Raw genomic sequence first — 57,116 nt, 5'->3', positions numbered from 1 at the left:
TCGAGAACCTGGCTTCCGAGCAGCTGAAGATGCGCGTGCCTGCCGCTGACGAAGTGCGGATGGTGGCGCCATGATGAAGCTCGAAGGCGCACTCTATCCCTGGCGCTTCCGGGTGGTGATCGGCCTGCTGGCACTGATGGTCGGTGCCATCTGCTGGCGCATCATCGACCTGCAGGTGGTCGACCGCGACTTCCTCAAGGGCCAGGGCGACGCCCGTAGCCTGCGGCATATCCCGATTCCGGCGCACCGCGGGTTGATTACCGACCGCAACGGCGAGCCGCTGGCCGTGAGTACCCCGGTCACCACCCTGTGGGCCAACCCCAAGGAAATGCAGGCCGCCAAGGACCGCTGGCCACAGCTGGCGGCAGCCCTGGGCCAGAACGCCCAGCAACTGACTGAGCGCCTGACCCAGCTGGCCAACAAGGAATTCATCTACCTGGTCCGCGGCCTGACCCCGGAGCAGGGCCAGCACGTGCTCGACCTCAAGGTGCCGGGTGTGTACGGCCTGGAAGAGTTCCGCCGCTTCTACCCAGCCGGTGACGTGACCGCGCACATGGTCGGCTTCACCGACCTCGACGATCACGGCCGTGAAGGCGTGGAGCTGGCCTATGACGAATGGCTCGCCGGGGTGCCCGGCAAGCGGCAAGTGATCAAGGACCGGCGTGGCCGGCTGATCAAGGACATCCAGGTCACCAAGAACGCCAAGGCCGGCAAGACCTTGGCGTTGTCGATCGACCTGCGCCTGCAATACCTGGCCACCCGCGAACTGCGCAACGCCATTGCCGAGCAGGACGCCAAGGCCGGTAGCCTGGTGATCATGGACGTGAAAACCGGCGAAGTGCTGGCCATGGTCAACCAGCCGACCTACAACCCCAACAACCGCCGCAGCATGTTCCCGGCGGCCATGCGCAACCGGGCGATCATCGACGTGTTCGAGCCAGGCTCCACGGTCAAGCCGATCTCCATGAGCGCGGCGCTGCAGAGCGGCCGCTGGAAGCCGACCGACAAGGTCGAGGTGTACCCGGGCAGCCTGCAGATCGGCCGTTACACCATCAAGGACGTGTCCAAGAGCGAGGGCCCGATCCTCGACCTGACCGGCATCCTGATCAACTCCAGTAACGTGGGCATGAGCAAGATCGCCTTCGATATCGGCGGCGAGGCCATCTACCGGGTGATGTCCCAGGTTGGCCTGGGCCAGTACACCGGCCTTGGCTTCCCCGGCGAGCGTGTTGGCAACCTGCCCAACCACCGCGAGTGGCGCAAGGCCGAAACCGCCACCCTGTCCTACGGCTATGGCGTGTCGGTGACCGCCTTGCAGTTGGTACATGCCTACGCGGCGCTGGCCAACGACGGCAAGATGGTGCCGCTGTCGATCCTCAAGGTCGACAAGGCGCCAGAAGCGGTGCAGGCCATTCCGAAGGAAACCGCCGAAACCATCCAGGGCATGCTGCAGCAGGTGATCGAAGCACCGCGCGGTGTGTTCCGTGCCCAGGTGCCGTTCTATCACGTGGCCGGCAAGTCTGGTACTGCGCGCAAGGCCACCGTCGGCTCCAAGGGCTACACCGAAAACGCCTACCGTTCGCTGTTCGCCGGCTTCGGCCCGATGAGCGACCCACGCTACGCCATCGTCGTGGTGATCGACGAACCGGGCAAGGGCGGCTACTTCGGTGGCCTGGTTTCGGCACCGGTATTCAGCAAGGTCATGTCCGGCACCCTGCGCCTGATGAACGTGCCGCCAGATAACCTGCCGCCACCAACCGACCCGCAGCAGGCCAGTGCAGTACCCGCCAAGGGAGGGCGTGGATGATGACGATGCCATTGAGCAAACTGTTCGCCAACGCCAGCCAGGATCCACTGATCCGCGAACTGACCCTGGACAGCCGTCAGGTGCGTCAGGGCGATCTGTTCCTGGCCGTGCCCGGCGCCAAGGTCGATGGCCGCGAGCACATCGCCGATGCCCTGGCCCGTGGTGCCGCCGCCGTGGCCTACGAAGAGCACGGCGCCAACGTGCTGCCGCTGACCGACGTGCCGCTGATTCCGGTGAAAGGCCTGATCGGCCAGCTGTCGCAGATCGCCGGCCGCTTCTATGGCGAGCCGAGCCGCCAGCTGCACCTGGTCGGTGTCACCGGCACCAACGGCAAAACCAGCGTGACCCAGCTGGTGGCCCAGGCGCTCGATGCGCTGGGCCTGCGTTGCGGCCTGATCGGCACCCTTGGCACGGGCTTCTATGGTGAGCTGCAGAGCGGCCGCCTGACCACGCCCGACCCCATCGCCGTGCAGTCCACCCTGAACGACCTGAAGAAGGGCGGCGCCAAGGCCGTGGCCATGGAAGTGTCTTCCCATGCCCTGGAGCAGGGCCGGGTGGCCGCGCTGGAATTCGACATCGCGGTGATGACCAACCTGTCGCGCGACCACCTGGACTACCACGGCAGCATGGAGGCCTACGAGGCCGCCAAGGCCAAGCTGTTCGCCTGGCCGAGCCTGCGCTGCCAGGTGGTCAATCTGGACGATGGGTTCGGTCGTCGCCTGGCCGAGGATTTTGCCCGCCGCCCGGTTGCCGACCATATCGAAACTCGGCTGCTCAGCTATAGCCTGGAAAACCCGGACGCTGCGCTGTTCTGCCGTGAAGCCCACTTCGATGACGATGGCGTGCGCGCCATCCTCGTCACCGCCCAGGGTGAGCGTACCCTGCGCAGCCAGCTGCTTGGGCGCTTCAACCTGAGCAACATGCTGGCTGCCGTGGCCACCTTGCTGGCGCTGGACTACCCGCTGGACGAAATTCTCAAGGTCACGCCGAAACTGCAGGGCCCTGTGGGGCGCATGCAGCGCCTGGGCGGCGGTGACAAGCCGTTGGTGGTGGTCGACTACGCCCACACTCCTGATGCCCTGGAGAAAGTGCTCGAAGCCCTGCGCCCGCACGCCCATGGCCGGCTGTTGTGCCTGTTCGGCTGTGGCGGTGACCGCGACCGCGGCAAGCGTCCGCTGATGGCCGAAGTGGCCGAGCGCCTGGCCGACCGCGTGCTGGTCACTGACGACAACCCGCGCAGCGAAGACCCGCTGCGTATCTTCGACGACATTCGCCCTGGTTTCGCCAAGCCCGCCGACGTCGAGTTCGTCGCCGGCCGTGGCGAGGCCATCGCCCACCTGATCGCCACTGCTGCTGCCAGCGACGTGATCGTCCTGGCCGGCAAGGGGCATGAGGATTACCAGGAAATTCATGGCGAGCGCCATGCCTTCTCCGACCTGATCGAAGCCGACAAGGCACTTGCAGCCTGGGAGGCTCCACATGCTTAAGCCCATGATACTCAGCCAGCTGACCGAGGCACTGAACGCGCGCCTGGTCGGTGCCGACGCAAGCTTCACCGGCGTCAGCATCGACAGCCGCACGGTCGGCGCCGGGCAGCTGTTCGTTGCCCTGGCCGGCCCGCGCTTCGATGGCCACGACTACCTTGCCGACGTGCAGGCCAAGGGCGCCGTCGCTGCCCTGGTCGAGCGCGAGGTTGCAGGGGTCGACCTGCCGCAGCTGCTGGTTGCCGACTGCCGCATCGCCCTTGGCCAGCTGGGCGCCCTGAACCGCGCCGGCTTCGACAAGCCCGTGGTGGCCATCACCGGCTCCAGCGGCAAGACCACGGTCAAGGAGATGCTGGCCAGTATCCTGCGTACCCGTGGCCTGGTGCATGCCACCCGCGGCAACCTCAACAACGACCTCGGCGCGCCGCTGACCCTGCTGGAAATCGCCCCGGAGCACAGCGCCGCGGTGATCGAGCTGGGCGCCTCGCGCATTGGCGAAATCCGCTACACCGTCGGCCTCACCCGGCCGCAGGTGGTCATCATCAACAACGCTGGCACCGCCCACGTGGGTGAGTTCGGCGGCCCGGAGAAGATTGTCGAGGCCAAGGGCGAAATCCTCGAAGGCCTGGGCGAGGGCGGTATCGCCATCCTCAACCTGGACGACAAGGCATTCGCCACCTGGCAGGCCCGCGCCGGTGCGCACACGGTGGTCAGCTTCGCCCGCTGCGACGCCCGCGCCGACTTCCACGCCAGCCACATCGACCGTGATGCCCGCGGCTGCCCGTCGTTCACCCTGCATGGCGCCGGTGAGTCGGTGGCCGTGCAGCTCAACGTTCTCGGCGAGCACAACGTCAGCAACGCCCTGGCCGCCGCCGCCGCCGCCCATGCCGTTGGTCTGAGCCTCAACGGCATCGCTGCCGGGCTCAATGCCGTGCAACCGGTCAAGGGCCGCACTGTGGCGCAAATCGCCGCGAACGGCGTGCGCGTGATTGATGACAGTTACAATGCAAATCCCACCTCGATGTGCGCGGCCATTGATATACTCCGCGGCTTTTCCGGGCGCACCGTTCTGGTGCTGGGGGATATCGGCGAACTGGGCCAGTGGGCGGAAGAAGGTCACCGTCAGGTGGGCGAGTACGCGCGCGGCAAGGTCGATGCCCTGTATGCAGTGGGTTCCAACATGATTCATGCGGTATCGGCGTTCGGCGCCGATGGCCGTCATTTCGCCACCCAAGCTGAGCTGATCGACGCCGTTCGTGCCGAGACAGCCAGTGACACCACCATTTTGATCAAAGGCTCGCGCAGTGCTGCGATGGAAAACGTCGTGGCCGCTCTGTGCGGTGCCAGCGGGGAGAAACATTAATGCTGCTGCTGTTGGCTGAGTATCTGCAACAGTTCCACAAGGGCTTCGCGGTCTTCCAGTACCTGTCCCTGCGCGGGATTCTTGGCGTACTGACCGCGTTGTCGCTGGCGCTGTGGCTGGGCCCGTGGATGATCCGTACCCTGCAGATCCGCCAGATCGGTCAGGCCGTTCGTAACGACGGCCCGCAATCGCACCTGTCCAAGTCCGGCACCCCGACCATGGGCGGTGCCTTGATCCTGTCCGCCATCGGCATCAGCACCCTGCTGTGGGCCGACCTGTCCAACCGCTATGTATGGACCGTGCTGATCGTGACCCTGCTGTTCGGGGCCATCGGCTGGGTCGACGACTACCGCAAGGTAATCGAGAAGAATTCCCGTGGCCTGCCGAGCCGCTGGAAGTACTTCTGGCAATCGGTGTTCGGCCTGGGTGCCGCGGTGTTCCTGTACATGAGTGCGCCCACCAGCGTCGAAACCACGCTGATCGTGCCGTTCCTCAAGGACGTTACCATTCCGCTGGGTATCGGTTTCGTGGTGCTGACCTACTTCGTCATCGTCGGCTCCAGCAACGCGGTCAACCTCACCGACGGCCTCGACGGCCTGGCGATCATGCCCACGGTGATGGTCGGCGGTGCCCTGGGCATCTTCTGCTACCTGTCGGGCAACGTGAAGTTCGCCGACTACCTGCTGATTCCGTACGTACCCGGTTCCGGCGAGCTGATCGTGTTCTGTGGCGCGCTGATCGGCGCAGGCCTGGGCTTCCTGTGGTTCAACACTTACCCGGCCCAGGTGTTCATGGGCGACGTCGGTGCCCTGGCACTGGGCGCGGCGCTGGGCACCATCGCGGTGATCGTGCGCCAGGAAATCGTGCTGTTCATCATGGGTGGCATCTTCGTGATGGAAACCCTGTCGGTGGTGATCCAGGTGGCCTCGTTCAAGCTCACCGGCAAGCGCGTGTTCCGCATGGCGCCGATTCACCACCACTTTGAACTCAAGGGCTGGCCCGAGCCGCGCGTGATCGTCCGCTTCTGGATCATCACCGTGATTCTGGTGCTGATCGGCCTGGCAACCCTGAAACTGAGGTAGATGAGCGTGTCTTTGATCGCTTCCGACCAATTCCGCATCGTTGTCGGCCTCGGCAAGAGCGGCATGTCCCTGGTTCGCTTCCTGGCGAACCGGGGCATTGCCTTTGCGGTCGCCGACACCCGTGAGCAACCGCCGGAACTGGAAACCCTGCGCCGTGATTACCCGCAGGTGGAAGTGCGCTGTGGTGAACTGGACGTGGACTTCCTGTGCCGCGCCAGCACGCTGTATGTCAGCCCGGGCCTGGCCCTGGCCACGCCTGCCTTGCAGCAGGCAGCGGCACGTGGCGTGCAACTGTCTGGTGACATCGAGCTGTTCGCCCGCTACGCCAAGGCGCCGATCGTGGCGATCAGCGGCTCCAACGCCAAGAGCACCGTCACCACCCTGGTCGGCGACATGGCGGCCAAGGCTGGCAAGCGCGTGGCCGTGGGCGGCAACCTCGGCACCCCGGCGCTCGACCTTTTGAGCGACGAGGTGGAGCTGTACGTGCTGGAGCTGTCGAGCTTCCAGTTGGAAACCACCGACCAGCTCAACGCTGAAGTGGCCACGGTGCTGAACATCAGCGAAGACCACATGGACCGCTACAGCGGCCTGCCGGCCTACCACCTGGCCAAGCACCGGATCTTCCGTGGCGCCCGCCAGGTCGTGGTCAACCGCCAGGACGCCCTCAGCCGGCCGCTGCCGGTGGAAGGCCGCCCGTGCTTCACCTTCGGCCTCAACCAGCCGGACTTCAAGGCCTTCGGCCTGCGTGAAGTCGACGGCGAAAAATACCTGGCATACGAGTTCCAGGCGCTGATGCCGGTGCGCGAACTGAAAGTGCGCGGTGCCCACAACCAGAGCAACGCCCTGGCTGCCCTGGCCCTGGGCCATGCCGCAGGCCTGCCGTTCGCGCCAATGCTCGACGCCCTGCGCGAGTTCGGTGGCCTGGCCCACCGCTGCCAGTGGGTGCGCGAGCGCAACGGGGTGAACTGGTACGACGATTCCAAGGCCACCAATGTCGGGGCTGCCCTGGCCGCCATCGAAGGCCTGGGCGCCGATATCGAAGGCAAGCTGGTGCTGATTGCCGGCGGTGATGGCAAGGGCGCTGATTTCGCCGCCCTGCGCGAGCCGGTTCAGCGCTTCTGCCGCGCCGTGGTGCTGCTTGGCCGTGACGCCGAGCGCCTGGCCCAGGCCCTGGGCGATGGCGTGCCGCAGGTCAGGGTCAAGACCCTGGACGACGCCGTGCAGCAGTGCGCCGAGCTGGCCCGCCCGGGCGATGCGGTGTTGCTGTCGCCGGCCTGCGCCAGCCTCGACATGTTCAAGAACTTCGAAGAGCGTGGGCGCCTGTTCGCCCAGGCGGCGGGAGGGCTGGCATGATCTTCGGCGTCTTCAAGCCTTACCCGTCGCCGCTGATCAGCGGCCGTGGCATCGACCTCGACTTCCCGCTGCTGGCCGGTTGCCTGGCACTGCTGGGCCTTGGCCTGGTGATGATTACCTCGGCGTCCTCGGAAGTGGCCGCCGTGCAGTCCGGCAACCCGCTGTACCACATGTTCCGCCACCTGGTGTACGTGTTCCTCGGCCTGGTCGCCTGCGGTGCGACCATGATGGTGCCGATCGCCACCTGGCAACGCATGGGCTTCATGATGCTGATCGGCGCCTTCGGCCTGCTGGTCATGGTGCTGCTGCCGGGCATTGGCCGTGAGGTGAACGGTTCGATGCGCTGGATCGGGTTCAGCTTCTTCAACGTGCAGCCTTCGGAAATCGCCAAGGTGTTCGTGGTCATCTACCTGGCCGGTTACCTGGTGCGGCGCCAAACCGAAGTGCGTGAAACCTGGATGGGCTTCTTCAAGCCGTTCATCGTGTTGCTGCCGATGGCTGCCTTGCTGCTGATGGAGCCGGACTTCGGCGCCACCGTGGTGATGATGGGCGCCGCCGCGGCGATGCTGTTCCTGGGCGGGGTGGGGTTGTTCCGCTTCAGCTTGATGGTGGTGCTGGCGGTGTTCGCGGTGTTCGTGCTGGTGCAGGCGCAGCCGTACCGGATGGCGCGCCTGATTACCTTCACCGACCCCTGGTCCGACCAGTTCGGCTCCGGCTACCAGCTGACCCAGGCACTGATCGCCTTCGGCCGTGGCGAGTGGCTGGGCGTGGGCCTGGGCAACAGCGTGCAGAAGCAGTTCTACCTGCCGGAGGCGCACACCGACTTCGTGTTCTCGGTACTGGCCGAGGAACTGGGCGTGGTCGGCTCGCTGGTGACCATCGCGCTGTTTGTGTTCGTCACCATTCGTGCCCTGTACATCGGCCTGTGGGCCGAGAAGGCCAAGCAGTTCTTCTCTGCCTACATGGCCTTTGGCCTGGCGTTCCTGTGGATCGGCCAGTTCCTGATCAACATCGGGGTGAACGTCGGCCTGCTGCCGACCAAGGGCCTGACCCTGCCGTTCCTCAGTTACGGCGGTTCATCGCTGGTGATCTGCTGCGCCTGCGTGGGCTTGTTGCTGCGTATCGAGTGGGAAAGCCGCACGCACCTGGGCAGCGAGGAACACGAATTCAATGAAAGCGATTTTGCCGAGGAGACCAGTCATGGCCGCTGACGGCAAGAACGTACTGATCATGGCTGGCGGCACCGGGGGCCATGTGTTCCCGGCCCTGGCCTGCGCCCGTGAGTTCCAGGCGCGCGGCTACACCGTGCACTGGCTGGGCACCCCGCGTGGCATCGAGAACGAACTGGTGCCACAAGCCGGCCTGCCGCTGCACCTGATCCAGGTCACGGGCCTGCGCGGCAAGGGCAAGCTGTCGCTGCTCAAGGCGCCGTTCACCCTGGTCAAGGCCGTGCTGCAGGCGCGGCGCATCGTGCGCCAGCTCAAACCTGTGTGCGTGGTCGGCTTCGGCGGCTATGTGACCGGCCCCGGTGGTGTGGCTGCGCGCCTGTGCGGCGTGCCGCTGGTGATCCATGAGCAGAACGCCCGCGCCGGCACCACCAACCGCCTGTTGCTGCCACTGGCAGCGCGGGTGTGCGAGGCCTTCCCGGCCACCTTCGCCAGCAGTGAAAAGCTGCGTACCACCGGCAACCCGGTGCGCCCTGAACTGTTCATGGACGCCGTGCGCGCCCCCCTGGCCGAGCGCCGTGCGCGGCTGTTGGTCATGGGCGGCAGCCTGGGTGCGGAACCATTGAACAAATTGTTGCCTAAGGCCCTGTCGGAAGTGCCGGCAAGCCTGCGCCCGGAGGTGTTTCACCAGGCCGGGAAGAACCACGGGCCAGTCACCGCCGAGCGCTATCGCGAAGTCGGTGTCGAGGCTCAGGTCGAGCCGTTCATCAAGGACATGGCCCATGCCTATGGCTGGGCCGACATGGTGGTGTGCCGGGCCGGTGCCCTGACCGTCAGCGAGCTGGCGGCAGCGGGCCTGCCCTCGATGCTGGTGCCCTTGCCCCACGCCATCGACGACCACCAGACCCACAACGCCCAATATCTGGCCCGGGAAGGCGCAGCCTTCCTCATGCCACAAGCGACAACTGGCGCAGCGCAGCTCGCTGAACGCCTGAACGAGGTGCTGATGCAACCCGAGAAACTCAACACCATGGCTGGCACCGCACGGCGCCTGGCCAAACCTGCTGCAACCAGCACCGTGGTCGATATCTGCCTGGAGGTGGCCCATGGTTGAAAGCCAGAAAGCCATGCCCCAGCCGAAGATGGGCCGTATCAACCGCATCCACTTCGTCGGTATCGGCGGCGTGGGCATGTGCGGTATCGCCGAAGTGCTGCTGAACCTGGGTTACCAGGTGTCCGGTTCCGACCTCAAGGCCTCGCCGGTTACCGAGCGCCTGGAGTCGTTCGGTGCCGAGATCTTCGTTGGCCACCGTGCCGAGAACGCCGCCAATGCCGACGTGCTGGTGGTGTCCAGCGCCATCAACCCGGCCAACCCGGAAGTCGCCACTGCCCTGGAACGCCGCATTCCCGTGGTGCCGCGCGCCGAAATGCTGGCCGAGCTGATGCGCTATCGCCATGGCGTGGCGGTTGCCGGCACCCACGGCAAGACCACCACCACCAGCCTGCTGGCCTCGGTGTTCGCCGCCGGTGGCCTGGACCCGACCTTCGTCATCGGTGGCCGCCTGACCGCCGCCGGCACCAACGCGCAGCTGGGCACCAGCCGCTACCTGATTGCCGAAGCCGATGAAAGCGACGCCAGCTTCCTGCACCTGCAGCCCATGGTTGCCGTGGTCACCAACATCGACGCCGACCACATGGCCACCTACGAAGGCGACTTCAACAAGCTGAAGAAAACCTTCGTCGAGTTCCTGCACAACCTGCCGTTCTATGGCCTGGCCGTGGTGTGCCTGGACGACCCGGTGGTGCGCGAGATCCTGCCGCAGGTCAAGCGCCCGACCGTTACCTATGGCTTCACCGAAGAGGCCGACATCCGCGCCATCAACGTGCGCCAGCAGGGCATGCAAACCCATTTCACCGTGCTGCGTCGCGACCGCGAGCCGCTTGAAGTGTCGGTGAACATGCCGGGCAACCACAACGTGCTCAACGCCTTGGCCACCATCGCCATTGCCACCGACGAGGGCATCAGCGACGAAGCCATCGTCCAGGGCCTGTCCTGCTTCCAGGGCGTCGGCCGGCGCTTCCAGGTGTACGGCGAGCTGCCGGTCGAGGGTGGCAGCGTGATGCTGGTGGACGACTACGGCCACCACCCGACCGAAGTGGCCGCGGTGATCAAGGCCGTGCGCGGTGGCTGGCCAAGCCGGCGCCTGGTGATCGTCTACCAGCCGCACCGCTATAGCCGTACCCGCGACCTGTACGACGATTTCGTGCAGGTGCTGGGCGATGCCAACGTGCTGCTGCTGATGGAGGTCTACCCGGCCGGTGAAGAGCCAATCCCCGGTGCCGACAGCCGCCAGCTGTGCCACAGCATTCGCCAGCGCGGCAAGTTGGACCCGATCTACATCGAACGTGGCGCCGAGCTTGCGCCACTGGTCAAGCCGCTGCTGCGTGCCGGCGACATCCTGATCTGCCAGGGTGCCGGCGACGTCGGCGGCCTGGCCCCGCAACTGATGAAAAGCCCGCTGTTCGCAGGCGCCAAGCAGGAGAAGTCGAAATGACCAGCGCCTACGCAACCTTGCACTCGACCCTGGACGTCAAGGCGTTCGGCCGCGTCGCCGTGCTGTACGGCGGCAAGAGCGCCGAGCGTGAAGTGTCGCTGAAATCCGGCGCCGCCGTGATCGAGGCGCTGACCAGCGCCGGTGTCGACGTGGTCGCCATCGACGTCGGTGACGACCTGCTGGCGCGCCTGCAGGCAGAGAAAATCGACCGCGCCTTCATCATCCTCCACGGCCGTGGCGGTGAAGACGGCAGCATGCAGGGCCTGCTTGAGTGCCTGGGCATCCCCTACACCGGCAGCGGCATCCTTGCCTCGGCCCTGGCCATGGACAAGCTGCGCACCAAGCAGGTGTGGCAGAGCCTGGGTATTCCAACCCCGCGCCACGCGGTGCTGGCAAGCGCCGAAGATTGTGTTGCAGCCGGCACGGAACTGGGCTTCCCGCTGATCGTCAAACCAGCCCATGAAGGCTCTAGCATCGGCATGGCCAAGGTGAACAGCGAGCAGGAACTGGTCGCTGCCTGGCAAGACGCCGCCAACTACGATTCGCAGGTTCTGGTCGAGCAATGGATTCACGGCCCGGAGTTCACCATCGCGGTACTGCGCGGCCAGGTGCTGCCGCCGATCGCGCTGGGCACCCCGCACGTGTTCTACGACTACGACGCCAAGTACATCGCCAATGACACCCAGTACCGCATCCCATGCGGCCTGGACAGTGCCAAGGAGCAGGAACTGATCGACCTGACCGCGCGCGCCTGCGATGCCATCGGCATCGAAGGCTGGGGCCGGCTGGACGTGATGCAGGACGAGCAGGGCCGGTTCTGGCTGCTCGAAGTCAACACCGCACCGGGCATGACCGACCACAGCCTGGTGCCCATGGCGGCCCGTGCGGCCGGCCTGGACTTCCAGCAACTGGTGCTGGCAATCCTGGCCGACAGCGTCGTGACGCGAGGTTAAGACCATGCAAGGCGCAATGATACGTCAGCAGCAACCCGTTACCGGCCGAAGCAAGCCGGTGCCGCGTGGTGCCAGCCGACTGGTGGCCGACGAGCCCGTATCGGCGCGCCTGCCGCGGCCCAGCCTGGGTGGCCTGAAGCGCTTGCTGTGGCCGATCGTGCTGGTGGCAGCCGGCTTTGGCGCCTACGAAGGTGCCATTCGCCTGATGCCCTATGCCGACCGGCCGATCACCAAGATCGACGTGCAGGGCGACCTCAGCTACATCAGCCAGCAGTCGGTGCAGCAGCGCATTGCCCCCTACGTGGCGGCGAGCTTCTTCAGCGTCGACCTGACGGCGATGCGCGCCGAGCTTGAGCAGATGCCGTGGATCGCCCATGCCGAGGTGCGCCGCGTGTGGCCCGATGAGGTGGTAATTCGCCTGGAAGAACAGCTGCCGGTGGCGCGCTGGGGCGACGAGGCCCTGCTCAACAACCAGGGCCAGGCCTTTACCCCGCGCGAGCTGGCCAACTATGAGCACCTGCCGCAGCTGTTCGGGCCGCAGCGTGCCCAGCAACAAGTCATGCAGCAGTATCAGGTATTGAGCCAGATGCTGCGCCCCTTGGGCTTTTCCATCGCTCGCCTGGAGCTGCGCGAGCGAGGCAGCTGGTTCCTGACCACCGGTGCCGGTAGCACCGGGCCGGGCATCGAGCTGCTGCTGGGGCGCGACCATCTGGTGGAGAAGATGCGCCGTTTCATTGCCATTTACGACAAGACGCTCAAAGAGCAGATCACCAATATCGCCCGCATTGATCTGCGTTATTCCAACGGACTTGCCGTTGGTTGGCGGGAACCGATTGCACCGACGACGGCCAAACCCGCCGTTGCGAAGAATTAGAGAGAGGCAGGACCATGGCAAACGCGCATAGCGGCAAAATGATCGTCGGGCTGGACATCGGCACCTCCAAGGTGGTGGCGCTGGTGGGTGAAGTGGGCCAAGACGGCACCCTCGAGATCGTGGGTATCGGCACCCACCCGTCCCGCGGCCTGAAAAAAGGCGTGGTGGTGAACATCGAGTCGACCGTGCAGTCGATCCAGCGCGCGGTGGAAGAGGCCCAGCTGATGGCCGGCTGCCGCATCCACTCGGCGTTCGTCGGCGTGGCCGGCAACCACATCCGCAGCCTGAACTCCCACGGTATCGTCGCGATTCGTGACCGCGAGGTCAGCCTGGCGGACCTGGAGCGTGTGCTCGACGCCGCCCAGGCCGTGGCCATTCCGGCCGACCAGCGCGTGCTGCACACCCTGCCGCAGGACTACGTGATCGACAACCAGGAAGGCGTGCGCGAGCCGCTGGGCATGTCTGGCGTGCGCCTGGAAGCCAAGGTCCACGTGGTTACCTGCGCGGTCAACGCGGCGCAGAACATCGAGAAGTGCGTGCGCCGTTGCGGCCTGGAAATCGACGACATCATCCTTGAACAGCTGGCATCGGCCTACTCGGTGCTGACCGATGACGAGAAAGAGCTGGGCGTGTGCCTGGTGGACATCGGCGGTGGCACCACCGATATCGCCATCTTCACCGAAGGCGCCATCCGCCACACCGCGGTGATCCCGATTGCCGGCGACCAGGTGACCAACGACATCGCCATGGCCCTGCGCACGCCCACCCAGTACGCCGAGGAAATCAAGATCCGCTACGCCTGCGCCCTGGCCAAGCTGGCCGGTGCCGGCGAAACCATCAAGGTGCCAAGCGTGGGCGATCGCCCACCGCGCGAACTGTCGCGCCAGGCCCTGGCCGAAGTGGTGGAGCCGCGTTACGACGAGCTGTTCACCCTGATTCAGGCTGAACTGCGCCGCAGCGGCTACGAGGACCTGGTGCCTGCCGGCATCGTCCTCACCGGCGGCACCGCGAAAATGGAAGGCGCCGTGGAACTGGCCGAGGAAATCTTCCACATGCCGGTACGCCTGGGCGTGCCGCACAGCGTTCGGGGGCTGAGCGACGTGGTGCGCAACCCGATCTATTCCACCGGCGTGGGCTTGCTCACCTACGGCCTGCAGAAGCAGTCCGAGGACTTGCCCCTGACCGGTAACATCAGCAGCAACAGCTATGGCGATGAACCGAAGGCCCCAGTGCTTGAGCGCTTCAAGCGGTGGGTTCAGGGCAACTTCTAAGTTTCAAAGCAGTAGTGGTAGGCGCGACAACTAGAGAACTGTAAGGAGAGGGAAAATGTTCGAGCTCGTAGACAACGTCCCGCAAAGCCCGGTCATCAAAGTGATCGGCGTCGGCGGTGGCGGCGGCAACGCCGTCAACCACATGGTGAAGAGCAGCATCGAAGGCGTCGAGTTCATCTGCGCCAACACCGATGCCCAGGCGCTGAAAAACATTGGCGCACGCACCATCCTGCAACTGGGTACCGGCGTAACCAAAGGGCTGGGTGCCGGTGCCAACCCGGAAGTCGGCCGCCAGGCCGCGCTGGAAGACCGTGAGCGCATCGCCGAGGTGCTGCAGGGCACCAACATGGTGTTCATCACCACCGGCATGGGCGGCGGTACCGGCACCGGTGCGGCGCCGATCATCGCCGAAGTGGCCAAGGAAATGGGCATCCTCACCGTTGCGGTGGTGACCCGTCCGTTCCCGTTCGAAGGCCGCAAGCGCATGCAGATCGCCGATGAAGGCATTCGCATGCTGGCTGAAAGCGTCGACTCGCTGATCACCATCCCCAACGAGAAGCTGCTGACCATCCTGGGCAAGGATGCCAGCCTGCTGTCCGCCTTCGCCAAGGCCGACGATGTACTGGCCGGTGCCGTGCGTGGTATCTCCGATATCATCAAGCGCCCGGGCATGATCAACGTCGACTTCGCCGACGTGCGTACCGTGATGGGTGAAATGGGCATGGCGATGATGGGTACTGGCTGCGCCAGCGGCCCGAACCGCGCCCGTGAAGCCACCGAGGCGGCGATTCGCAACCCACTGCTCGAAGACGTCAACCTGCAGGGCGCCCGCGGCATCCTGGTGAACATCACTGCTGGCCCGGACCTGTCGCTGGGTGAATACTCCGACGTGGGTAGCATCATCGAAGCCTTCGCCTCCGACCACGCGATGGTCAAGGTCGGCACCGTGATCGACCCGGACATGCGCGACGAACTGCACGTGACCGTGGTTGCCACTGGTCTGGGCGCGCGCATCGAAAAACCGGTAAAAGTGGTCGACAACACCCTGCAGACTGCCCAGCAGGTGTACGAGTCTTCCAACCCGGCGCCGGTTCGCCAGGAGCAGCCAGCCGTCAACTACCGCGACCTAGAGCGCCCGACGGTAATGCGCAACCAGGCTCACGCCGGTGCTGCGGCAGCCGCCAAGCTCAACCCACAGGACGACCTGGATTACCTCGACATTCCAGCCTTCCTGCGTCGTCAGGCCGATTGATGGAATTTATCAGGGGTATAAGGGTGATTGGTGTTCAGCAAAGGCCGGGTCTGTTATTATTCCCAGCCTTTGTTGATACCTGTTCGCAATTAGCGCTGAAGCGGCCAATGCCATGATTAGACAACGCACCCTGAAGAATACCATCCGTGCCACCGGCGTCGGCCTGCACTCCGGGGAGAAGGTCTACCTGACCCTCAAGCCTGCGCCTGTCGACACCGGCATCGTCTTCCGTCGCGCCGACCTCGACCCTGTGGTCGAAATCCCGGCGCGCGCGGCCAATGTGGGCGAGACCACCATGTCCACCACGCTGGTCAACGGTGACGTCAAGGTCGATACGGTCGAGCATTTGCTCTCCGCCATGGCGGGCCTGGGCATCGATAACGCCTACGTCGAGCTCTCCGCCTCGGAAGTGCCGATCATGGATGGCAGCGCCGGTCCCTTCGTATTCCTGATTCAGTCTGCCGGCCTGGAAGAACAGGACGCAGCCAAGAAGTTCATCCGCATCCTGCGCGAAGTGACAGTGGTGGAGGGCGACAAGAGCGCCACCTTCCTGCCTTTCGACGGGTTCAAGGTGAGCTTCGAGATCGACTTCGATCACCCGGTCCTCAAGGGCCAGACCCAAAGTGCGGTGGTAGACTTCTCCAGCACTTCCTTCGTCAAGGAAGTCAGCCGCGCCCGTACCTTCGGTTTCATGCGTGACATCGAGTACCTGCGCAAGCACAACCTTGCGCTGGGCGGCAGTGTCGAGAATGCCATCGTGGTCGACGAGACTGGTGTGCTCAACGAAGACGGCCTTCGTTCCGATGACGAATTCGTCAAGCACAAGATCCTCGACGCCATTGGCGACCTTTACCTGCTGGGCAACAGCCTGATCGGCGAGTTCAAGGGCTACAAGTCCGGCCACGCGCTGAACAACCAGCTGCTGCGCAAGCTGATCAAGGAAACCGATGCCTGGGAAGTGGTCACGTTCGAAGATGCCAGCACGGCACCGATCTCGTACATGCGCCCTGTAGCGGCGGTGTAAGTTCGAACACTCTCTAGTTCATTAAGGCCACCTTCGGGTGGCCTTTTTTATTTCAGCCCTTGCCTTTGTTGGCGTGGCTGGCCAGGCGTTCGAGGGCGGCGCGCAGCTTGGGGTCGGCGATACCTTCTGCCGAATCGCGGATGCTCATTGCGGCGTTGCTCGACAGTTCGGTGGTATTGCCGCCGCGCTTGGCCGGCACCAGTGGCGGCTGCACCTTGTACAGGATGCGCTTGAGGTTGCCGAAGGCTTCCAGTTCCTGAAGCTGGCGCAGCAGGCGTTTTTGCTGGTAGCGCAGGCGGGTGGCCCAGTGCCCGTCGGTGACCACCAGCAGCAGCGTGCCGTCACGCCAGGACGCCACATGACAATGTTCGCGCGCAGCCGGCTGCAACTGGCTTTCCAGCAGGCGCTGCAGGTGCTCCAGGCGCTCGGCCTGGTTCAGCAGCAGGCGCAGCGGGCGGTTCTGGCGCAGCAGGGCGGCGGGGGGCTGGGCGGGGGAGGGTTTGAAGGCCATGGCGGTTTGCATGAAGTTACAAGATGGGCAGTCTAACATCTCTGTTGCCTGTGCCGGCCTCTTCGCGGGGCAAGCCCGCTCCTACAGATAGTGCGCGATTCCTGTAGGAGCGGGCTTGTCCCGCGAAGAGGCCAGTGCAAGATACGAGTCATTCTCGCTACGTTTCATCAACCTGAAGGTTGAACTCAGGGAAAATGCCCCTATCTTAGAAAAGCCCCCGCCTAAGCGCTGTGCCAGCATCGTGGCAATCGACCACTTTCCTCACCATCGTTTCCGGGTAGAATGCTCGTTCGCATGCGGCCTCAGGGCTGCACGGGCGACTCATGGGGCCGCCCTCCATCCCTACGTGTGGAAGATCCTGCCGATATGTTTGCGCCTTTGTTAAAAAAACTTTTTGGAAGCAAGAACGAGCGTGAAGTCAAACGCATGCTCAAGACGGTAGCTATCGTCAATGCCTTCGAAGAGAAGATGGTGGCCCTCTCCGACGAGCAACTGCGGGGCAAGACCGCAGAGTTCAAGGAACGCTTGGCCAAAGGCGAGACCCTGGACCAGCTGTTGCCCGAAGCCTTCGCCGTGGCCCGTGAGGCCGGCAAGCGCGTGATGGGCATGCGCCACTTCGACGTGCAGCTGATCGGTGGCATGACCCTTCACGAGGGCATGATCGCAGAAATGCGTACCGGTGAAGGCAAGACCTTGGTCGGTACCCTGGCCGTGTACCTGAACGCACTGTCCGGCAAGGGCGTGCACGTGGTCACGGTGAACGACTACCTGGCCCGCCGTGACGCCAACTGGATGCGCCCGCTGTACGAATTCCTCGGCCTGTCCGTGGGCATCGTCTCGGCCTTCCAGCCGCCTGAAGAAAAGCGCGCTGCCTACGCCGCCGACATCACCTACGGCACCAACAACGAATTCGGTTTCGACTACCTGCGCGACAACATGGCGTTCAGCCAGGAAGAGAAGTTCCAGCGTGAACTCAACTTCGCGGTGATCGACGAAGTCGACTCGATCCTCATCGACGAAGCCCGTACCCCGCTGATCATCTCTGGCCAGGCCGAAGACAGCTCCAAGCTGTACATCGAGATCAACCGCCTGATCCCGCGCCTGACCCAGCACATCGAGGAAGTGGAAGGCCAGGTCACCCAGGAAGGCCACTTCACCATCGACGAGAAGAGCCGCCAGGTCGAGCTCAACGAAGCCGGGCACCAGTTCATCGAGGAAATGCTCACCCAAGCCGGCCTGCTGGCCGAGGGCGAGAGCCTGTACTCGGCGCACAACCTGGGCCTGCTGACCCACGTCTATGCCGGCCTGCGTGCGCACAAGCTGTTCCACCGCAACGTCGAGTACATCGTGCAGGACGGCCAGGTGCTGCTGATCGACGAGCACACCGGCCGTACCATGCCGGGCCGTCGCCTGTCCGAAGGCCTGCACCAGGCCATCGAGGCGAAGGAAAACCTGAACATCCAGGCTGAAAGCCAGACCCTGGCTTCGACCACCTTCCAGAACTACTTCCGCCTTTACACCAAGCTGTCCGGCATGACCGGTACCGCCGACACCGAAGCGTTCGAGTTCCAGTCGATCTACGCCCTGAACGTCATGGTCATTCCGCCGAACAAGCCGCTGGCGCGCAAGGACCACAACGACCTGGTGTACCTGACCGCCGACGAGAAATACGCCGCGATCATTGCCGACATCAAGCAAAGCATGACCCAGGGCCGGCCGATTCTGGTGGGTACCGCCACCATCGAAACCTCCGAGCACATGTCGAACCTGCTGAAGCAGGAAGGCATCGACCACAAGGTACTGAACGCCAAGTACCACGAGAAGGAAGCCGAGATCATCGCCCAGGCCGGTGCCCCGGGCGCGCTGACCATCGCCACCAACATGGCTGGCCGTGGTACCGACATTCTGCTGGGCGGTAACTGGGAAGCCGAAGTGGCCGCCCTGGAAAACCCGACCCCTGAGCAGATCGCCCAGATCAAGGCCGACTGGCAGAAGCGTCACCAGCAGGTGATCGAGGCCGGTGGCCTGCACGTGATCGCCTCCGAGCGCCACGAATCGCGCCGTATCGACAACCAGCTGCGTGGCCGCTCCGGCCGTCAGGGCGACCCGGGTTCGAGCCGTTTCTACCTGTCGCTGGAAGACAGCCTGATGCGCATCTTCGCCTCTGACCGGGTGAAGAACTTCATGAAGGCACTGGGTATGCAGTCCGGTGAGGCCATCGAACACCGCATGGTCACCAACGCCATCGAGAAAGCCCAGCGCAAGGTCGAAGGCCGCAACTTCGACATCCGCAAGCAGCTGCTCGAATACGACGATGTGGCCAACGAACAGCGCAAGGTGATCTACCACATGCGCAACAGCCTGCTGGCGGCCGAGAACATTGGCGACACCATCGCCGAGTTCCGCCAGGAAGTGCTCGATGCCACCATCAGCCAGCACATTCCGCCGCAGTCGCTGCCCGAGCAGTGGGACGTGGCCGGCCTCGAGGCTTCGCTGGCCAGCGATTTTGCCATCAAGCTGCCAATCCAGCAGTGGCTCGACGAGGACGATCACCTCTACGAGGAAACCCTGCGCGAGAAGCTGCTGAGCGAAATCACCACGGCCTACACCGAGAAGGAAGACCAGGCCGGCATCGACGCCCTGCGTACCTTCGAGAAGCAGATTCTGCTGCGCGTGCTGGACGACCTGTGGAAAGACCACCTGTCGACCATGGACCACCTGCGCCACGGTATTCACCTGCGTGGCTATGCGCAGAAGAACCCGAAGCAGGAGTACAAGCGCGAGTCGTTCACCCTGTTCCAGGAACTGCTGGAGTCGATCAAGCGCGACACCATCCGCGTGCTGTCGCACGTTCAGGTACGCCGCGAAGACCCGGCCGAAGAAGAAGCCCGCCTGCGCCGCGAAGCCGAGGAGCTGGCCAGCCGCATGCAGTTCCAGCATGCTGCCGCGCCGGGCCTTGAAAGCGAGCTGAGCGAGGAGGGTGCTGAAGTGGCCGTGGCCGCCGCCCCGGTGCGCAACGACCTGAAACTGGGCCGCAACGAGCCGTGCTGGTGTGGTTCGGGCAAGAAATTCAAGCATTGCCATGGTCAGATCGAGTGATCTGATTCACTCGCTGTAACGTGACACACCGGGGGCCGCTGTGCGGCCCATTCGCGGCACAAGGCCGCTCCTACAGGGAACGCGCCCAGCCGGATGGTTGCGATGCCCTTGTAGGAGCGGCCTTGTGCCGCGAATGGGGCGCGAAGCGGCCCCGCTTTTCCCTCATCATTTCACCGTATTTCTAGGAGCGCTCTAATGGCTGTTGGTCTTGGTCCTTTGCCCACCCTGCACCCGGTTCCGGGTTTTGAACTCGGCATCGCTTCTGCCGGCATCAAGCGCCCTGGGCGCAAGGACGTGGTGGTCATGCGCTGCGCCGAAGGCTCCAGCGTCGCAGGCGTGTTCACCCTCAACGCCTTCTGCGCCGCACCGGTGATCCTCTCCAAGCAGCGTGTACAAGGCACCGTGCGCTACCTGCTGACCAACACCGGTAACGCCAACGCCGGCACCGGCGCACCTGGCCTGGCCGCCGCCGAGCGCACCTGCGCCAAGCTGGCCGAGCTGACCGGCGTGCCAGCCGAGTCGGTACTGCCGTTCTCCACCGGCGTGATCGGTGAGCCGCTGCCGGTCGAGAAGATCGAAGGCGCCCTGCAGGCCGCCCTGGACAACCTGTCGGAAAACCACTGGGCTGAAGCCGCCACCGGCATCATGACCACCGACACCCTGCCCAAGGGTGCCAGCCGCCAGTTCCAGCACGACGGCGTGACCGTTACCGTCACCGGTATCAGCAAAGGCGCGGGCATGATCCGCCCGAACATGGCCACCATGCTCGGCTACATCGCAACCGACGCCAAGGTCGCGCCGGCGGTGCTCAAAGACCTGATGCTCGATGGCGCCAACAAGTCGTTCAACCGCATCACCATCGATGGTGACACCTCCACCAACGACTGCTGCATGCTGATCGCCACCGGCAAGGCCAACCTGCCGGAAGTCACCGAGGCCAGCGGCGCGCTGTTCGAAGCGCTGAAAAAGGCCGTGTTCGAAGTGTGCATGGAAGTGGCCCAGGCCATCGTCCGTGACGGCGAAGGCGCGACCAAGTTCGTCACCGTGCAGGTCAACGGCGGGGGCAACCACCAGGAGTGCCTGGATGTGGGTTACGCCGTGGCCCACTCGCCGCTGATCAAGACCGCGCTGTTCGCTTCCGACCCGAACTGGGGCCGTATCCTGGCCGCCGTTGGCCGTGCGGGTGTGCCTGAGCTGGACGTCAGCCTGATCGATGTGTACCTGGACAGCGTGTGCATCGCCAGCCAAGGCGGGCGCAGCCCGAGCTACACCGAGGAGCAAGGCTCGAAGGTGATGGCGCAGGAAGAAATCACCATCCGTATCGAGCTGGGCCGTGGCCAGTGCAGCGAAACCATCTGGACCACCGACCTGTCCCACGAGTACGTGAAGATCAACGCCGAATACCGTACTTGATGTAACGGTTTTTGGCTTGCGGGCCCTTTCGCGACCTGCGGTCGCTCCTACGGGGGGGTGCGTTGCCCTGTGGCAGCGAGCGTAGGGCGCGATAGGGCTTGCACGCCGAATGCCACCCCAAACCATTTACCACTGGCCGGCCTGGCGGAGCGTGAAGGTTGAAACGGATACATGTTGTAGCAGCAGTCATTCGGGGCACCGATGGCCGCATTCTGATAGCCCGGCGCGCCGACACCCAGCACCAGGGCGGCCTCTGGGAATTCCCGGGTGGCAAGGTGGAGCAGGGCGAGGCCGTCGAAGCGGCCCTGGCCCGTGAGCTGCGCGAGGAGCTGGGTATCGACGTGGTGCGTTCGCGGCCACTGATCAAGGTCAGCCATGACTACCCGGACAAGCAGGTGCTGCTGGAGGTTCGCGAAGTCGACGCCTTTACCGGCGAGCCCCACGGCGCCGAAGGCCAGCCACTGGCCTGGGTGGCCCCGCGGGATTTGCCCCAGTACGAATTCCCCGAGGCCAACAAGCCGATCGTCGCCGCAGCACGCCTGCCCGACCAATACCTGATTACCCCCGATGGTCTGGAAGTGCCGCAACTGCTCAAGGGCATCCAGAAGGCGGTGGCCAATGGCATTCGCCTGATCCAGTTGCGCGCGCCAGACATGTACGACCCCAAGTACCGCGATGTGGCGGTGGACGCGGTGGGCCTGTGCGCCGGCAAGGCGCAGCTGATGCTCAAGGGCCCGCTGGAATGGCTGGGCGACTTCCCGTCGGCCGGCTGGCACCTCACGGCTGCGCAGTTGCGCAAGTACGCAGCCAAGGGGCGGCCATTCCCGCAAGCACGCTGGCTGGCGGCGTCTTGCCACAGTGCCGAGGAGCTGGCGCTGGCTGAGCAGATGGGGGTGGATTTCGTGACCCTGTCGCCGGTGCAGGCAACCCAGACCCACCCTGAGGCCGTGCCGCTGGGCTGGGATGAGGCGCAGCGGTTGATCGCAGGTTTCACCCAGCCCGTCTACCTGCTAGGTGGCGTAGGGCCGGCTGAGCGCGAGCAGGCCTGGGCGGCTGGCGCGCAAGGTGTGGCAGGGATCCGGGCGTTCTGGCCTGAGGCCTAAGCCCCCAGGCCCCAAACCCACGCGCCCCCCCGGTAGGAGCGACCGCAGGTCGCGATGGGCTGCCAAGCAGCCCCATCACGACCTGCACACAACCATCACCCCAAAGGCTTCTGCGCAGGCTGCCACAACACCTCAGCCACCCCCTGGCGCCGCCCAATGATCCGCGCCGCCACAAACAGCAAATCCGAAAGCCGGTTGATATAGGCCAACCCCACCCCCGCCAACGGCTCCAGCGCATTGAGCTGCTGGCAGCGCCGTTCGGCACTGCGCGCCAGGCTGCGGCACACATGGGCCTGGGCCACCAGCGCCGAACCGCTGGGCAGGATGAAGTTCTTCAACGGCCCCAGTTCCTCGTTCCACACATCGATGGCCGCTTCCAGCCGCTCCACCTCGGCCTGGTTCAGCGCCTGGTAGCTGGGCATCGCCAGCTCCCCGCCCAGGTCGAACAGCCGGTGCTGGCAGGGCGCAAGCACGTTACCCACCTCATCCAGCCCCTGTTCCCCCAGCCCCGCGAGCAGCAGGCCAAGTTGGCTGTTGAGGCTGTCGACCTCGCCGATCGCCTCGATTCGCGGGTGGTCCTTGGGCACCCGGCGCCCATCGCCCAGGCCGGTTTCGCCCTGGTCGCCGGTGCGGGTGTAGATTTTCGACAGGCGATAGCCCATGTCATGCCTCCGTTTTGGTCGCCGTCGTCGCCGGCTGGCCGAGGGGCAGGCGCAGGGTGAAGCAGGTGCCCTGGCCGGGCGTGGACTGCACTTCCATCTGCCCCTTGTGGTTATTGGTGATGATGAAGTAGGAAACCGACAGCCCAAGCCCGGTGCCCTGGCCGATCTCCTTGGTGGTGAAGAATGGCTCGAAGGTACGCTTGCGCACGGCCTCGGGCATGCCGACGCCGTTGTCCTCCACCTGGATTTCCGCCCACGGTGGGTTGAGCCGGGTGCGCAGGGTAATGCGCCCCGGCTCGCTGGGCTGGGGGCGCAGGTGAATGGCCTGGGCGGCGTTCTTCAGCAGGTTGAGCAGCACCTGCTCCAGCTCGTTGGCCGTGCCTGGCACCGGCCCCAGGTTGGGGTCGAACTGGCGCACGATGGCCTGGCCCTTGAAGTCGAAGCCGATGGTCAGGTCGAAGTCGTTGCCGGCAATTTCCACGGCCTGGTCGATCAGTGCCGGCAGGTCGCAGGGTGCCAGTTGGCGGTTGCTCAGGCGGCTGAAACTGAGCATGTGGGTGACGATTTTCGCGGCCCGCGCCCCGGCCTGCTGGATGCCATCGAGCAGCTGCGGCACCTCGCGGCTGGCCAGGTAACGGTTGACGCTGGTGAGGTCGATGCCCTGCTCGCCGGCCTGTTCCTGGTTGCGCGGCAGTTCCGGGGACAGGCGCCGGCGGATGTTCTGCACGTTGTGCAGAATCGCCCCCAGTGGGTTGTTGATTTCGTGGGCCATGCCGGCTGCCAGGCCGCCGACCGAGAGCATCTTTTCCGACTGCACCATCATCTCTTCCAGCGACAGGCGCTGGGTGATGTCGTCGATCCGAATGACCACGCCGCGCCCGCCACCGCCCATCAACGGGTAGAAGGTCAGGGCGTAGTGGCGCGAGTCGTCCGCCTTGGGCCAGGTGACCCGCTCGATCTTCGCCACCCGGTGCTTTTCCACGGTTTCCTTGAGCTGGGGCAGGAACGGCTTGAGCGGTTCGAAGGCGATGAAGATCGGCTGGTTCAGCGCCTCGTCCAGGGGCGTGCCGGAGAGTACCGTGGCCTCGTGGTTCCACTGGGTGACGTAGAGTTGTTCGTCGAGGGCAATCAGCGCCGAGGGCATCGAGTCGATGATGCTGTTGAGGTAGTTCTGAAAACCCGTGAGCTTTTTCTCGATCTTGCTGCGAACCTGAACTTCCAGCTCCAGCTTGCGGTTGGTGTGGCGGGTTTCCTCGGCCAGGCCCTGGGCCTGGTCGTAGGCGTCCTGGAACTCGTCACGGGTGCGCTTGAGCTGCTGCTCGCGGGCCTCGATACGCGACAGCATGGTGTTGAAGGCCTCGGCCAGGCTGCCGATTTCGTCGTCGTTGCCCCGCTGCGCGCGCAGGGCATAGCTTTCCTCGCGGGTTACCTGGCGGCTGAGTTCTTCGAGCTGATTGATCGGCTGGGTAATCAGGCGCTTGATCTGCCGGGCGATGACGATCCACAGCAGGATGCTGAACACCAGGATTGCCAGGCTGGCGCTGAGGGTGCCGGTGTAGAAGGCCGTGGGCAGCTCGCTGCTGGCCACCAGCAGCAGGTGCGCTGGCGGGCTGGCCTCGCGGGGCAGGCGGATCAGCTGGGTGCTGCGAAACTCCATCAGGCGCCAGCCGTCGATGTTGCGGTAGCGCTTGGGCAGGGCCAGCGGCTCGCCGTGCTGCAACTGCGCCAGCAGGCGCCCGTCGCCGCCGTAGAGGGCCGCCGCGCGCAGTGGCGTGTAGCTGCCCAGTTCCTGGAGCAGGGCGGTGGCGTTTTCTTCCGAGTCGCCGGCACGCGCCGACAGCTGTGGGTTGGCCACCAGCCGGCCAATGGTCTGCAGGGCCTGCGGCGCCATGCTTTCCTGGGTGATCCAGTAGGCGGCGCTGATGAAGGTCAGGTTGGCCACCAGCAGAATGGTCACCAGCAGCACCAGCAGGGCTGCCAGCAGCTTCTGCCCGACCGGGAGGTTTTCCAGGCGTTGGCGCAAGGTCATGGGCTGGGTGATGTCCTTATGGGTTGACGTCAGGCGCTGGGCAAACCGCGCGCCCGCAGGTTATCGACCAGGCGCTGGTGCAGGTGTTCCAGCTGGGGCAGCGCCATGCCGTGGCGGGCAGCGGCGCGGCAGGCATGGCCCAGCAGGTAGTGCACCTCGGTGCGCCGGCCGGCGCGAACGTCCTGGTACATGGAAGAGTAGTTGGCCGCGGTGGCCAGTATCACCCGTTGCACGTCTTCGGCAAGGTCGATTGCCGCCTCGGGCTGGCCACAACGCTGCAGCAGGCCGGCCAGCTCCACACTCAGCGCCTCCACTTCACCCAGATGGCCGAGCAGCCCGCCGTTCTGGCAGTCGTGCAGCACGGTCAGCGGGTTGATCGCGCAGTTCAGCGCCAGCTTGCGCCACAGGCGGGTGAGGATGTCGACGGTCCATTCGCTGGGGATGCCGGCGTCCTGCAGGTCGCCGAACCAGTCGGGCACGGCCGGGTTGGCAGGGTCGCCCAGCCAGGTGAAGCCCTGGCCGGCAAAGCGCACCTGAAAGTCGCCCTCGCGAAAGGCGCCTTCGGTGCTGGAGGCAAAGATGCAGCGGGCCAGGGGCACCTGCTCGGCCACTTCGTCCTGGCTGCCCAGGCCGTTTTGCAGCAGCACGATCGTCGCGCCATCGGCCAGGCGTGGGGCGAGGCGGGCGATGGCGGGCGCGGCGTCGTAGGCCTTGCAGGCCACCAGCACGCGGTGGATCGGCCCGCCGGCCTCGGCGGTTTCCGCGGGAATGGCGTAATGCCGCGGTTGTTCCTGTTCGACCAGGGTCAGGCCACCGGCCTGCTGATAGGCCTGCAGGCGCGCTGCATCACGCAGGATCAGGCGCACCGCCTTGCCCGCACGGGCCAGGCGGCAGGCCCAGAGGGTGCCGAGGCTGCCGGCGCCGAGAATATGCCAGGTGCTGCTCATCTGCGTTTCGCAACCCGTTATAATGAGCCCGCATTTTAACCCGCTAACACCGACGCGCTCCATGTTCAGACTGAGCGCGCTTTTATTTTATGGAGAACAACCATGCCTTCGTTCGACGTGGTATCGGAACTGGACAAGCACGAAGTGCAGAACGCGGTCGACAACGCCATCAAGGACCTCGACCGCCGCTACGACCTCAAGGGCAAGGGCAGCTTCGAGTTCAAGGACAAGGAGCAGACCGTGGTACTGACCGCCGAGGAAGAGTTCCAACTCGAAGCGATGCTGGAAATCCTGCGCCTGGCCCTGGTCAAGCGCAAGATCGACGTGAAATGCCTGGAAACCAAGGACCCGTATGCCTCGGGCAAGGAAAAGAAGCAGGAAGCCAAGTTCCGCGAAGGTATCGACAAGGACCTGGCCAAGAAGATCGTCGCCACCATCAAGGATGGCAAGCTCAAGGTCCAGGCCGCCATCCAGGGCGAGCAGGTGCGCGTCACCGGCAAGAAGCGTGACGACCTGCAGGAAGCCATCGCCCTGCTGCGCACCAAGGAGTTCGACATGCCAATCCAGTTCAACAACTTCCGCGACTGATCGCCGGGTTGTCTGGAACCCCGATGGCCCAATGATGTCCATGGGGGCCATGGCCGCTGAAATACCGGCGGCCTGCTTCACAGTGCATGTGCCGTTCGGCATCAGGAGATGACTATGGATTTGAACGCTGAAGTGGATCAGCTGGTCCGCCAATCGCAGACCTGGATCCCCTTGATCATGGAATACGGCAGCCGCCTGCTGCTGGCGTTGCTGACCCTGGCGGTCGGCTGGTGGATCATCAACAGGGTCAGCGCCCGCCTGGGCAAACTGGTTGGCCTGCGCAATGCCGACCTGGCACTGCAGGGGTTCATCAGCACCCTGTCGAACATCGTGCTGAAGGTGCTGCTGTTCGTCAGCGTGGCGTCGATGATCGGTATCGAAACCACCTCGTTCGTCGCCGCCATCGGTGCCGCGGGCCTGGCCATCGGCCTGGCCTTGCAGGGGAGCCTGGCGAACTTCGCCGGTGGCGTGCTGATTCTGATGTTCCGCCCGTTCCGCATTGGTGACTGGATCGAGGCGCAGGGCGTGTCTGGTACTGTCGACAGCATCCAGATTTTCCACACCGTGCTGCGCACCGGTGACAACAAGACGGTCATCATGCCCAACGGCAGCCTGTCCAACGGCATCATCACCAACACCAACCGCCAGCCGACGCGCAAGGTGGTGTTCGATGTGGGCGTGGACTACGAGGCCGACCTGCAGAAGGCCCGCCAGGTGTTGCTGAGCTTGGCCCAGGACCCGCGTGTGCTGGCCGAGCCAGCGCCGCAGGCGGTGGTTTCGACCCTGGGCGACAGCTCGATCACCGTGTCGCTGCGCCTGTGGACCAAGACCTCCGACTACTGGGATGTGATGTTCATGCTCAACGAGCATGCCCGTGACCGGTTGAAGGCCGAAGGCATCGACATTCCCTTTCCGCAGCGGGTGATTCGCGTGGTGCAGGAGACGGCCGCGCAGTAAGTTTTCGTTGAAGCCGGGGCCGCGTGCGGCCCTTCGCGGGGCAAGCCCGCCCCTACAGGGCGCGCTTGCCCCGGTTTTTTTTGCGTCCCTTACACTTGTTCACAGCAAACCCCCACCATTTCTGGCATATAGCCTGACCCCCTCTGCCTGCACCTGATACGCCATCATGAAACCACTCCTGTACATCACCCCCCTGCGGGCCCTGTTGTTTGGCCTGACCCTGGCCCTGTTCGAACTGCTCACCTACCTGGCCAGCGACGCCGTGATGCCGGCCATGCCGGTGGTGGTCGAGCACCTGAACGCCAGCCCCGAATACATCCCCCATGCGCTGAACCTCTACCTGCTCGGTGGCGTGGTGCTGCAATGGCTGATCGGCCCGCTGGCCGACCGCTATGGCCGCCGGCCATTGTTGCTGGCAGGCTGCGCGTTCTTTGGCGTGGCCTGCCTGGCCACCTACTGGGTGCAGGACATCGGCCTGTTCAACCTGCTGCGCCTGTTGCAGGGCATTGGCCTGGGCTTCGTGGTGACCGTGAGCTACCCGGCGCTCAACGAGGCCTTCAGCGAGGCTGACGCGGTGCGCATGATGGCACTGCTGGCCAATATCGCCTTGCTCTCGCCGTTGCTCGGCCCGCTGATCGGCACCCTGATGCTGCAGTGGCTGGACTGGCGCTGGCTGTTCGTGGCCTTCGCTATCGGCGCGGTGCTGTGCTGGGTGTTGCTGCACCGCTTGATGCCCGAAACCCTGGGGGTGGAGCGCCGTGACGGCTCGCGCCTGGCGTTCACGCCGATCCACCTGCTGCCGCTTCTGGCCGGTTATGGCCAGTTGCTCGGCAACCGCAAATTCGTTGCCGGCAGCGCTGCGCTGGGCCTGGTGGGCTTGCCGTTGATTGCCTGGATCGGCCTGTCGCCGGTGCTGTTGATCCACGACGAGGGGTTGAGCACGATGGCCTATGCGCTGTGGCAGTTGCCGGTGTTTGGTGGGTTGATCCTGGGTAACCTGGTTATCAACCGCATTGCCGACCGCTATCCGTTGCCGGCGTTGGTACGCGGCGCACTGGGGCCGTATCTGGCCGGGCTGTGCCTGATGGTGCTGGCGACCTGGTGGTGGCCGTCGGTGACCAGCGTGGTGGCGGGCATGACGCTGTATGCCCTGGGGCTGGGGGTGGCCAATGCCGTGCTGTACCGCATGACGCTGTTCGCCAGCGAGCAGAGCAAGGGGTTGGTGTCGGCGATGTTGGGGATGATCACCATTGCCCTGCTGGGGCTGGGTGGGGCGTTGCTGGCGATGATCGGGGCGGGGGAGAGCTTGCTGCACTTTGCCCTGGCCGCCGGTGTGGCCGGAGTGATGGCGCTGTGGCCGTTGTGGTTTGTGGTGGGGCGGCCGGCTTCACCTGTGGTTGCGGGGTAATCGCAATCGCCTGTGCGGGCCTCTTCGCGGGGCAAGCCCGCTCCTACAAGGACCGCACACCATTTGAGGTTTGTGCGGTCCTTGTAGGAGCGGGCTTGCCCCGCGAAGAGGCCGCTACAGGCTAAAAAGCACTGTCAGGGCTGTTCGGCCGCCGGGTTCTCAACCGGCACGGGCTTGCCCTTTCCCGCTTCCTGGCGCCAGTGCAAGGCAATCAGGATCAAGGTCGGCACACCCAGCAACGCCGTAATCAGGAAGAAGTCGTGGTAGCCGTACTTCTCCACCATCACCCCCGAATACCCGCCGATCAGCCGTGGCAGCAACAGCATGATCGAACTTAGCAGCGCATATTGCGTGGCCGAGAACTTCAGGTTGGTCAGGCTCGACAGGTAGGCGACGAACGCCGAGGTGGCCAGGCCCGAGCTGAAGTTGTCGAGCGAGATGGTCACCACCAGCATTTCCAGGTTCGGGCCCATGTCCGACAGCATCAGGAACAGCAGGTTGGTGGCCGCCGAGGCAACCCCGCCGATGAACAGGATCGGCAGGATGCCGAAGCGCACGATCAACAGGCCGCCCACACCCGCGCCGACCAGGGTCATGACCAGGCCGAAGATCTTGCTGACGCTGGCGATTTCGTCCTTGGTGAAGCCCATGTCGATGTAGAACACGTTGGCCATCACCCCCATGACCGTGTCGGACATGCGGTAGGTGGCGATCAGCCCAAGCAGCAGCAGGGCCTGCCAGCGGTAACGGGCGATGAAGTCGTTTACCGGCGTCAACACCGGCGCGAGGCCGCGCCGGCCCATGCCCGACAAGCAGGCCCAGGTCAGCAGCACGTAGAGGATCAGGCGCAGGAAGGCGCGGTCTTCGAGCAGCAGGTCGAGCGGCGTGGCATCGCCGGAAATCACGCTGGACCAGCCGGTGTTGAACATCTGGGTGAAGCTTGCCGGCACCGATACCAGCAGGATGATCAGCACAAACACCGAGGCCATCTGGTGCATCAGGCCGTAGCGCGCAGCCGACAGCTGGGTGCGCATCGGCACCGGTGGCTCACGCATCACCAGGGTGGTGAACAGCGCCGGCAGCATCATCACGCCAAACAGCACGTAGGTGCCGGCCCAGGCCTTGTGCAGGTAGCTGAAACCGGTGGAGCCGAACCATTCGGCGAAGAACAGCGCGCCGGCGGTGGCGAGCAGGGCGGCCACCCGGTAGCCGGCCATGTAGCTGGCGGCCAGGGCGGCCTGGCGCTGGTCATCGGCAATTTCCAGGCGGTAGGCATCGACGGCGATGTCCTGGGTGGCCGAGGCGAACGCCACCAGCACGGCCAGGGCGATCAGCCACGACAGGTGCTGTTGCGGGTCGCACAGGCTCATGCCGACCAGGCCGATCACCACCAGCGATTGCGACAGCAGCAGCCACGAACGCCGCCGCCCCAGGCCGCCGAGCAAGGGCAGGCGCCACTGGTCGAGCAGCGGCGACCAGACCCACTTGAAGGCATAGGCCAGGCCGATGAGGCTGGCGTAGCCGATGGTTTCACGGGCAACACCCGCTTCGCGCAGCCACACCGAGAGGGTTGAAAACACCAGCATGTAGGGCAGGCCGGCGGCGAAGCCGAGCAGCAGGAGTACCAGGGTTGACGGACTGGCATAGGCGGCAAGGGCAGCGCGCCAGGTTTTACGGGGCATGGGCCAACATCTGCCTCAAAGTTTGCGAAAACAAAGCGCGCACTCTAACCGCTGTGCTCCATTGGGCGCCAGCCATGGCGCGTCATATCCACACGATTATTGGCTACATTCACACCCTCCGCACGCAGCCTGGCCCGTTGTTCATCACCCGATGGCGTGCCCAGCGCCAGGCTCAGCCGGCCGCCAGCGCCCAGCACGCGGTGCCAGGGCAGACGGGTATCGGTTGGCAGTTGCCCGAGGGTGCGCCCAACCCAGCGCGCCGCCCGCCCGAGCCCGGCCAGTTCGGCAAGCTGGCCGTAGCTCACCACCTTGCCTTCGGGCACCTGGCCCAGCACTGAATACAGCGCCGTTCGTCGGGCCTCGGGCGAGTCCAGGGCATGCGCATACGGCTCAGACATCAGGGCAGCCCTGGCCTGGGATGAAACCGGACGAATGGTCGCGGCAAATGAGAGTTGAACTCAATGGCATGGTCCTGGGTCTGTGCTTGCTCTGGTAGCGGGTATCTGGATAATGCCCGGCTTTTTCGTCAAATCGAACCCGTAACGTGCTTATGTATTCTAGATCCTTGCTGTGCCTGATGACTGCTTCGCTGTTTGCCGCCCCGGCCCTGGCCGACACCGTGTGGATGAAGAACGGTGACCGCCTGAGCGGCAAGATCCGGGTCTTCGACGGCGGCAAGCTGTTGTTGGAAACCCCGTACGGCGGGTCGATCTCGCTGGACTGGAAGCAGGTCAAGACCCTGGAAAGCGACCAGGAACTGCTGGTCAAGCAGGATGCCTACACCGGCGAAAAAGCCAAGTCGCTCAAGGCCGCCGAGCCGGGCAAGGTGACCCTGGCCAATGGCGATGCGCCGAAAACCGTTGACCTGGCCAGTGTCCAGCAGATTATGAAGCCCAAGCCGCTGGTGGAGGACTTCATCTGGAAGGGCAATGTCGATGTGGCGATGGACTACAAGCGCGCCGAAACCGACAGCGACGACTACGACGTCAGCTTCAAGACCACCGCCCGCCACGGGCGCTGGCGGCACAATGCCGAAGGCGAGTACAACCGCGAAACCAAGGACGACGTCACCACCACCGACAACTGGAGTGCCGAGTACGCACTGGACCGCTTCATCACCGAGAAGTGGTTCTGGCAGGGGCGCCTTGAGTACAAGAGCGACCGCATCGAAGACCTGGCGCGCCAGCGCACGGTCGGTACCGGCCCTGGCTACCAGTTCTGGGATGATGAACTGGGCGCGTTCTCCCTGGGTTCGCTGATCAACCGCACCGACTTCGAGTACCAGGACGGGTCCAAGGACAACTTCTATTCCGCCGCGGTGAAGTGGGACTACACCCGCTACCTGATCGGCAAGAACGTGCAGCTGTTCACCAATGGCGAGTTCGCCAAGCCACTGGGTGGCGCGGCAGACTACTCGCTGGATGCCGAGGTGGGGCTGCGCTACAAGGTCACCGAGTGGGCATCGCTTAACCTCAAGGCCGAGAAAGACATCATCAGCGGCACCCGGGACAGTGACCTGGACAAGACCCGCTATACCGCGGGCTTCGGTGTGACCTGGTAATCGCTGGGGGCGCGTTGCGCCCCTATCGCGACGTCTCGTCGCTCCTACGGGGGGAGGGCGCGCGATCTGCAGGGGTGGGATTTACCGTAGGAGCGACGGCACGTCGCGATGGGCTGCAACGCAGCCCCTCTGGCACTCCCAGGTGATAATGCTTATCGTGTCACCCATCCAGCCCGCCATCAGGAGCCGCCCCCAGTGAGTACCAACGCCATCCGCCCCGCCCGGGAACTGCTGCTCAAGGAGTACCGCGGCGTGCTCTCTACCCATTCCAAGTCCATGCCCGGTTTCCCGTTCGGCTCGGTGGTGCCTTATTGCCTGGACGCCGAGGGCAACCCGCTGATTCTCATCAGCCGCATCGCCCAGCACACCCACAACCTGCAGAAAGACCCCAAGTGCTCGTTGCTGGTAGGCGAGCGCGAGGCCGAGGACGTGCAGGCGGTTGGCCGCCTGACGCTGATGGCCGAAGCCCACAAGCTGGTCGATGAGGCCGCCATCGAGGCCGCCGCCGAACGCTACTATCGCTATTTCCCCGACGCCGCCAATTACCACAAGGCCCACGACTTCGACTTCTGGGTGCTGCAACCGGTGCGTCACCGCTACATCGGCGGCTTCGGTGCCATCCACTGGCTCGACCAGGTAACCCTGGCCAACCCGTTCGCGGGCAAGGCCGAGGCCAGCATGATCGAGCACATGAACAGCGACCACGCCAATGCCATCGCTCACTATGTAGAGCTGAGCGACCTGCCACGCAGCGCAGCGGCGCACATGGTGGGTATCGACAGCGAGGGCATGCACCTGCGCATCGGCCAAGGCATCTACTGGCTGCCATTCCCAAGCCCTTGCAACACGCCGACACAAGTGCGCGAAGCCTTGGTTTTGCTGGCCCGCGCCGACCAATGGCCGACCGCGACGCACGTCGAGGCTTGAAAAGCTGCGTTCACGCATCCATCTGTAGGTCTTACAGGAAGGGTCTCTTCCGACGAGGAATGCTTTGATGCGTGCTTTTCTATTGCTGTTTCTACTGTTCCCGGTGCTGGAGCTGTTCGTCTTCGTGAAGGTCAGCGCGGCCATCGGTTTCTTCCCGGCGCTGCTGCTGATCATCGCCGGCTCCGCCCTGGGCGTGCTGGTGATTCGCGTGGCCGGCCTTGCCACCGCCCTGCGTGCCCGTGAAAGCCTGCAGCGCGGTGAGTTGCCCGCCGAGGACATGTTCCAGGGCCTGATGCTGGCGGTGGGTGGCGGCCTGTTGCTGCTGCCGGGCTTCATCAGCGACGTGCTGGGCCTGCTGTGCCTGCTGCCGTTCAGCCGCCACCTGGCTGCGCGCAAGATGCGCGAGCGCGCCGAGGCCCAGGCCATGCGCCAGCGTGCGTTCCAGGACGACCCGTTCCAGGCGCAGCCGCGAGACGGTGGCCACCGGCCGAACGTGATCGAAGGCGAGTACGAGCGCCGCGACAAACAGTGACACCCACAACCCCCGGGGCCGCATCAGCGGCCCCGGTGTTTTTCAGCCTGCTGAAAATTTTTGCATGGCAAGCCTTGTAATTGATTATGGCGGCCTCATGTATGTGGTCACCGCAAGGTTTCTGGTGGCAACGCCAGGCTAAACACAGGTGGTTCGCCCTTTGCGGGCCACCCCCGGCCACGCCGGACCGCATCAACCCGCCGGTGTCGATACCGGCCGATGAAAACCACAATTTGGGAGAGATCGACAATGAAGCTTCGTCCTCTGCATGACCGCGTAGTCATCCGTCGCAGCGAAGAAGAATCGAAAACCGCTGGCGGTATCGTCCTGCCGGGTTCGGCCGCTGAAAAACCAAACCGCGGCGAAGTCGTTGCTGTTGGCACCGGTCGCGTTCTGGAAAACGGCGAAGTACGTGCCCTGGCCGTAAAAGTCGGTGACAAAGTGGTTTTCGGCCCTTACTCGGGCAGCAACACCGTGAAAGTCGATGGCGAAGACCTGCTGGTCATGGCCGAGAACGAAATCCTCGCCGTTATCGAAGGCTGATTTCCCCCGACTTCCCGTTACTCCAAAGAATTTCCAAGGATTAAACGATCATGGCTGCTAAAGACGTAAAATTCGGCGACTCCGCTCGTAAGAAAATGCTGGTTGGTGTCAACGTTCTGGCTGACGCGGTAAAAGCGACCCTCGGCCCGAAAGGCCGTAACGTGGTTCTGGCCAAGAGCTTCGGCGCGCCAACCATCACCAAGGACGGCGTTTCCGTCGCCAAAGAGATCGAGCTCAAAGACGCCTTCGAGAACATGGGCGCCCAGTTGGTCAAGGAAGTCGCTTCCAAGGCCAACGACGCTGCCGGTGACGGCACCACCACCGCTACCGTTCTGGCCCAGGCCATCGTCAACGAAGGCCTGAAAGCCGTCGCTGCCGGCATGAACCCAATGGACCTCAAGCGCGGCATCGACAAGGCCACCGCTGCCATCGTCGCCGAGCTGAAGAACCTGTCCAAGCCATGCGCCGACTCCAAGGCCATCGCCCAGGTAGGTACCATCTCCGCCAACTCCGACAACTCCATCGGTGAAATCATCGCCGAAGCCATGGAAAAAGTCGGTAAAGAAGGCGTGATCACCGTTGAAGAAGGCTCGGGCCTGGAAAACGAACTGTCTGTCGTAGAAGGCATGCAGTTCGACCGTGGCTACCTGTCGCCATACTTCGTCAACAAGCCAGACACCATGGTTGCCGAGCTGGAAGGCCCGCTGCTGCTGCTGGTCGACAAGAAGATTTCCAACATCCGCGAACTGCTGCCAGTTCTGGAAGCCGTTGCCAAGGCCGGCCGCCCACTGCTGATCGTTGCTGAAGACGTCGAAGGCGAAGCCCTGGCTACCCTGGTCGTCAACAACATGCGCGGCATCGTCAAGGTTGCTGCTGTCAAGGCACCGGGCTTCGGCGACCGCCGCAAGGCCATGCTGCAGGACATCGCTGTCCTGACTGGTGGCCAGGTCATCTCCGAAGAAATCGGCCTGACCCTGGAAACCACTACCCTGGAGCACCTGGGTAACGCCAAGCGCGTGATCCTGTCCAAGGAAAACACCACCATCATCGACGGTGCTGGCGTTGACGCCGACATCGAAGCACGCGTCAAGCAGATCCGTGCCCAGATCGAAGAAACTTCCTCGGATTACGACCGTGAGAAGCTGCAAGAGCGTCTGGCCAAGCTGGCTGGCGGTGTTGCCGTGATCAAGGTCGGTGCTGGCACCGAAGTTGAAATGAAAGAGAAGAAAGCCCGCGTTGAAGACGCCCTGCACGCTACCCGTGCAGCCGTTGAAGAAGGCGTGGTGCCTGGCGGTGGTGTGGCCCTGGTTCGCTCCCTGGCTGCCATTGTCGGCCTCAAAGGCGACAACGAAGACCAGAACGTCGGTATCGCCCTGCTGCGCCGCGCTGTAGAAGCCCCGCTGCGCCAGATCACTGCCAACGCCGGCGACGAGCCAAGCGTTGTTGCTGACAAGGTCAAGCAAGGTTCCGGCAACTACGGCTACAACGCTGCTACCGGCGAATACGGCGACATGATCGAAATGGGTATCCTGGACCCAGCCAAGGTCACCCGTTCGGCCCTGCAAGCTGCAGCTTCGATCGGCGGCCTGATGATCACCACCGAAGCCATGGTTGCTGACCTGCCGGAAGACAAGCCAGCTGCTGGCATGCCTGACATGGGCGGCATGGGTGGCATGGGCGGCATGATGTAAGCCAGCCTTACCCCCTGCACCAAGCAAAAGCCCCGGTTCGTAAGAACCGGGGCTTTTTCGTTCTTCCGTTCCAGCCCTGCGGGCCTCTGTAGGAGCGGGCTTGCCCCGCGAAGCAGGCGGCGCGGTGTATGGCACCGGCTTCGCCGGTGTTCGCGGGGCAAGCCCGCTCCTACAAGGTTCTGAGGTGTTAGCGGCGAATCAGGCGACGCGCTGTTCGCCGGCTGGCGCTTCGGCCAGGCCTTTGCGGTACAACACGAAGTAGTACGACCCCAAGCCGATCAACCAGCAGAACACTGCCGTCCACACGTTGTGCGACAGGAAATGCGCACCCTGCATCATCCGGCCCAGCGCCAGCCCGGAGCCGGCCACCAGGGCTACCACGAACGCCACCCGCGCAAGCTTTGGTTTGCGGTCACGCAGCATGAAGAACAGGCCGAACAGGCAGAACCCGGTTGCCGCATGCCCACCGGGCCAGCACAGCCCCGGTTTGTCGGTGGCAGGCCGGGGCTGCAGCAGTTCGCTGTAGGTTTCCTTGCCGCCGAACTGGGTCAGGCTCCACGGGCACTGCACCTGGGTCACCTTTTTCAGCGGCGTGACGAACGCCGTCGACAGTCCCAGCGCCAGCACCAGGCAGCCCAGCTCCCGGCGCCAGCCGAACAGCTTCTGCCAGAAGAAGCTCAAGGCGTATGTGCCCAGGGACAACAGGCCGATCAGAATGACCACCTGCTTGACCCGGTCATGCATGATGGTTTCCAGCAGGTAACTGTGGCGGCCGATGAACTGCCCGGCAGCGGGGTCGAAGAACAGGTTGGCGACGTCCATGTCGACCGAGGTCAACTCCATCAGAACCAGGCCCACGGCAACCGCCAGCGGGATGCCCAGGTACAGCCAGGGGTTGATCGGGCGTGGCCGAGTGCGTTGTTGCATGACGACTCCAGAGGGTAAAAAGACCGGGCATTGTCATGCGCCCGCTATCCTCTGTTCGTGAAGGATCAGTGAAAAAACTGTCAAGTTCGCAGAGTTTGCCCCAGGGCTGGCACAGTGCCGACGATGGCCTTAAGCTGCGCCTGCCGTGCACCCCGGCGAAGCGCCGCACAGGAGAACCCGATGCGTATTCTTTTGGTTGAAGACAACCGCGATATCCTGGCCAACCTGGCCGACTACCTTGGCATGAAGGGCTACACCGTCGACTGCGCCCAGGACGGCCTGTCTGGCCTGCACCTGGCCGCCACCGAACACTACGACCTGATCGTGCTCGACATCATGCTGCCCGGCATCGATGGCTACACCCTGTGCAAACGCCTGCGCGAGGACGCCCGCCGCGATACTCCGGTGATAATGCTCACCGCCCGCGACCAGCTCGACGACCGCCTGCAGGGCTTCCGCTCGGGCGCCGACGACTACTTGCTCAAGCCCTTTGCCCTGTCGGAACTGGCTGCGCGCATCGAGGCGGTGCTGCGCCGGGCCCAGGGCGGCGGGCGCCGCACCTTGCAGGTGGCGGACCTGAGCTACGACCTCGACACCCTTGAAGTGACCCGCCAGGGCCGCCTGCTCAAGCTCAACCCGGTAGGCCTCAAGCTGCTGGCCGTGCTGATGCAGAAGAGCCCGCACGTGCTGCGCCGCGAAGTGCTGGAAGAGGCCCTGTGGGGCGACGATTGCCCAGACAGCGACAGCCTGCGCAGCCATGTGCACCAGCTGCGCCAGGTGATCGACAAACCGTTCGAAAAACCCCTGCTGCATACCGTCCATGGCGTCGGCTATCGCCTCGCCGAGGGCCGTGATGGAGTTTAAGCAAAGCCTTGCCCAGCGCATCATCATCGCCTTTGCGCTGATGAGCGCGCTGGTGGCCGGGGCCTTCGCCTTCGGCATCGTCGCCACCGTGCATCTGGTCGAGGAACGGTTGATTTCCTCGGTGCTGGGCGGTGACCTGCAGCGCCTGCTGCGCATGGACAGCGTCAGCGACTGGAGCCACCGGCCACGGCCGGACCAGCTGTTCTACTTCAGCGGCGGGCGCGATGATTTCGAACTGCCCAAGGACCTGCGCCACCTGGACGTCGGCTTCCATGAGGTGTTCCGCGACCAGCTGTCGTACCACGCCATGGTCGAGATCGTCGATGGCCGGCGCTACGTGCTGCTGCAGGACCAGAGCGACTTCGAAGAACGCGAGCGGGTGCTGTTCGCCGTGGTGGTGGTCGGCTTCGTGCTTAGCCTGGTGCTGGCCGTGGTGCTGGGTTGGCTGTTGGCGCGACGGGTGATGGCTCCGGTGATCCGCCTGGCTCGCCAGGTGCGCCACCGCGACCAGTTGCTGGGCCTGGCGCCGCCGTTGGCGCCCGATTATGCCGCCGACGAAGTGGGCCAGCTGGCGGTGGCCTTCGACGACACCTTGGGCCGGCTGCGTGATGCGCTGACCCGCGAGCGCCTGTTCACCAGCGATGTCAGCCACGAGCTGCGCACGCCGCTGATGGTGCTGGCCACCTCGTGCGAACTGCTGATCGAAAACCCCAACCTCGACACCCGTTCGCGCAGCCAGGTGGAACGCATTGCCCGTGCCACCGAAGAAATGCGCGAGCTGGTCAAGACCTTCCTGATGCTCGCCCGCGCCCAGCGCGACCAGGGGGCGGTAGCGTCCCAGGCGACGCTGCGCGAAGTGGCCGATGACCTGATCGGGGTGTGGCGCGACACCATCGAGCAAAAGGGCCTGTCGCTGTACTTCGATGGCCGGGTCAGTGCCGGGCCGCTGCTGTACAACGCCACCTTCCTGCACTCGGTGATGGGCAACCTGTTGCGTAACGCTGCGCATTACACCGACAGCGGCTATATCCGCCTGAGCCTGGAAGCCAACGGCTTCAGTGTCGAGGACAGCGGTGTGGGCATTCCTGAGGAGCAGCGTGAAAAAATGTTCCAGCCGTTCGTGCGCGGCGAGGAGCGCCGTGGCGAGGGCCTGGGGTTGGGGCTGTCGCTGGTGCAGCGGATTTGTGACGACCAGGGCTGGCGCGTCACCCTGACGTCGGCCGCACCCCATGGCTGCCGTTTCCAGGTAGACCTGAGCCAAAGCGCGGAAAAAACAGACCCTTCTCAGTAACAAGATGATATATCTTACAGACTAGATTACATTTTTTTCACGCGGGCATGACCAGACGGCTACGCTTGCTTACCTAAGGTGGGCGCTCTGGAGTCAGGAGATGCCCGATGCGCAGCCCAATCAAACTCGAATTTTCCGAGAAGTACGACCAGCAGCACGCCCAGGAGTACTTCCTCAAGCACCAGGATGGCCTGGCCCGTCGCCTGTCGCACCTACGCGATGAGCAACTGGCCCGGCACGCCTTGGCGCTGGCCGGAGAACCGGGCTTGGTGCTCGATTTGCCCTGTGGTGCGGGCCGTTTCTGGCCGCTGCTGGCGGAAAAGCCGAACCGCGTTATCATCGGTGCCGACAACTCCGAACACATGCTTGAAACCGCCCGCGCTGCGCAACCACCACAGGTGGTGGCGCGGGTACGGCCCTTGCAAACCTCGGCGTTCGATATCGACCTGCCGGACAACGCGGTGGACAGCATCTTCTGCATGCGCCTGTTCCACCACATTGGCGAGGCCGCGCATCGCAAGACGATTCTCGATGAGTTTCAACGGGTGACCCGCGACAGCGTGATCCTGTCGCTGTGGGTGGACGGCAACTTCAAGGCCTGGCGGCGCAAGAAGCTTGAGCACAAGCGCAACGCCAAGGCCGAGCAGGGCAGCTACCAGAACCGTTTCGTGCTACCGGCCGAAACCGTTGAGGCCGAATTTCAGGCCGCCGGCTTCAGAATCCAGGAACGCCTCGACTTCCTGCCGTTCTACGCCATGTGGCGGGTTTATGTATTGCGCAAGGGGTAGTGTTTGATGGCTGTAGCCCAAAGTGGGGAGTCACGGTTCGATTTTTACTGGCGCCAGCAGGGCGAATGGGTCGAGGAGCCCAACCAGCGGCGTGGTGGCGAAAGTGGCGTGCAACGCCTGAACGATGCCAGCGGCAAGCTGCTGTATGCCAAGCGCCAGGTGGGGCATATCTACCGCAGCCTGCTGCATCCGTTCGGCAGGCCAACCGTATTGCGTGAACTCGATGCGCTGAACAGCTTCGAGCAATTGGGCGTGCGCGTACCGCGTATCGTCTTCTGCGGCGCCGAGCGCGATGCCGACCACCAATGGCGTGCGCTGCTGGTGAGCGAGGCGCTGGACGGTTTCGTCGAGCTCGACACCTGGCACGAGCAGGGCGCGCGCGAGCGTTACCCGCAGGTGGTGCACGAGCGCATGCTCAAGGACCTGGCCGACAACCTGGCGCGCATGCACCTGGGGCATTGGCAGCATGGCTGCCTGTACGGCAAGCATGTGTTCATCAAGGTGATTGGCGAGGGCGAGCAGGCCCGCGTCGAGGTGGCGTTGCTGGACCTGGAGAAATGCCGGCGGCGGATCAGCTGCCAGCGTGCGGCCGGCAATGACCTGCGCCAGCTGCGCCGCCACTCGTCGCTCAACGACGCGGAATGGCAAACGCTGCTCTATTTTTATCAGATGGCGTTTGGCAGCGCTGTCAAAGGGTTAGGGCAATGAAACTAGAAATCGCTCGAGCTTTGTTCCTGGTGGCTGGCTTGGCTGTGACCACTGCGGCGGTCGCTGCCTGGGAAGAGCCGCGTCCTGTGGTGTTCAGCAAGGCTGAGCAGGCGGCGCAGTGCGCGTTGCCGCGGGAAGTGAAGCAGCAGCACGCGCAGGTGGCGCCAGATCATGATCTGTTGCTGTTCCTGTTCGGCATGCGCCAGGGACTTCGGCCATTTGGCTGAAATTGGCTTGAGCAAGCAAAGGCCCCGCACTCGCGGGGCCTTTGTTTTATGGTTTAAAACATATTTTTTGTAGGAGCGGGCTTGCCCCGCGAAACAGGCCGTGCGGTGCATGGCACCGGCTGCGCCGGTGTTCGCGGGGCAAGCCCGCTCCTACAGGGACGTCAGGCGGCTGCGGGGTGTTTGGCTTCGGACCTGTGGGCCAGCAGGGTGTAGATGCACGGCAGCACGAACAGGGTAAATAGCGTGCCAATGGACATCCCCGTGGCAATCACCGTACCGATGTCGAACCGGCTGACCGCCCCGGCCCCGGTCGCCAGAATCAACGGCACCATGCCGAACACCATCGCCGCCGTGGTCATCAGCACTGGCCGCAGGCGGATCGCCGCTGCATCTTCGATCGCCTCGCGCACGCCCAGGCCTTTTTCCTCGCGCAGTTGGTTGGCGAATTCGACGATCAGGATACCGTGCTTGCTGATTAACCCGATCAGCGTCACCAGCCCCACCTGGGTATAGATGTTCATGCTGGAAATCCCCAGGAACAGCGGCAGCAATGCCCCACAGATCGACAGCGGCACCGTTACCAGAATCACCAGCGGGTCGCGGAAGCTTTCGAACTGCGCCGCCAATACCAGGAAGATGATCGCCAGCGCCAGGCCAAAGGTTACCCACAGCGCGCTGCCTTCCTGCACGTATTGCCGCGCCGTGCCGGCATAGTCGAAGGAGAAGCCCTCCGGCGCCTCCTCGCGGGCAATGTCCAGCACCGTCTGCAAGGCCTCGCCGATGCTGACCATCGGCACGCCCTGAATGATCGCGGCGTTCAGTTGCTGGAACTGGTTGAGCTGGCGCGGGCGGGCGCGGTCGTTGAGGGTGATCAGGGTCGACAGGGGCAGCAACTGGCCCTGCTCGTTCTTCACGTAGTAGCTGTTCAGCCAGCCGGGGTTGTCACGGTAGGGCCGCTCGACCTGGGCGATCACCTTGTAGCTGCGCCCCTCCAGGGTGAACCGGTTGATTTCCCCTTCGCCCAGCAGGGTGGCCAGGCTGCCGCCCAGGGTGTCCATGGACACGCCCATTTGCGCGGCCTTGGCCCGGTCGATATCAACCACCACCTCGGGCTTGTCGAAGGCCAGGTCGATGTCGAGGAAGGCGAACTTGCCCGAGGCCTGGGCCCGCTGCTTGACCCGCTGCGCCACCTCCAGCAGGGCCGGGTAGTCGCCGGCGGTGTTGATCACGAACTGAAATGGCAAGCCCTCGCCGGTGCCCGGCAGCGACGGCAGGTTGAAGCCGAAGATCTGCAGCCCGCCAATCTGTTCGAGCTTGGCCTGCACCAGGGGCAGCAGCTGCATCTGGGTGCGCTCGCGCTCGTTCCAGGGCTTGAGCAGGAACCCGCCGATACCGCTCTGCACACCGTTGAAACCGTTGATCTGGAACGACGAATAGTATTCGGGAAAGCTCTTGAATAGCGGCGTGAACTGGTCGGTGTAGGCGTTCAGGTAGTCAAGGTTGGCCGGCTGCGGCGAACTGCTCATCATGAAGATCACGCCCTGGTCCTCGTTGGGCGCCAGCTCGTTCTGGGTGAACTTGAGCAGCACCGGGATCAGGCACAGGATGATCACCGCGAACACCAGCACCACCGGGCGGCTGTCGAGGGTGGCGTGCAACAGGCGCTGGTAACGCCCCTTGAGGCGTTCGAACAGCACGTCCAGGCGGTGGGCCAGGCCACTGGCATTGTGCTCCGGGCGCAGCAGCAGGGCGCACATCATGGGTGACAGGGTCAGGGCAACAATCCCGGAAATCACCACCGCCCCGGCCAGGGTGAGGGCGAACTCCTTGAACAGCGCACCGGTCAGCCCAGTGAGAAAACCGATGGGGGCGTACACCGCCGCCAGGGTGATGGTCATCGACACCACCGGCATGGCAATTTCCCGCGCGCCCTCAAGCGCTGCGTCGAACGGTGTCTTGCCTTCTTCCATGTGCCGGTGGATGTTCTCCACCACGACGATGGCATCGTCCACCACCAGGCCGATGGCCAGCACCATGGCCAGCAATGTCAGCAGGTTCAGCGAATAGCCCATCATCTGCATGAAGAACAACACGCCGATCATCGACAGGGGAATGGTCACCACCGGGATCAGCACCGAGCGCAGGGCGCCGAGGAACAGGAACACCACCACGATGACGATCAGCACCGCCTCGCCCAGGGTCTTGATCACCTCGTCGATGGACGCCTGGATGAACAGCGTGGCGTCGTAGGCGATCGACACCTTGAGCGCTTCAGGCAGCTGGCCTTGCAGCTCGGGCATGATCTTGCGCACTTCCTTGATGACCTCCAGCGGGTTGGCCGCCGGGGTGGCCTTGATGCCGATGTACACCGACGGCGTGCCGTCGAACGAGCTGACCGTGTCGTAGTTCTCCGCACCCATCTCCACCCGCGCCACGTCGCCCAGCAGCACCCGGCTGTCACCGGACACCTTGACCGGCAACGCGGCGAACGCTTCGGCGGATTTCAGCTCGGTGCTGGCGTTGATGCTGGTGACGGTGTATTCGCCCTTCACCTCGCCAGCGGCGGAAAGGAAGTTGTAGCGGCGCACGGCACTGGTCACATCGGTGGCCGAAAGGCCGAAACCGGCCAGCTTCACCGGGTCGATCCAGATGCGCATGGCGAATACCTGGTTGCCGAGAATCTCGGCCTCGGCCATGCCCGGCAGGGTGGCCAGCTTGGGCTGGATCACCCGCGACAGGTAGTCGGTGATCTGCGGGTTGCTCATTTCCTTGCTGTAGAAGCTGATGTACATCAGCGCCGAGGCGTCGGCAGCTTCCTTGCTCAGCACCGGGTCTTCGGAGTCCTGCGGCAGCTGGTTGCGCACTTCGTTGGCCTTGGCCAGCAACTCGGTGAACAGCCGATCGCTGTCGGCGCCGATGCGTGCGTAGATGGAGATCACCGAAAAGTTCTGCCGGCTCACCGAGGTCATGTAGTCGATGCCCTCGGCACTGGCCAGGCTCTGCTGCAAGGGCTGGGTGATGTAGCCCTGGATGGTTTCGGCGTTGGCCCCAGGGTAGGCGGTGGTCACCGTGATCAGGGCGTTTTCCATTCGCGGGTACTGGCGGATCTGCAGCTTGTTCCAGGCCTGGAAACCCAGCAGCAGAATCAGCAGGCTGACCACCGTGGCCAGTACCGGGCGGCGGATGAACGGGTCGGTGAATGCCATGCCTGCCTCCCGTTCAGTCCGTGCGCCTGGCGCCCTGGTCGGGCTTGAGCGCGCTGTCCTGGCCAATGCGGATCGCCGCGCCTGGGGTCAGCTTGAGCTGGCCTGCGGTGACCACCTGCTCGCCGGCCTTGAGCCCCTTGCTGACCACCACCACGCCGTCGCGGCGCTCGCCGGTCTGCACGGTGCGCTGCTCGGCAGTGAGCTGGGGCTGGCCATTGTCATCGTGCTGCGGGTTGCCGTCCTGGTCCTTTTTCGGTGTGGCGACGTACACCGAGTTGCCGTACAGGGTGTAGGTGATGGCGCTTTCCGGCACCACCACTTGCGGCTGCGGGTCGGGCAACAGGACCAGCAGGTTGGCGAACATGCCCGGCAGCAGCTTGCCATCGGGGTTGGCCAGGGTTGCGCGCAGCAACAGGTTGCGGGTGTTTTCATCGACCTTGGGGTTGATCGCGCTCAGGCTGGCGGGGAAGGTCTGGCCAGGGTAGGCGGCCACCTGCACCAGTACTTGCTGGCCCAGGCTCAGGTGCGGCAGGGCCTGCTCCGGTACGTTGAAGTCGACGTACAGGCTGGAGAGGTCTTGCAAGGTGGCGATCATGGTGCCGGCGGCCAGGTACTGGCCGATGTCCACCTGGCGGATGCCGAGGGTGCCGCTGAACGGGGCGTTGAGGCTTTTCTTGGTCTTCTGCGCCTTGAGCTGTTCGACCACCGCCTGGTTGCGCCGGTACTGGGAATTGAGCCGGTCGAACTCGCCACGGGAGATGGCCGCATCGCCCACCAGTTGGCTGCCACGGCCGAAGTCGACCTTGGCCAGGCCCAGGTCGGCCTGGGCGGTGCCGAGCAGGGCCGACTCCTGGTCGTCGTTCAGTTGCAGCAGCGGTTGCCCGGCTTTCACCTTTTGCCCGGAATCGAAATACAGCGCCTTGACGATGCCTTCCACTTCAAGGCTCAGGTCAACGCCCTGCAGCGCCCGCAGGCTGCCCACGGCGGGCAGGCGTTCTTGCCATTGGCGTTGTTCGGCCTGGGCGGCGGCGACGGTGATCGGTGGCCGGGGGGCGGTGAACATCTGGACCTGTTTATAGATCGAGAAGCCCTTGTAGCCCGCCAGGGCCAGCACGATCAGCAGTACGACGGCCAACATGATGAGCATGCGGCGACGGACCATGGTTCCGGTTCCTTGGAGGCTGGGTTGTTATGCGTTTTGACACGACAACGGGCGATCCTGCCCACGTGTGGATAGACGAAGTATTGACTGTTTTTCGGGGGAAGGGGAGTTGATTGCCTGTGGCGGCCTCTTCGCGGGGCAGGCCCGCTCTTGTAGGAGCGGGCTTGCCCCGCGAAAGGGCCCTCAAGCCAGGTGCAAATGGTTGTCCCAAAACCCGGAAGGCAGCTTCATCGGTTGCCCGACCAGCTCGCCCTTGCGGCAATCATAGAAGCGGCAACGCCCCTGCCCGGAGGTGACGACGAAGCCATCCTTCACCGCCCCGACACCGGCGCAATCGGGCATCGGCGCATCGAGCTTCACCGCCCCGCTGTCCAGGTCCCAGACGAACAGGCGATTGGCCCGTGGCGCGGTCAGTGCCACCAGGCGCAGGTCGCTGTGAATGGCGACGCTGGCGGTGTACTGGGCCATCGACTGCAACTGGTGTTCCGGCACCGGGAACGCCTTGAACGGCTCGCCCGGGCGCTTGATTGCCAGCAACTCGGCGGTTTCGTCGGCATCGCCCATGAACTGCTGGCAGGCCGCGATCGTGCCATCTTCGCCCACCGCCAGGTGGCGCACGCTGTTCATCTGCTGGGCCAGGGTTTCCTTGCTCAGCAGGGTGCCATCGCGCTGCATCAGCACCAGGCTCGGCTCCATGGCGTTGAGGTTCATCTCGACCCGGCTCTCGGCTTCGGTGCGAATGCCACCGTTGGCCACGATCAGGGTTTCGCCGTCCGGCAGCCAGGCCAGTTCATGGGGGCCGATGCCGTGGGTCGGGATTTCCCCGGTGTACACCAGGCGCTCGCCCTCGAAACGGTACACGCCGAGCACGCCACGCCCCGGGTCGGTGGTGTCGTTCTCGGTGGCGTACAGCCATTCGCCGCCCTTGTGGATCACCGCGTGGCCATAGAAGTGCCGGTTCGGCTGCGACGCGATGGTTTGCAGCAGGCGCCCGTCACGAAGGTCCAGCAGGTAGCTTTCGGTGCCGGGGCGGCGGGCGACGAACAGGGCGATCGGCAGCTCGGGGTGGTTGATGATGGCATGGCAACGCTGGGCCACCTGGGTGCTGAACACCTGGGTGCCATCCAGGCGGAACCCGACTGCGTAGTGCTTGCCGTCGCCATCGTCACGCGCCGACAACAGCAGCGGTTCGCTACCCTTGTTGCGCAGCAGGCTCCAGCCGCCCAGGGTCAGGGCGCTGAGCAATACGCTACCGAGTTTGAGGGCCTGGCGTCGCAGCATGATCAGTCACCGTCGTTGGCATTGAAGCCCAGCTGAATGTTCAACGCCTTGGCCAGGTCGCCTTCGTGCAGGCGGTGGACGACGTTGAGGGCATCGTAGATCTGGTTGAGGGTCTGCTGGCCGGCGTCGTCGGCCAGCAGCTCGCCGAGGGTCTTCTGGTTGTCGGCCAGCAGTTTGAGGGCAGTAGCGTAGGCGTCGTCGATCTTCTGCGCCAGGGCTTTCTGATCGCTGGGCAGCAGGCCGCGCAGGCCCTGGTTGTCGACACCCACCCACACGGCCTGGGCGGCCTTGAGGGTAGCTTCCAGGCTCTTCATCGACGAGTGGCTGCGCCAGGCTTCGGCCTGCAGCGGCTGCGGGATGCCCTTGCTCTGGCGGCCCATCGGCGCGCCCAGCTTCTTCTTCAGGGTGTCCAGTGCCGTTACCTGGGAGCGCAGCAGGTCGGCGATGGCCTCGTGGGAGTCGGCGTAGCGCTGGTTGGGGAACTTGGTCATCTGCGACAGCATGCCGTCGGTGCTGTTCCAGCTCTTGAGGATTTCCTCGGCCAGCACCTTCTGGTGTTCGCCGATGGCCACCAGCAGCGGGCAGTAACGGGCCTTCTGCTCGGCGGTAGCGATGTCAGGCTTGCTGTCGAACAGGATGTATTCGTAGGCCGAGAGGCCACGTACCACGACGCTGGCCTTGCCCAGGGCCGCGGCATCGACGGGCTTGTCACCATTGACCAGTTGCTCGACCTGGCGGCCGACCAGGTTCTTCTTGTCGGGCCAGAATTGCACTTGCCAGGCGCGGTTGCCTTCGGCCAGCGGGCCGACCAGCAGGGGTTGCAGCTCGGCCCAGGCTTTCTGTGCATTGAGGAAGTCGGCGCGTGCGGTGTCCAGGCTTTCCTTGCCTTCGCAGTAGGCCAGGGCGCTGGCCGCCAACTGGCGGTCGGCTTCGACCCAGCGGCTGTAGGTCGGCAGGATGACCTGCTTGGCGATGGCAGCGGAGGTGACCGCTTGTGGGTCTTGTGGCGAGCAGGCACCCAGGGCGAGTGCGGCGAGGCTGGTGAACAACAGTTTGGGTCGGAACATGCCCGGCTCCTTGCGCGTTTTAAAGTGAGTTCAGGAACGCCAGCAGCGCGGCGCGCTGCTCGGCATTGAAGGTCAATACATGGTCGCGCGCCGCCTGCGCCTCGCCGCCGTGCCAGAGCACGGCTTCGAGCAGGTTGCGGGCGCGGCCGTCGTGCAGGTACTGGGTGTGGCCACTGACGGTTTCGGTCAGGCCGATGCCCCACAGGGGCGGGGTGCGCCAGTCCTGGCCGTTGGCGGCGAATTCGGTGCGCTCGTCGGCCAGGCCCGGGCCCATGTCGTGCAGCAGCAGGTCGCTGTAGGGGCGGATCACCTGGTGCGCCAGCTCCGGTTCTGCGCTGTTGGCTCCGGTGGTGAACTGCGGCACATGGCAGGCCTGGCAACCGGCCTGGAAGAACAGGTTCTTGCCGGCCAGCACCTGCGGCGCGCCGACGTCACGGCGGGCAGGTACGCCGAGGTTGCGGGTGTAGAAGGTGACCAGGCGCAGGATATTGTCGCTGACTTCCTTTTCACCGCCTTCACCGTCGCCATTGGGCGCGGCCAGGCAGTCTACCTGCGCCGCGGTGCAGTCGTCCTTCGGTTGCAGGGTGCTGGTCAGGCCCATGTCGCCACTGAAGGCGTGCACGTTCTGCTGGTTGACGTTGGGCTGCCCGGCTTTCCAGCCGAAGCGGCCGACCACGGTCTTGCCCTGGGCATCGTCCCAGACCCGGTTGGCACGCCCGCGGATACCGTCGCGGTTGTGGTCGTCGGGGTCTTCGTTGGCCAGGATATCGGCTTCGGGAATGGCTTCGAGCAGGCCCAGGCCGATCATCGGCGGGGCCACGCGGGCCGAGAAGCGGGTGTCGGGGTGCATCGGGCCGTAGCCGAGCTGGGTGATCTGCAGGGCAGGGCGGCGCAGCTCGACCGGGTGGCCGTCCTTGAAGGTGACGGTTTGCGTGGTGTAGCTCACCCGCACCTTGCCCTCCGGCGCCACGCCGGGGATGGCCATGTCCTGCAGCTGCGTGCCGTAGACCGGCTCGGGAACCACGCCCAGGCGTTCGATCACCTTGGCCAGGTACGGCTGGTCGGGGATCGACAGGCGTACCAGCATGCCCACCGCATTGCTGTCGCCAGGCTCGGGCGGGTGGCCGCGGCCATCGCGCACGTGGCAGTTCTGGCAGGCCGTGGTGTTGAACAGCGGGCCCAGGCCATCGCGGGCAGTGGTGGTGGACGGGGCGATCACCCAGGGGCTGCGGAAGAAACTGTTGCCCACCGAGAAGTCCAGGCGCCGCTCGGGCGAAAGGTTGGCCGAGGGCATGGAAAAGGCACTGCGGTCGCTGCGCTGCACGGTTGCCTGGCCGCCAGACAGCGCTTCGCCCGGCTCGGCCTGGGTGAAACGCGGGGCGTCATCACAGGCGGCAAGGGCAAGGGCCAGCAGCAAGGGGGAAAGTCGGGACAGCGACGAGGACATGCAAAATCCTGGGCGTGGACGAAAAACCGGCGTGCAAGCTTAGCAGGCCAGCCCTGTTTGAATAAGAGCAATTTGCAATTGCCTGGGTGAAAAGGATGTGAAATGCCAGCATTTTCATTGACTGTGCCGGCCCTTTCGCGGGGCAAGTCCGCGCCTACACAGGTTGAGATGTAGGAGCGGGCTTGCCCCGCGAAAGGGCCCGCACAGAAAAAAGGCGACCCGAAGGCCGCCTCTTTGCAGAACCGAAACGACTGATCAGAACTCGTGGTCAGCAGTATCCGGGTTCAGGTTGGCAATGCCCAGCTTGCCGGCGGCCTGCTCGATGGCGCCTGTCTGCTTGACCAGCGAGGCGATGGCATCGCGCACGATCTGGTTGCCGGCAGGGTTGTCGGCGGCGATCAGCTGGTCGTAGTGCTCGCCCTTGAGCGCATGGTCGACCATGACCTGGATCTTGGCCTGGGTGGCGTCCAGGTCGGCCTTCAGGGTGCTGTCGGTCGCCGGGTCGGCCTTGGCCACCAGCGACGACAGGCTTGGGCCGCTCAGCTTGGTGCCGTCGACGCGGGTGTACTCGCCCAGGTAGACGTTGCGAATGCCCAGGGCATCGTAGAAGTGCGAGTAGTGGGTGTTGTCGCTGAAGCAGTCCTGCTCGTCTTCCGGCGAGTTGGCTTCCAGCGAAACCTTCATGCGCTCGCCGGCCAGTTCGCCCAGCGACAGGCTGCCCATGCCGAACAGCATCTTGCGCAGGCCATCGCTGGCAGGTTCTGCTTCCAGGGTGGCGCGGTAGTTGTCGGCGACGTTCGGCGCCCAGTTGCCGACCATCTCTTCGAGGTCCTTGACCAGCAGGTCGGTCACGGCCTTCAGGTAGGCGCGACGACGGTCGTTGTGGCCGCCGGTGGCACCCTGGCCTTCGAGGTAGTCGGTGTACGGACGGTTGCCGGCGCCTGGGCCGGTGCCGTTGAGGTCCTGGCCCCAGAGCAGGAATTCGATGGCGTGGTAGCCGGTGGCGACGTTGGCCTCGGAACCTGCCAGTTCATTCAGGCTGGCCAGCTTCTCGGGGGTGATGTCCTTGACGTCGACCTTCTCTTCGCCCACCTGGATCTCGGTGTTGGCGATGATGTTGGCGTTGGCCGCAGGGTTGCCCAGGGCGTGCTCGTAGCTCTTGTCGACGTAGTCGATCAGGCCTTCGTCCAGCGGCCACGAGTTCACCTGGCCTTCCCAGTCGTCGATGATGGTGTTGCCGAAGCGGAAGGCTTCGCTCTGCAGGTACGGAACGCGCGCGGCGGCCCAGGCTTCCTTGGCGGCCTTCAGGGTGTCGTCGCCTGGCTTGGCGAGGAAGGCGTCGATCGCGGTTTGCAGGGTCTTGGCGGTGCTCAGCGAGTCGCTGTATACGGCAAAGACCATCTCGGCGTAATGCTTGACCACGGCCTTGCCGGCCGCTTCATCGACTGTGCCAGGGGCCGCAGCGGTGGTGCTGGCGGCAGCAGGTGCCTGGGCTTGCGGGGCGGCGGCCTTGTCGTCTTTGCCTTCACCGCAACCGGCGAGAGCGATGGCGATGGCCAGCAGACTGGCGGAGGCCAGAGGCATACGAATCATTATTGGTTTTCCTGCGTCGTGTGGTTGGACCAAGGGTTAGGCCGTGCGCCGTGGCACGCGAAACCGCAACATCATGCGAAAGATTTGCATTTGCTGTAAAGGGGCGCACGCGCAATTCATGTAAATGCGCGTCATGGCCTGTAACCATGGCGTGCAACCCGAGTGTGCAGCGTTACAGCACGGACACCTGGTTACGCTGCGCCTGCTTGAGGAAGTTGGTCAGTTCGCGCGAAGGCAGTGGTTTGCTGTAGTGGTAACCCTGACCCTCATGGCAGCCCTGGGCGATGATGTAGGTTTCCTGCTCGGCGCTTTCCACGCCCTCGGCGATCACCTGCATGCCCAGGCTTTTGCCCAGCTGGATGATGGCGCGCACGATGGTGGCGTCGTCATCGTCGTCGAGCAGGTCCTGGACGAAGCTCTTGTCGATCTTGATCTTGTCCAGCGGCAGCGACTTGAGGTAGCTGAGCGAGGAGTAGCCGGTGCCGAAGTCGTCGATGGCGATCATCGCCCCGGAGCGGCGCAGGCTCAGCAGGTGCTGGGCGGCGGTGCTGATGTCTTCCATCAGGCCGGTTTCGGTAACTTCCAGCTCCAGGCTGCGCGGTGGCAGGCGGTGCGCCTGCATCAGGTTGTTGACCACCCGTGGCAGCTCGTTGTGGTGCAACTGCACGGTGGACAGGTTGACCGCCATGCGCAGCTCGACGAACCCCAGGTCGTGCCATTCGCGCAGTTGGCGGCAGGCCTGGTCGAGTACCCACTCGCCGATGGCGATGATGCTGCCGTTCTGCTCGGCCAAGGGAATGAACTGGTCGGGCGGCACCATGCCCAGTTCCGGGTGCTGCCAGCGCAGCAGCGCTTCCACGCCGACCACGCGGTGGTCGCGGTAGCTGATCTGCGGCTGGTACACCAGGTACAGCTGGTTGCGCGGCAGGGCTTCGCGCAAGTCTTTTTCCAGCTCGCGGCGGCGGCGCATCTCGCTGTCGACGCTGGCGATGTAGAACTGGTAGCGGTTGCGCGAGCGGGCCTTGGCCAGGGTCATGGTCTGCTCGGCTTTTTGCAGCAGTTTCTCGGTGCTGTCGCCGTCTTCGGGGAACAGGGTGATGCCGATGGTGGCGCGCAGGCGGATTTGCTGGTGCTCGAAGCCGAATGGCACTTCCAGGTCGTCGAGAATGCTCTGGGCCAGTTCCGCGGCTTCGTAGGGCTGCTCGATATTGGCCTGAACCAGGGCGAACTGGTCACCGCCCAGCCGCGCCAGGGCGCCCAGGCGGCCACTGTGGGCGCGCAAGCGGTCGGCCAGGGCCAGCAGCAATTGGTCGCCCACCTGGTAGCTGAACTGCTCGTTGATGCCCTTGAAGTCGTCCAGGCCCACGCACAGCACGGCCACCCGATGTTGCAGGCGGCCGCCGTCGACCAGAATCTTGTCCAGTTGCTGCTGCAATTGCTGGCGGTTGGGCAGGCCGGTGAGGAAATCGTACTGGGCCATGCGCTGCAGGCTGTTCTCGGCTTCATGGCGCAGGTGGGTGTTGCGTTCGATCGAGGCCAGCAGTTGGTTGGCCGTGTTCACCCAGATGCCCAGTTCGTTCTTCTCGTGGCCCTTGAGCAGCGGGATCTGGTGCTGGCTGGGGCGGTCGGGGTTGATCTGGGTCAGGTGCTCGATGATCTTCGACAGCGGCTTGGTCAGCAGCCAGTGGTACACCAGGTACAGCACCAGGCCCATGGCCAGGGCGCGCAGCACGCCGGACACGAAGATGATGATCGCGTTGACCAGGAAGTCCTCGCCGTAGGAGGCGGTGTCGAGGGTGATGCTCAGGTCGCCGTAGTATTCGCTGTACGGGCCACGGCCGACCAGTTGGGTGGTGTAGGTGCGCTCCTGGCCAAGGAACAGGTCGGTGAGCCAGCGCATGGACATGTCCTGCAGCGGGCGGGATTTTTCCGCGAGCATGGTTTCGTTGGGGTGGCCGATCGAGGCCATGCGCACCGAGTCGTCCTGGAACAGGCCTTCCATCACCTGCATGCCCATTTCCCGGTCGAGGCTGTACACCGCCTGGGTGGAAGGGTCGCGGAACATGTCGAGGATGCGCTGGGCATCGTTGTTGACGGCCTGGCGGGTCTTGTAGGTGTCGTAGACGATCTGCGCGCAGCTAAGGACGACGCCGACCGCCAGCGCCGAAAGAAGCACGACCCTGAGCAACTTGACCGATAAGCTGTTCCGCAATTCCAGCTTCAATGGGGTTTCCTTAATCCATGCGCATGGCATCATTTTGCCATTAACGTTGGCAATACACTATCGGCCTACCATGGGAAGTGTATCGGTTGCCCGACCCTGCAACTTGAGTGCGCGCTGCCAAACTTCCAGAGGTTTGATGTTAGCGCGCTATACGGGCTGAGCAAGCAAAACCGTGTTGGCCTGCTTGCGGGCACAGGCACAAAAAAACCCGGCACAGGGCCGGGTTTCTTGGGTCAGGGCTGAACGAATCAGGCCTTGAAGGTGTTGCCTTCGAACTGCTCGGCCACGAAGGCCCAGTTGACCAGGTTCCAGAACGCCTCGACGTACTTAGGACGCACGTTGCGGTAGTCGATGTAGTAGGCGTGTTCCCAGACGTCGCAGGTCAGCAGCGGGGTGTCGCCGCTGGTCAGCGGGCAGCCGGCGCCGATGGTGCTGGCCAGTGCCAGGGAACCGTCAGCCTTCTTCACCAGCCAGCCCCAGCCGGAACCGAAGGTGCCGACCGAAGTCTTGGTGAACTCTTCCTTGAACTTGTCGAAGGAACCGAATGCGGCGTTGATGGCCTCGGCCAGGGCGCCAGTTGGCTGGCCGCCGCCGTTTGGCGACAGGCAGTTCCAGTAGAAGGTGTGGTTCCAGACTTGAGCGGCGTTGTTGAAGATGCCGCCCGAAGAGCTCTTGACGATCTCTTCCAGGGTCTTGCCTTCGAATTCGGTGCCTGGGACCAGGTTGTTCAGGTTCACGACATAGGTGTTGTGGTGCTTGTCGTGGTGAAACTCCAGGGTTTCCTTGGAGATGTGCGGCTGCAGGGCATCGTGGGCGTACGGCAGCGGCGGCAATTCAAAAGCCATGGTGGATCTCCTGATTCAGGTCTGTTTGCGGTTTGCGCAAGGCCGATCACGGGCGGCCCGATATACGTCGGCGAGTTTTTACTCTTTGCGACGCAGGGGCTGGATCATAGCACCGGGCCCGGCGCATAACCACGCAACAAACATAGGGAATAGAGGTTCCAGAGCGGTTGGAGCGGGCCGACCGGTGGTGTATGCCGTAAGCCTTTCAGCGCCTGGGTGAATGAGCGCCGCTGGCGCGGCGCATCGCAGGCAAGCCTGCTCCTACATCTGTTTCGGGCCAATCAATGCTGTGCCATTGGCGCAGGCGTCCAATGTAGGAGCAGGCTTGCCTGCGATGCGCCGCGCCAGCGGCGCTCATTCACCCAAATACCAACTGCGCTGCCACGGCAAACATCATCACCGCCACCATCAGGTCCAACAACCGCCAGGTGGCCGGGCGGGCCAACCACGGCGCCAGCCACGCCGCGCCGATCGCCAGGGTCGAGAACCACAGCAGCGAGGCACTGGCGGCACCGGCCACGTAGGCGCCGGGCACCGTCTGCTGGGCGCCCAGCGAGCCAATCAGCAGCACGGTGTCGAGGTAGACATGGGGGTTGAGCAGGGTCACCGCCAGGGCGCTGAGCAGCACTGCCCGGCGTGACCGCATGCCCTGGCCCTCCTGGTGCTGCAGGCTCTGCTTCGAGCAGGCGCTGCGCAGCGCCTTGGCGCCGTACCAGATCAGGAACACCGCGCCGCCCCAGCGGGCGATGGCCAGCAGCGTCGGGTTGTGCGCCAGTACCGTGGCCAGGCCGAACACCCCGGCCGCGACCAGGATGGCATCGCAGACGATGCACAGCGCCGCCACCGGCAGGTGGTGTTCACGGCGCAGGCTCTGGGCGAGGACGAAGGCGTTCTGCGCGCCGATGGCCATGATCAGGCCGAAGGCCACCAGCATGCCGTTGATATAGCTTTGCCACATGGCACAGGCTCCCGAAAATAAACAGCCAGAAAAGATGCTGGCCATTGTCGCCATGGCGGCTGTATAAGAAAAACAAATAATGCTCACCCCACATTAGGAAAATCGATGTTCGACTACAAGTTGCTGGCCGCCCTCGCGGGGGTGGTCGAGCAGGGTGGTTTCGAGCGCGCCGCCCAGGTGCTGGGGCTGTCGCAATCGGCCATTTCCCAGCGCATCAAGCTGCTTGAGGCGCGGGTTGGCCAGCCGGTACTGGTGCGCGCCACGCCGCCGAGCCCCACTGAAGTGGGCCGGCAACTGCTCAACCATGTGCAGCAGGTGCGCCTGCTCGAACGCGACCTGCAGCGCCAGGTGCCGGCGCTGGACGAGGAGGGGCTGCCCGAACGCTTGCGCATCGCCCTCAACGCCGACAGCCTGGCCACCTGGTGGGCTGGCGCAGTGGGGGCGTTCTGCGCCGAGCAGCAGTTGCTCACCGACCTGGTGGTGGAGGACCAGGAAGTGGGCCTCAAGCGCATGCGGGCCGGCGAAGTGGCGGCCTGCCTGTGTGGCAGCGAGCGGCCGGTGGCCGGCGCACGCAGCTTGCCATTGGGCGCCATGCGTTACCGCGCCCTGGCCAGCCCCGGGTTCATGGCGCGCTATTTCCCACAGGGTTTCGACGCCGGGCGCCTGGCCCGCACGCCGGCCATCGTCTATGGCCCGGACGACTTCCTGCAGCACCGCTACCTGGCATCGCTGGGCATTCAGGACGGTTTCCTGCATCACCTGTGCCCATCGTCCGAAGGCTTCCTGCGCATGACCGAGGCCGGCCTGGGCTGGGGCCTGGTGCCCGAGTTGCAGGCCCGCGAGCAGTTGGCCAGCGGGCAACTGGTGGAAATTTGCGCCGATACCCCTATCGATGTGCCGCTGTACTGGCATCATTGGCGCAACGGCGGGCACCTGCTCGCGCAACTGACCGAACACCTGCGCGCCACCGCGCACCACTGGCTGGTGCCGTTGTAGCGGCGGCTGGCGTCTGTTGCATCTGAAATCTAGGCGGAGTCATACATGCAAATTCTGGTCACCGGCGCGAGCGGCTTCATTGGCGGGCGCTTTGCGCGCTTTGCCCTGGAGCAGGGCCTGAAGGTGCGGGTCAGCGGCCGGCGCGCCGAGGGGGTCGAGCACCTGGTCAAGCGTGGGGCGCAGTTCATTCCCGGCGACCTGGGCGACCCGGAGCTGGCCCGGCGCCTGTGCCAGGGCGTCGAGGCGGTGGTGCACTGCGCAGGCGCGGTGGGCAATTGGGGGCGTTACCAGGACTTCCACCAGGGCAACGTGGTGGTGACCGAGAACGTGGTCGAAGGCTGCCTGAAAGAGCACGTTCGGCGCCTGGTGCACCTGTCGTCGCCGTCGATCTACTTCAACGGCCGCGCCCGCCTGGATGTTCGCGAAGACCAGGTGCCGCGGCGTTTCCACGACCACTATGCACACACCAAGTACCTGGCCGAGCAGAAAGTGTTCGGTGCCCAGGAGTTCGGCCTGGAAGTGCTGGCGCTGCGCCCGCGCTTCGTGACCGGCGCAGGCGATGCCAGCATTTTCCCACGGCTGATGCAGATGCAGCGCAAGGGCCGCGTGGCGATCATCGGCAACGGCCTGAACAAGGTCGACTTCACCAGCGTGCACAACCTCAATGATGCCCTGCTCAGCGCGCTGTTCGCCGACGACCGAGCGTTGGGCCAGGCCTACAACATCAGCAACGGCCAGCCGCTGCCGCTGTGGGATGTGGTCAACTACGTGATGCGCCAGATGAACCTGCCCCAAGTCACCCGCTACCGCCCCTATGGCCTGGCCTACAGCCTGGCCGCGTTGAACGAAGCCGCCTGCCTGCTCTGGCCCGGGCGCCCGCAGCCCACGCTTTCGCGCCTGGGCATGCAGGTGATGAGCCGGGATTTCACCTTGGACATCAGCCGCGCCCGCCAGTACCTGGACTACCAGCCCAAGGTCAGCTTGTGGACGGCGCTGGATGAATTCTGCGGCTGGTGGAAGCATCAGCCGCCGGGGCAGTGAACCCGGGCGGCAGAAGATGGTCATCAGTGCGCCGCGTGAGCGGTTTATAATCATGTCTCTTTGCTACCACCGCGGTTGAAGCCCCCTATGCGCAACGATGCCCACGACGATTTCGATGATGTGCCCACCTTGCGGGCCGGAACTCCCGATGACGACGAGCTGCTGCCCGCGCACGTTTCGCGCAGCCGCAAGAAGGCCGCCAAGCCGGCCAGCACCGGCCCGCTGTGGGCGTTGCTGGCGGCGTCGTTCATAGCCCTGGCCGGGTTGGGCTGGTGGAGCTTCCAGCAGATCTCGCTGATGGAGCAGCAACTGGTCGCCACCCAGGAAAGCTTTGCCCGTATCAGTGAGGAGGCGGCTGGGCGGCTGCAGGCGATCAGTGGCAAGGTCGATGCCAGCGAGTCGTCCAGCACCACCGGTAGCGAGGCGTTGAAGCTGCAGATTCGCCAGTTGCAGGCGAGCCTGGCCGAGCAGGGCAAGCAGCAGCAGGGCGTGGCGGGGCAGGCCGGTGACCTCGGCAAGCGCCTGGAGCAGGTGCTGGCCGATACCCGCGAGCAGCAGAAGGCCGTGACCGAGTTGCAAACCCAGTTGCAGGCGCAGTTGAAGGCGGTCAATGGCGAACTGGCCGCGTTGAAGTCGGGCCAGGTGGACGGTGGC

General features: G+C 64.4%; 49 protein-coding genes (2 of these 49 only partly in view). 33 read left to right on the top strand and 16 right to left on the bottom strand.

What is annotated here, in order from left to right; all coding sequences use genetic code 11:
* The 14 genes from ftsL to lpxC all read left to right on the top strand — a co-directional run.
* Positions 1–74, top strand: the 3' end of a protein-coding gene (gene ftsL / locus F3J44_RS06225; protein ID WP_054899260.1) for a cell division protein FtsL. It extends 220 nt beyond the left edge of the window; only the last 74 of its 294 coding nucleotides appear in the window; its start codon lies beyond the left edge, outside the window; its stop codon occupies positions 72–74.
* Entirely contained in the window at positions 71–1,807 is a 1,737-nt protein-coding gene (locus F3J44_RS06220) for a penicillin-binding protein 2 (RefSeq protein WP_167271191.1), read from the top strand. The genes ftsL and F3J44_RS06220 overlap by 4 nt, the downstream gene beginning before the upstream one ends.
* A 5-nt stretch (positions 1,808–1,812) precedes the next feature.
* Positions 1,813–3,294, top strand: coding sequence for a UDP-N-acetylmuramoyl-L-alanyl-D-glutamate--2,6-diaminopimelate ligase (locus tag F3J44_RS06215; protein WP_205299714.1), 1,482 nt, complete (start codon positions 1,813–1,815; stop codon positions 3,292–3,294).
* Complete coding sequence (murF, locus tag F3J44_RS06210) at positions 3,287–4,654, top strand: UDP-N-acetylmuramoyl-tripeptide--D-alanyl-D-alanine ligase (RefSeq protein WP_167271189.1); 1,368 nt, start codon at positions 3,287–3,289, stop codon at positions 4,652–4,654. The genes F3J44_RS06215 and murF overlap by 8 nt, the downstream gene beginning before the upstream one ends.
* Positions 4,654–5,736, top strand: coding sequence for a phospho-N-acetylmuramoyl-pentapeptide-transferase (gene mraY, locus F3J44_RS06205; protein ID WP_167061410.1), 1,083 nt, complete (start codon positions 4,654–4,656; stop codon positions 5,734–5,736). Before murF ends, mraY begins: the two co-directional genes overlap by 1 nt.
* A gap of 12 nt (positions 5,737–5,748) precedes the next feature.
* Entirely contained in the window at positions 5,749–7,089 is a 1,341-nt protein-coding gene (gene murD, locus F3J44_RS06200) for a UDP-N-acetylmuramoyl-L-alanine--D-glutamate ligase (RefSeq protein ID WP_255432020.1), read from the top strand.
* Positions 7,086–8,300, top strand: coding sequence for a putative lipid II flippase FtsW (gene ftsW, locus F3J44_RS06195; RefSeq protein WP_167061415.1), 1,215 nt, complete (start codon positions 7,086–7,088; stop codon positions 8,298–8,300). The genes murD and ftsW overlap by 4 nt, the downstream gene beginning before the upstream one ends.
* On the top strand, positions 8,290–9,369 hold the full coding sequence (gene murG / locus F3J44_RS06190; protein ID WP_167271187.1) for an undecaprenyldiphospho-muramoylpentapeptide beta-N-acetylglucosaminyltransferase: 1,080 nt from the start codon (positions 8,290–8,292) through the stop codon (positions 9,367–9,369). The genes ftsW and murG overlap by 11 nt, the downstream gene beginning before the upstream one ends.
* On the top strand, positions 9,362–10,810 hold the full coding sequence (murC, locus tag F3J44_RS06185) for a UDP-N-acetylmuramate--L-alanine ligase (protein ID WP_167061421.1): 1,449 nt from the start codon (positions 9,362–9,364) through the stop codon (positions 10,808–10,810). The genes murG and murC overlap by 8 nt, the downstream gene beginning before the upstream one ends.
* Positions 10,807–11,763, top strand: coding sequence for a D-alanine--D-alanine ligase (locus tag F3J44_RS06180; protein WP_167271185.1), 957 nt, complete (start codon positions 10,807–10,809; stop codon positions 11,761–11,763). The genes murC and F3J44_RS06180 overlap by 4 nt, the downstream gene beginning before the upstream one ends.
* A gap of 4 nt (positions 11,764–11,767) precedes the next feature.
* Positions 11,768–12,637, top strand: coding sequence for a cell division protein FtsQ/DivIB (locus F3J44_RS06175; RefSeq protein WP_167061427.1), 870 nt, complete (start codon positions 11,768–11,770; stop codon positions 12,635–12,637).
* 14 nt (positions 12,638–12,651) lie between these two features.
* A complete protein-coding gene (gene ftsA, locus F3J44_RS06170; protein WP_167061430.1) occupies positions 12,652–13,908 on the top strand; it encodes a cell division protein FtsA in 1,257 nt (418 codons plus the stop codon).
* A 55-nt stretch (positions 13,909–13,963) separates the two neighbouring features.
* Complete coding sequence (gene ftsZ / locus F3J44_RS06165; protein WP_027917991.1) at positions 13,964–15,160, top strand: cell division protein FtsZ; 1,197 nt, start codon at positions 13,964–13,966, stop codon at positions 15,158–15,160.
* Positions 15,161–15,272: 112 nt separating this feature from the next.
* Positions 15,273–16,184, top strand: a complete 912-nt coding sequence (lpxC, locus tag F3J44_RS06160) for a UDP-3-O-acyl-N-acetylglucosamine deacetylase (protein WP_167061433.1) — start codon at positions 15,273–15,275, stop codon at positions 16,182–16,184.
* 52 nt (positions 16,185–16,236) lie between these two features.
* Here lpxC and F3J44_RS06155 read toward each other — a convergent pair whose 3' ends face one another.
* The gene (locus F3J44_RS06155; RefSeq protein WP_167061436.1) at positions 16,237–16,695 is read right to left on the bottom strand and encodes a DUF721 domain-containing protein; all 459 of its coding nucleotides are present in this window, start codon (positions 16,693–16,695) and stop codon (positions 16,237–16,239) included.
* 366 nt (positions 16,696–17,061) lie between these two features.
* On the opposite strand from F3J44_RS06155, the gene secA reads away from it, so the two are divergent.
* The 3 genes from secA to F3J44_RS06140 all read left to right on the top strand — a co-directional run bounded on the left by secA (position 17,062) and on the right by F3J44_RS06140 (position 22,310).
* A complete protein-coding gene (gene secA / locus F3J44_RS06150; protein ID WP_167061439.1) occupies positions 17,062–19,794 on the top strand; it encodes a preprotein translocase subunit SecA in 2,733 nt (910 codons plus the stop codon).
* Between the two features lie 195 nt (positions 19,795–19,989).
* Complete coding sequence (gene argJ / locus F3J44_RS06145) at positions 19,990–21,207, top strand: bifunctional glutamate N-acetyltransferase/amino-acid acetyltransferase ArgJ (protein ID WP_167061442.1); 1,218 nt, start codon at positions 19,990–19,992, stop codon at positions 21,205–21,207.
* A gap of 158 nt (positions 21,208–21,365) precedes the next feature.
* Entirely contained in the window at positions 21,366–22,310 is a 945-nt protein-coding gene (locus F3J44_RS06140; RefSeq protein ID WP_167271183.1) for a Nudix family hydrolase, read from the top strand.
* 95 nt (positions 22,311–22,405) lie between these two features.
* On the opposite strand, the gene F3J44_RS06135 is transcribed toward F3J44_RS06140, so the two are convergent.
* Genes F3J44_RS06135 through F3J44_RS06125 form a run of 3 tightly spaced genes read right to left on the bottom strand, consistent with a single transcriptional unit; the run spans position 22,406 to position 25,948 of the window.
* Positions 22,406–22,972 carry a cob(I)yrinic acid a,c-diamide adenosyltransferase gene (locus tag F3J44_RS06135; protein WP_167271180.1) on the bottom strand — a complete coding sequence of 189 codons (567 nt, stop codon included), beginning with the start codon at positions 22,970–22,972 and terminating at the stop codon, positions 22,406–22,408.
* A 1-nt stretch (position 22,973) separates the two neighbouring features.
* Positions 22,974–25,001, bottom strand: coding sequence for an ATP-binding protein (locus tag F3J44_RS06130; RefSeq protein ID WP_167271178.1), 2,028 nt, complete (start codon positions 24,999–25,001; stop codon positions 22,974–22,976).
* A 29-nt stretch (positions 25,002–25,030) separates the two neighbouring features.
* A complete protein-coding gene (locus tag F3J44_RS06125; RefSeq protein ID WP_167271176.1) occupies positions 25,031–25,948 on the bottom strand; it encodes a putative 2-dehydropantoate 2-reductase in 918 nt (305 codons plus the stop codon).
* A gap of 102 nt (positions 25,949–26,050) precedes the next feature.
* Here F3J44_RS06125 and F3J44_RS06120 point away from each other — a divergent pair, with 102 nt between their 5' ends.
* The 3 genes from F3J44_RS06120 to F3J44_RS06110 all read left to right on the top strand — a co-directional run bounded on the left by F3J44_RS06120 (position 26,051) and on the right by F3J44_RS06110 (position 28,901).
* Positions 26,051–26,536: a YajQ family cyclic di-GMP-binding protein gene (locus F3J44_RS06120; RefSeq protein ID WP_167061457.1), complete on the top strand. Its 486-nt coding sequence runs from the start codon at positions 26,051–26,053 to the stop codon at positions 26,534–26,536.
* Positions 26,537–26,650: 114 nt separating this feature from the next.
* On the top strand, positions 26,651–27,493 hold the full coding sequence (locus F3J44_RS06115) for a mechanosensitive ion channel family protein (RefSeq protein ID WP_167061460.1): 843 nt from the start codon (positions 26,651–26,653) through the stop codon (positions 27,491–27,493).
* A 166-nt stretch (positions 27,494–27,659) separates the two neighbouring features.
* Entirely contained in the window at positions 27,660–28,901 is a 1,242-nt protein-coding gene (locus tag F3J44_RS06110; protein ID WP_167271174.1) for an MFS transporter, read from the top strand.
* A 134-nt stretch (positions 28,902–29,035) separates the two neighbouring features.
* Here the strand turns inward: F3J44_RS06110 and F3J44_RS06105 are convergent, their stop codons facing one another.
* Positions 29,036–30,583 carry an AmpG family muropeptide MFS transporter gene (locus tag F3J44_RS06105; RefSeq protein WP_167061466.1) on the bottom strand — a complete coding sequence of 516 codons (1,548 nt, stop codon included), beginning with the start codon at positions 30,581–30,583 and terminating at the stop codon, positions 29,036–29,038.
* A 44-nt stretch (positions 30,584–30,627) separates the two neighbouring features.
* Complete coding sequence (locus F3J44_RS06100; RefSeq protein WP_167271172.1) at positions 30,628–30,981, bottom strand: MGMT family protein; 354 nt, start codon at positions 30,979–30,981, stop codon at positions 30,628–30,630.
* 179 nt (positions 30,982–31,160) lie between these two features.
* On the opposite strand from F3J44_RS06100, the gene F3J44_RS06095 reads away from it, so the two are divergent.
* From F3J44_RS06095 to groL, 5 genes are all read left to right on the top strand, one after another.
* On the top strand, positions 31,161–32,144 hold the full coding sequence (locus F3J44_RS06095) for a DUF481 domain-containing protein (protein ID WP_205299712.1): 984 nt from the start codon (positions 31,161–31,163) through the stop codon (positions 32,142–32,144).
* A gap of 195 nt (positions 32,145–32,339) precedes the next feature.
* Positions 32,340–33,071, top strand: a complete 732-nt coding sequence (locus tag F3J44_RS06090; protein ID WP_167061475.1) for a HugZ family protein — start codon at positions 32,340–32,342, stop codon at positions 33,069–33,071.
* 67 nt (positions 33,072–33,138) lie between these two features.
* Positions 33,139–33,603: an FxsA family protein gene (locus tag F3J44_RS06085; RefSeq protein ID WP_167061478.1), complete on the top strand. Its 465-nt coding sequence runs from the start codon at positions 33,139–33,141 to the stop codon at positions 33,601–33,603.
* A gap of 249 nt (positions 33,604–33,852) precedes the next feature.
* A complete protein-coding gene (locus F3J44_RS06080) occupies positions 33,853–34,146 on the top strand; it encodes a co-chaperone GroES (RefSeq protein WP_009684394.1) in 294 nt (97 codons plus the stop codon).
* A 50-nt stretch (positions 34,147–34,196) separates the two neighbouring features.
* Positions 34,197–35,837: a chaperonin GroEL gene (gene groL / locus F3J44_RS06075; RefSeq protein ID WP_167061481.1), complete on the top strand. Its 1,641-nt coding sequence runs from the start codon at positions 34,197–34,199 to the stop codon at positions 35,835–35,837.
* Positions 35,838–36,035: 198 nt separating this feature from the next.
* Here the strand turns inward: groL and F3J44_RS06070 are convergent, their stop codons facing one another.
* Positions 36,036–36,764, bottom strand: coding sequence for a phosphatase PAP2 family protein (locus F3J44_RS06070; protein ID WP_167271168.1), 729 nt, complete (start codon positions 36,762–36,764; stop codon positions 36,036–36,038).
* Positions 36,765–36,944: 180 nt separating this feature from the next.
* Between F3J44_RS06070 and colR the strand changes: the two genes are divergently transcribed.
* The 5 genes from colR (at position 36,945) to F3J44_RS06045 (ending at position 40,642) form a co-directional block, all read left to right on the top strand.
* The gene (gene colR / locus F3J44_RS06065) at positions 36,945–37,628 is read left to right on the top strand and encodes a two-component system response regulator ColR (protein ID WP_003255215.1); all 684 of its coding nucleotides are present in this window, start codon (positions 36,945–36,947) and stop codon (positions 37,626–37,628) included.
* Entirely contained in the window at positions 37,618–38,919 is a 1,302-nt protein-coding gene (locus F3J44_RS06060) for a HAMP domain-containing sensor histidine kinase (protein ID WP_167061489.1), read from the top strand. Before colR ends, F3J44_RS06060 begins: the two co-directional genes overlap by 11 nt.
* A 107-nt stretch (positions 38,920–39,026) precedes the next feature.
* Positions 39,027–39,707 (top strand): class I SAM-dependent methyltransferase, encoded by a 681-nt coding sequence (locus tag F3J44_RS06055; RefSeq protein WP_167061492.1) that lies wholly within the window; start codon positions 39,027–39,029, stop codon positions 39,705–39,707.
* A gap of 6 nt (positions 39,708–39,713) precedes the next feature.
* Positions 39,714–40,415, top strand: a complete 702-nt coding sequence (locus F3J44_RS06050) for a lipopolysaccharide kinase InaA family protein (RefSeq protein ID WP_167061494.1) — start codon at positions 39,714–39,716, stop codon at positions 40,413–40,415.
* Positions 40,412–40,642 carry a hypothetical protein gene (locus F3J44_RS06045; protein ID WP_167061497.1) on the top strand — a complete coding sequence of 77 codons (231 nt, stop codon included), beginning with the start codon at positions 40,412–40,414 and terminating at the stop codon, positions 40,640–40,642. Before F3J44_RS06050 ends, F3J44_RS06045 begins: the two co-directional genes overlap by 4 nt.
* A 161-nt stretch (positions 40,643–40,803) precedes the next feature.
* Here F3J44_RS06045 and F3J44_RS06040 read toward each other — a convergent pair whose 3' ends face one another.
* From F3J44_RS06040 to F3J44_RS06000, 9 genes are all read right to left on the bottom strand, one after another.
* Positions 40,804–43,848, bottom strand: coding sequence for a multidrug efflux RND transporter permease subunit (locus F3J44_RS06040; RefSeq protein ID WP_167271166.1), 3,045 nt, complete (start codon positions 43,846–43,848; stop codon positions 40,804–40,806).
* A 13-nt stretch (positions 43,849–43,861) separates the two neighbouring features.
* Entirely contained in the window at positions 43,862–45,010 is a 1,149-nt protein-coding gene (locus F3J44_RS06035; RefSeq protein ID WP_167061504.1) for an efflux RND transporter periplasmic adaptor subunit, read from the bottom strand.
* Between the two features lie 183 nt (positions 45,011–45,193).
* On the bottom strand, positions 45,194–46,291 hold the full coding sequence (locus F3J44_RS06030) for a DUF1513 domain-containing protein (protein ID WP_167271164.1): 1,098 nt from the start codon (positions 46,289–46,291) through the stop codon (positions 45,194–45,196).
* Positions 46,292–46,293: 2 nt separating this feature from the next.
* Positions 46,294–47,358: an imelysin family protein gene (locus tag F3J44_RS06025; RefSeq protein WP_167061513.1), complete on the bottom strand. Its 1,065-nt coding sequence runs from the start codon at positions 47,356–47,358 to the stop codon at positions 46,294–46,296.
* 19 nt (positions 47,359–47,377) lie between these two features.
* Positions 47,378–48,805: a di-heme oxidoredictase family protein gene (locus F3J44_RS06020; RefSeq protein WP_167061520.1), complete on the bottom strand. Its 1,428-nt coding sequence runs from the start codon at positions 48,803–48,805 to the stop codon at positions 47,378–47,380.
* Between the two features lie 255 nt (positions 48,806–49,060).
* The gene (locus tag F3J44_RS06015; RefSeq protein WP_167271162.1) at positions 49,061–50,398 is read right to left on the bottom strand and encodes an imelysin family protein; all 1,338 of its coding nucleotides are present in this window, start codon (positions 50,396–50,398) and stop codon (positions 49,061–49,063) included.
* Positions 50,399–50,570: 172 nt separating this feature from the next.
* On the bottom strand, positions 50,571–52,574 hold the full coding sequence (locus F3J44_RS30220) for a putative bifunctional diguanylate cyclase/phosphodiesterase (protein WP_370526706.1): 2,004 nt from the start codon (positions 52,572–52,574) through the stop codon (positions 50,571–50,573).
* A gap of 296 nt (positions 52,575–52,870) precedes the next feature.
* Positions 52,871–53,467 (bottom strand): superoxide dismutase, encoded by a 597-nt coding sequence (locus tag F3J44_RS06005; RefSeq protein ID WP_167061540.1) that lies wholly within the window; start codon positions 53,465–53,467, stop codon positions 52,871–52,873.
* Between the two features lie 358 nt (positions 53,468–53,825).
* A complete protein-coding gene (locus tag F3J44_RS06000; protein WP_167061547.1) occupies positions 53,826–54,425 on the bottom strand; it encodes a LysE/ArgO family amino acid transporter in 600 nt (199 codons plus the stop codon).
* Between the two features lie 105 nt (positions 54,426–54,530).
* Between F3J44_RS06000 and F3J44_RS05995 the strand changes: the two genes are divergently transcribed.
* The 3 genes from F3J44_RS05995 to F3J44_RS05985 all read left to right on the top strand — a co-directional run.
* A complete protein-coding gene (locus tag F3J44_RS05995) occupies positions 54,531–55,421 on the top strand; it encodes a LysR family transcriptional regulator ArgP (RefSeq protein WP_167061554.1) in 891 nt (296 codons plus the stop codon).
* A gap of 45 nt (positions 55,422–55,466) precedes the next feature.
* Complete coding sequence (locus F3J44_RS05990; RefSeq protein WP_167271160.1) at positions 55,467–56,462, top strand: NAD(P)-dependent oxidoreductase; 996 nt, start codon at positions 55,467–55,469, stop codon at positions 56,460–56,462.
* Positions 56,463–56,549: 87 nt separating this feature from the next.
* Positions 56,550–57,116, top strand: the 5' portion of a protein-coding gene (locus tag F3J44_RS05985; RefSeq protein WP_167061562.1) for an ATPase. Its footprint extends 255 nt past the window's final position; the window shows 567 of its 822 coding nt (coding positions 1–567); it begins with the start codon at positions 56,550–56,552; its stop codon lies beyond the right edge, outside the window.

This window comes from Pantoea sp. Tr-811, assembly GCF_011752535.1.
GTDB lineage: Bacteria > Pseudomonadota > Gammaproteobacteria > Pseudomonadales > Pseudomonadaceae > Aquipseudomonas.
The sequence above is the reverse complement of the archived record's forward strand: the minus strand, read 5'-3'. Positions and strand labels throughout refer to the sequence as shown.

Excerpts from the sequence above, each read along its gene's own strand:
- F3J44_RS06110 (WP_167271174.1), top strand. The coding sequence starts at position 27,660 with ATGAAACCACTCCTGTACATCACCCCCCTGCGGGCCCTGTTGTTTGGC.
- F3J44_RS06135 (WP_167271180.1), bottom strand. The coding sequence starts at position 22,972 with ATGGGCTATCGCCTGTCGAAAATCTACACCCGCACCGGCGACCAGGGC.
- F3J44_RS06100 (WP_167271172.1), bottom strand. The coding sequence starts at position 30,981 with ATGTCTGAGCCGTATGCGCATGCCCTGGACTCGCCCGAGGCCCGACGA.
- lpxC (WP_167061433.1), top strand. The coding sequence starts at position 15,273 with ATGATTAGACAACGCACCCTGAAGAATACCATCCGTGCCACCGGCGTC.
- colR (WP_003255215.1), top strand. The coding sequence starts at position 36,945 with ATGCGTATTCTTTTGGTTGAAGACAACCGCGATATCCTGGCCAACCTG.
- ftsW (WP_167061415.1), top strand. The coding sequence starts at position 7,086 with ATGATCTTCGGCGTCTTCAAGCCTTACCCGTCGCCGCTGATCAGCGGC.
- F3J44_RS06055 (WP_167061492.1), top strand. The coding sequence starts at position 39,027 with ATGCGCAGCCCAATCAAACTCGAATTTTCCGAGAAGTACGACCAGCAG.
- F3J44_RS06120 (WP_167061457.1), top strand. The coding sequence starts at position 26,051 with ATGCCTTCGTTCGACGTGGTATCGGAACTGGACAAGCACGAAGTGCAG.
- F3J44_RS06220 (WP_167271191.1), top strand. The coding sequence starts at position 71 with ATGATGAAGCTCGAAGGCGCACTCTATCCCTGGCGCTTCCGGGTGGTG.
- F3J44_RS06040 (WP_167271166.1), bottom strand. The coding sequence starts at position 43,848 with ATGGCATTCACCGACCCGTTCATCCGCCGCCCGGTACTGGCCACGGTG.
- ftsZ (WP_027917991.1), top strand. The coding sequence starts at position 13,964 with ATGTTCGAGCTCGTAGACAACGTCCCGCAAAGCCCGGTCATCAAAGTG.
- F3J44_RS06175 (WP_167061427.1), top strand. The coding sequence starts at position 11,768 with ATGCAAGGCGCAATGATACGTCAGCAGCAACCCGTTACCGGCCGAAGC.
- F3J44_RS06035 (WP_167061504.1), bottom strand. The coding sequence starts at position 45,010 with ATGGTCCGTCGCCGCATGCTCATCATGTTGGCCGTCGTACTGCTGATC.
- F3J44_RS06060 (WP_167061489.1), top strand. The coding sequence starts at position 37,618 with ATGGAGTTTAAGCAAAGCCTTGCCCAGCGCATCATCATCGCCTTTGCG.
- F3J44_RS06000 (WP_167061547.1), bottom strand. The coding sequence starts at position 54,425 with ATGTGGCAAAGCTATATCAACGGCATGCTGGTGGCCTTCGGCCTGATC.
- F3J44_RS06215 (WP_205299714.1), top strand. The coding sequence starts at position 1,813 with ATGCCATTGAGCAAACTGTTCGCCAACGCCAGCCAGGATCCACTGATC.
- argJ (WP_167061442.1), top strand. The coding sequence starts at position 19,990 with ATGGCTGTTGGTCTTGGTCCTTTGCCCACCCTGCACCCGGTTCCGGGT.
- F3J44_RS05995 (WP_167061554.1), top strand. The coding sequence starts at position 54,531 with ATGTTCGACTACAAGTTGCTGGCCGCCCTCGCGGGGGTGGTCGAGCAG.
- F3J44_RS06180 (WP_167271185.1), top strand. The coding sequence starts at position 10,807 with ATGACCAGCGCCTACGCAACCTTGCACTCGACCCTGGACGTCAAGGCG.
- murC (WP_167061421.1), top strand. The coding sequence starts at position 9,362 with ATGGTTGAAAGCCAGAAAGCCATGCCCCAGCCGAAGATGGGCCGTATC.
- F3J44_RS06020 (WP_167061520.1), bottom strand. The coding sequence starts at position 48,805 with ATGTCCTCGTCGCTGTCCCGACTTTCCCCCTTGCTGCTGGCCCTTGCC.
- ftsA (WP_167061430.1), top strand. The coding sequence starts at position 12,652 with ATGGCAAACGCGCATAGCGGCAAAATGATCGTCGGGCTGGACATCGGC.
- murF (WP_167271189.1), top strand. The coding sequence starts at position 3,287 with ATGCTTAAGCCCATGATACTCAGCCAGCTGACCGAGGCACTGAACGCG.
- murG (WP_167271187.1), top strand. The coding sequence starts at position 8,290 with ATGGCCGCTGACGGCAAGAACGTACTGATCATGGCTGGCGGCACCGGG.
- F3J44_RS06130 (WP_167271178.1), bottom strand. The coding sequence starts at position 25,001 with ATGACCTTGCGCCAACGCCTGGAAAACCTCCCGGTCGGGCAGAAGCTG.
- F3J44_RS06105 (WP_167061466.1), bottom strand. The coding sequence starts at position 30,583 with ATGCCCCGTAAAACCTGGCGCGCTGCCCTTGCCGCCTATGCCAGTCCG.
- groL (WP_167061481.1), top strand. The coding sequence starts at position 34,197 with ATGGCTGCTAAAGACGTAAAATTCGGCGACTCCGCTCGTAAGAAAATG.
- F3J44_RS06125 (WP_167271176.1), bottom strand. The coding sequence starts at position 25,948 with ATGAGCAGCACCTGGCATATTCTCGGCGCCGGCAGCCTCGGCACCCTC.
- F3J44_RS06045 (WP_167061497.1), top strand. The coding sequence starts at position 40,412 with ATGAAACTAGAAATCGCTCGAGCTTTGTTCCTGGTGGCTGGCTTGGCT.
- F3J44_RS06085 (WP_167061478.1), top strand. The coding sequence starts at position 33,139 with ATGCGTGCTTTTCTATTGCTGTTTCTACTGTTCCCGGTGCTGGAGCTG.
- F3J44_RS06015 (WP_167271162.1), bottom strand. The coding sequence starts at position 50,398 with ATGATTCGTATGCCTCTGGCCTCCGCCAGTCTGCTGGCCATCGCCATC.
- F3J44_RS06025 (WP_167061513.1), bottom strand. The coding sequence starts at position 47,358 with ATGTTCCGACCCAAACTGTTGTTCACCAGCCTCGCCGCACTCGCCCTG.
- secA (WP_167061439.1), top strand. The coding sequence starts at position 17,062 with ATGTTTGCGCCTTTGTTAAAAAAACTTTTTGGAAGCAAGAACGAGCGT.
- F3J44_RS06030 (WP_167271164.1), bottom strand. The coding sequence starts at position 46,291 with ATGCTGCGACGCCAGGCCCTCAAACTCGGTAGCGTATTGCTCAGCGCC.
- F3J44_RS06005 (WP_167061540.1), bottom strand. The coding sequence starts at position 53,467 with ATGGCTTTTGAATTGCCGCCGCTGCCGTACGCCCACGATGCCCTGCAG.
- F3J44_RS06080 (WP_009684394.1), top strand. The coding sequence starts at position 33,853 with ATGAAGCTTCGTCCTCTGCATGACCGCGTAGTCATCCGTCGCAGCGAA.
- F3J44_RS06070 (WP_167271168.1), bottom strand. The coding sequence starts at position 36,764 with ATGCAACAACGCACTCGGCCACGCCCGATCAACCCCTGGCTGTACCTG.
- F3J44_RS06155 (WP_167061436.1), bottom strand. The coding sequence starts at position 16,695 with ATGGCCTTCAAACCCTCCCCCGCCCAGCCCCCCGCCGCCCTGCTGCGC.
- F3J44_RS06115 (WP_167061460.1), top strand. The coding sequence starts at position 26,651 with ATGGATTTGAACGCTGAAGTGGATCAGCTGGTCCGCCAATCGCAGACC.
- mraY (WP_167061410.1), top strand. The coding sequence starts at position 4,654 with ATGCTGCTGCTGTTGGCTGAGTATCTGCAACAGTTCCACAAGGGCTTC.
- F3J44_RS06095 (WP_205299712.1), top strand. The coding sequence starts at position 31,161 with ATGACTGCTTCGCTGTTTGCCGCCCCGGCCCTGGCCGACACCGTGTGG.
- F3J44_RS05990 (WP_167271160.1), top strand. The coding sequence starts at position 55,467 with ATGCAAATTCTGGTCACCGGCGCGAGCGGCTTCATTGGCGGGCGCTTT.
- F3J44_RS06050 (WP_167061494.1), top strand. The coding sequence starts at position 39,714 with ATGGCTGTAGCCCAAAGTGGGGAGTCACGGTTCGATTTTTACTGGCGC.